A 57,671-nucleotide genomic window follows, 5' to 3' on the forward strand; every position below is an offset into this window, starting at 1 on the left:
CCGCGACCATGGGGGTTTCCGTCTCCGTCGCCGCCATCTTCTGGCTGTTCATTTTCAGTCCGTCGATTGGCCTATTTGACCAGATTGGCACCCTGTTGCATTTGCCGCTGGTGCAATGGTTGACGACGCCCGGTCCGGCCATGATTGCCGTGATCATCTCGACCGTCTGGATGAACCTGGGCTTCACCTTTTTGATTCTCTTTGGGGCCCTGCAAATGGTGCCACAGCCGCTATATGAAGCGGCAGCCATCGAAGGTGCTTCGCCAAGTTATCAGTTCTTTCACGTGACCTTGCCCATGATTTCACCCACGCTGTTCTTTACGTCAACGGTCACGCTGATTGGGGCGTTCAAGAGCTTCGGGTTGATCGACCTGATGACGGCTGGGGGACCTAACAACGCGACCAACCTGATGGTCTATCAAGTCTACCGCGATGCCTTTTTAAACGGGAACTACGGCCTCGCCAGCGCCGAATCGGTCATCTTAGCCGTCATTATCGCGTTGTTTACCTTGCTGCAATTCAAATTCTTAGAGAAACGGGTGACCTACTAATGATTCAGACGAAAACCCGTAAACCATTACGTTATTTGGTGTTGATTCTCTTGGCCATCATCATCCTAGGGCCCTTTATCCTCGGCTTCTGGACCAGCTTGTTGCCAACGGCGGATATTGCTAAAGGGGCGCTGTGGAGTACCCATATTTCCTTTGCCAACTACGCCGAAGCCGTTAAGCAAACGGCCATCTTACGCTACTTACTCAACAGTTTTGTCATTTCCACGTTGACCATGGCGGCCCAGCTGCTGTTCTGTTCACTGGGTGCCTATGCTTTTGTTTTCCTGAAATTTAAGGGCCGCGACCTGTTGTTCTACCTGATTTTAGCGACGATGATGTTGCCATTTGAAGCGGAAGTCATTCCCAACTTTGCCACGGTGCGGCAGCTGAACCTGCTGAACCATTACGCCGTTATGGTGATTCCGTTTCTGACCTCAGCGTTTGGAATCTTCATGTTGCGACAGGCCTTCCGGCAGATTCCACCCGAACTGAAGGAAGCCGCGGACGTCGAGGGCCTGAACCACTGGCAGTTCTACTGGCGGGTCACCTTACCCTACGCGCGCATCAGCCTGTTTACGCTGGCGGCTTACAGCTTCTTGGAGAGTTGGAACCAATACCTCTGGCCAATGTTGACCACGTTTAGCGATAAATTCCGACCCGTGCAAGACGGCCTGCGGCAACTGCAATCGCAGGAAACGTTTAACAACTGGGGCATGATTCAAGCCAGTGCCGTGATTGTCGTTGTGCCCACGCTGATTGTGCTGTTCGTCGGGCAACACTACTTCAAGAACGGGCTCAATGAGGGGGCCACGAAATGACAACCAAAAATGGATCACAGCAACGCTTGTTGATTCTGGGGGCGATTCTGGTCGCCGTGATTGCTGCCTTTGCCGGGTGGTCGGTCATGAGTAAACCCGCTGCCCAGGCCCAGGGGGCTAAACGGACCAAGGTGGTCTTCTGGAACGAAATGACCGGACCCGCCCAGCAACAGTTGAATACCTTTGTGAAGGATTTCAACCAGTCGCAGAGCAAGTATGAAGTGGTGTCGGAGTTTGAAGGCAACTACAACGAGGCTGTGCAGAAAATTATCAATACGCATGGCACCGATGCCTCGCCGGCGGTCTTTCAGTCGATGGACATTTCGACCAGTCAGATTCACCATACGGGCTACACCACGCCCGTCCAGAAGTTCATTGACGAGGACCATTACAACGTGAACCAGATTGCCGCTGGGGCGCGGGCGTTTTACGCGAACAAGGGGACCCAACTCTCCATGCCGTTCAACACCTCACAACCCGTGTTGTACTACAATGCCACGCTGCTGAAGAAATATAAGATCACACCACCCCCGGTCAACCCGTCATACAGTGACATTACGCGGGTGGCCACGCAATTGACGGACCGGTCCCACAAGAAGGTCCAAGGGATGACGGTCGAGATTTATGGCTGGCTGTTTGAACAGTTCATGGCCAATGCTGGCGTCTCTTTGGCCAACCAGGAAGATGGCCATGCAGGGACCCCAACCGCCGTCAACTTCACGAACGCCGCCACCGTCAAGACCATGAAGTGGATTCAGGATAACCTGAAGAAGGGAGACTTTGTGAACTACGGCGCGGGTGCCAACGCGCAGAACAACGAAACGGCCAGCTTCCTGTCCGGTCGGTTGGGGATGTTCATGCAAAGTTCCGCCTCAATCGGGCAATTGACCACTGGCAACCAGGATCAGCTGGGTATCACCTACTACCCACATCCGGATGGTCAGAAGAGTAACGGGGTCGCCATTGGGGGCGCGTCACTCTGGATTTCAAATGATAAACCAAGCAACGTCCAACGGGGCGCCTGGGAGTTCATCAAGTACCTGATGACGGCGAAGAGCCAAGCCCAGTGGCAGGTTGCGACCGGCTACCTGGCCTTGAACAAAGACTCACAGAAGGAAGCCGTCTTGCAGAATCTCTATAAGAAGTTGCCCGCGACGAAGGTGCCTGGCGAACAATTACGGGCCGCCACGCCAAATGCCACCAATTCCGGGATTTTCCTACAGGGACTGATTCAGGAACGAAACTTAACCCAAACGGCGATGGAACAGATTTATAATGGGAGTGATATTCAGAAATCACTGGCCACAGCTCAAAAGTCGATGAACGCGTACATTCAGGGAAATAATCGTGCGAACGGCTACTGAGATAAGCAAAAATAAAATGGCAATAGGGAGCGGTAAAATGACAGTTAAAACGTTAGTATTTGGGCACCGGGGCTACCCGGCTAAATTTCCAGAAAATAGTCTGGCGGGATTCGCCTACGGCCTGGACCACGGCATCGAGGGCTTGGAATTTGACGTGCATCTGACCAAGGATCAGGTACCCGTGATCATGCACGACGAGCGCCTCGACCGGACCAGCGATGGGACTGGGTACATCCACGACTACACGTTAGCGGAGCTCCGCCAATTTCATTTAGCTGAAAATGAACCGATTCCCACGTTGGCTGAATTTTTAACGCTGGTCGGGACCCACGATGTTCAGTTAAACCTGGAGTTTAAGACCGATAAGATTCAGTACCCCAACATTGAAAAAATCGTGATGGGAATGGTCCACGCGACTCCGTTAAAGCATCCAGTGATCTACTCCTCGTTTCATTTACCCACGCTGAAGACTTGTCAAAAACTGGCGCCCAACGAGGCTTACTGCTGGTTGACGGGCAAGCCGGTCGTAAATGCCGGGGCCTTCGTGGCCAACGAGCATTTGGCCGGGCTACACTTGAGCCATTACCAAGACGACGTGCCCGGGGATGAACGGATTTGGACCGTGGATGATCCGAAGGAAGCCGCGGCACTGTTTCGAAAGGGTGTGGCGGGCATCTTCACTGACGATTTCGTCACCATGACCGCCCTTCGCGACGAGCTTACGGTGGACTGACGTTTCCCTTCGCTGCGCCTGCGGCTGACAGACACGGACCCACTGTGGGGACCGCTGGAAGCCTGTGGAGCGGTCTTCCAGCTCGACTTTGAGCCTCGGAGTACACGAGTCTCCAAGCTCGTCCCGTGGTGTAAGGCCGAGAAAAAACGCTCGGTCTAACACCACCGACACAGTGGGTCCATGTCTATCCTCCTCCGGCTCCGCTGACGTGGCGTTAGTTCGCCGACGCTGGTAGCGAGCGGGGCGTCCACGGAATCTAGTAGGGGCAGGTTAAATAAAACTCAGTGCAATCAAAAGCAGCGCGCTCGGAAAAAATTCCGAACACGCTGCTTTTTGAGTTGCGATTAGATTAGTCGGCAAGGACGTGCGCAAATTCTGCGCCCAACTGTTGGGCAGAGAAGGCGTAGGGGGCTAAGGCGTCATCCGTGTTTTTGAATTGACCGTTCTCGTCCAAGGCATCCTTTTTCAAATCGATGCGGAGGTTGTTGGTCATGATGGGCATCTTCAATCCCCGAACCACTAGTTGCATGCCTAGGGCCGCTTGAAAACCACCGTGACCGCCGTAAGAAACTAGGCTGACGGGCTTGCCGCGCCATTCCCAGTAGAGTGTGTCGAGGGCGTTTTTCAGTGGCGCCGGGTAACCCCAATTGTATTGCGGGAACAGCAGGATAAAGGCGTCGTAACCCTGAATCAACGCGCTCCATTGCTTAGTGTGCGCCAGTTCGTACTGGTTGTCGGAAGGCATGGCTGCCTCATCCAGGAAGGGCAGATGGATGTCTGCCAAGTCAATGAGATCAATGTCTAGGCTGTCGTGGGCCACGTTTTGTTGGAGCCAGGTCGCGATGCTGGGACTGATTCGACTGGGACGCGTGGAGCCAATGATTAAGCCAATTTTTTTCGTCATAATGGGTCTCCTTAAAGTTAATGGTGCAATATGCACACATCTTAGCATGGTTCTGGTATAATGACAACATGGATAATGAAATTTTTGAAGCACTCTTTGAAATCGTGACGTTTTTCAATCAGCCCCAGCAAGATCGACGTTTGCTAAAGCAGTCCAACATCTCGCTGGAACCGGCCGCCCTGCCAATCATTGTGCGGGTCGGTCGCCAACCGGGAATCAGTATTGGCGAACTGGCCAACCAGATTGGGCGGAATCATTCGTCCATCAGTCGCCAGGTCGATAAGCTAGTCACAGCGGGATGGCTCGTGGAGGTCGAGCGGCGTGACCAGCGGATTCGGCAGGTCACACTGAGCCCCCAAGGCCAACGGGCGCTGTTACAAATCAAAATTGCCAGAGAAGCTGCTTTACGCGATAAACTACAGGACTATTCAAACGCCGACAAGGTTGCGCTACTGCAGGTCTTGCAGCAATTGGCAACGACCTTGACGGGGCCCGGCGAGTATCGCGAATAAATGTAGATGAGATGAGTCAATTATGAAACAAAAAATGTTGTGGCAACGAGGCGCCATCATGCTTGGATTTTACGGTCTGTGGTGGTTGCGAACCGTGGGCTGGGTCGCCATTAACGGGAATAATAGTGAGTCGGGCTGGGCAATCGTGATTTTGGTGGGCGAAGTCTTGTTACTACTAGCCCCCTGGGTCCTGATTCTGGGATCGTTCGCTTTTTTCTCGGGCGGGTATGGACTGATCACGGCAACGCTGTTACCCCTGACGGTTCTTTCTAGTCAGTGGCTGAGCGGTTATGCGGCAGTCATTCTTCCCGGGCTCATACTGTTTACGGGCTGGGTGTTGGCAACCGCTAAGCTGAAATTGGCCTTCGGACGGTCGACAAAATGGGTCGGCGGCATCGTGGCTGGCCTAACGTGTCTGTGTCTTTTGGCACCACAGGCCAGCGCGCGGCTGTTCGTGGCGGGGTATCACTCCCCGTATCCGGCCGTCGTCGGGACGTACAGTGCAGACCGCAGTTCGTTGCGTGAGGCGCATTACCTGGATTATTCACCCGCGGATCCGGCGGTAGCGGAACCAGGTCTGTTGGGGACAACGGGTTATCCCGTGTCTGATCAAAACAGTTTGGGCATTAAGGTTTACCAGCTAGGATTTGTCTATTGGCCAGTGGAGGACCGTTGGTGGATTGCGTAAGTGAATAGGCAGACAAAATGAGGGCAATCCAGTCAGGACCGTCCTTTTTTGGTGGAAAAATGGGCAAAAAAATTAACCTCATTGAATCGAACTGGGATTTAGTCTGATTCAATAAGGTTAATTATTCAATTGGGGACAGACAGAATTAAGGCATTTTCCGGGTACCTTAATCGCTGTTACCAAAAAAGCTTTAGTTTGTCGTTAGTTTGTTAAGCAATTGTTTACGACATATTTACTATAACAGAGAAATCAAGGCTTGCGGGCGAATTTGACGATTTGTAATATTACAATTTCAACGCCACTAGTTTCTAATGAGTCATATTGTAAACGAAGTGGCCGATCCGGCGCTGTCGGTTTTGGCCGATGAGGAGATGCATGAATACATATTCAGAAAAAAGGCGGCCGTCAAAAAACTTTTCGGGTTTATTTTGGGAAGCGATTGATTGGAAATCCGGTTCTTTTTGCATGAAATTGATAAATGAGTTCGGAAAAAGGATGATTAATGTTCCTTTGTTACGAAATGTAGTGGCTATTAATCAGATTTTGCTGAATATAAAATAGTTAATAACGAACTATAAATAACATAATCATTGATTCGTTCGTATTCTATGCTAAACTGGAACTTGCTAGAGAAAAACAATACATATTTGAGGAGTGAATGCGATGCATTTGAAGAGTAAGGGGAAATTGCTCTTAATTATGGCAACGCTATTGATTTTGCCAGCGACATTAGCCGCTTGTGGGAAGGCATCCAGTAGTGCAGGTTCCAAGTCAGTAGCTTACGCGCCAAAGAAGTTAACGGTTGAATTTGTGCCGTCATCTAATGCGGGGACCATCGAAGCTAAGGCCAAGCCACTGGAAGGGTTATTAAAGAAGCAACTGGGGATCCCGGTGACGGTGAGCGTCTCAACCGACTACAACACGATCGTTGAAGCCATGGGTTCCAAGAAGGTTGATATTGGTTTCCTGCCACCTGATGCTTACGTCTTAGCGCACAAGCAATATGGTGACAAGGTTCTGCTGCAAGCACAGCGGTATGGCGTCAGTGAGCCTAACGACAAGGCCACTAAGGAACTGGTGAACTTCTACCGGTCACAAATCTTGGTTCGTAAGGATAGTGGTATCAAGTCCATCAAGGACCTGAAGGGCAAGAAGATTGCCGTTCAAGATACGACGTCAACTGCCGGGTGGATCTATCCCGCCGTTGAAATGCTGGACCATGGGGTCAACATCAACAAGGATGGCATTCAGACCGTCACCGTTAAGGGTCATGACCAAGGGGTATTGTCCGTCTACAACAAGAACACCGATGCCGCCTTTGTTTTCCAAGGTGCCCGGAACATTGTGATGAAGGATGAGAAGGACATCATGAGTAAGGTTGTCCCAATCTACACCACGGGTAAGATTCCAAACGATACTATCACTGCGCGTGGCGACATGAGCGAGAAGTGGCAAAAGAAGATTGCGACCGCCTTTAAGGAAATTGCCAAGACCAAGCAAGGCCATGACATTATTTCCAGTGTGTACTCACACCAAGGCTACGCCGATTCTAAGGACAGTAACTTTGATATTATTCGCCAATATGATAAAAAGGCTAAGAGCTTAGACAAGTAGGCGGCTTCCAGCAGCTGAATCTAAACGTCTAGTCGTCAAGGATGGTAAAAAGTAGTAGGGTAGCGCGTTTCTGGCACCTTGCTACTTTTTTACGGGGGAACGAATAAATGGTAGAAGCACCCATTATTTCTTTTAAAAATGTGAATAAGATTTATAGCAACGGGACTGTCGGATTGAAGGATATCAATCTTGAAATTCCGCAAGGTCAGTTTTTGGTGGTCGTCGGGTTGTCAGGTGCGGGAAAGAGTACCTTGTTACGCACGATTAATCGGATGCATGAGATTACCTCTGGTGAAATCAAGATTGATGGCGAACCGATTCACGCGTACAAAGGTCAGGCCTTACGCCTATTACGACGTAAAATTGGCATGATCTTTCAAGGGTTTAACTTGGTTAATCGTTCGAGTGTCGAACGCAATGTCTTATCTGGCCGCGTAAGCTATTACCCGACCTGGAAGACACTCTGTGGGCTGTTTACCCAGGCGGACCGCGAGATGGCTGTCCGGTCCTTACAGCGGGTAAATTTAGCCGATAAACTCTACACGCGAGCGGACGAATTGTCCGGGGGCCAGCAGCAGCGCGTCGCCATTGCACGGACGTTGATGCAGGAGCCGAAGATTATTTTGGCGGATGAACCCGTGGCGTCGTTGGATCCCCTAACGACCAAGGCTGTGATGGATACCCTTCAACGGTTAAACCGGGAGGACAATATCACCGTCATCGTCAATCTGCATTCGGTTCCGTTGGCACGGCAGTATGCGGATCGAATCATTGGGCTGCAGGCGGGCCAATTGGTTTATGATCGGCCAATCAGTGAGGTCACTGAGGCCGACCTGAATGAGATCTATGTGACGGAGGCGGTTCAGGCATGAGTATTCCAGAAGCCCCACGGCGTTCGTGGATGCAGCGGTGGCACGTGAAGGGCATCGTTGTGACTAGCCTGCTGCTGGTTCTATTGGTGACATCATCGCGGATGACCGGAGTCGACGTGGGGATGTTCTTCAGTAACTTCGGGCAGTTTCTGAATCTGCTAGTGCGGATGTCACATCCAGACTGGCAATATGCCAATGTGATTGTTCGGCCACTGTTGGAAACCATTCAAATGGCAATCCTGGGAACCACGATTGGGGCGGCGTTTGCCGTGCCGTTCGCCGTCTTGAGTGCCAGTAATTTGATTCACAATCGGTTCTTACGGGGATTGACCCGGTTATTTTTGGATTTGGTTCGGACGTTACCCGATCTCTTATTAGCGGCTATTTTTGTGGCTGTTTTTGGTATCGGCTCGACGGCGGGGGTCGTGACCTTAGCCATTTTCTCGTTTGGGATGGTTTCCAAACTCTTCTATGAAGTCATCGAAACCATTGATATGGGGCCCTTGGAGGCGTTGACCTCCGTGGGTGCCAGCAAGGTCACCATTATTTGGTACGCGGTGTTGCCACAGATTCTCAATCAGTTTGTGAGTTATTTTCTCTACACGTTGGAAATCAACGTGCGGGCGTCGACCGTCTTGGGGTACTTGGGCGCCGGCGGGATTGGGGTCTTTCTTCAGCGCTCACTCAGTGAATTTAATTACAGCCAAACCGCTGTCATTATTCTGGCTACTCTGGCAGTGGTATTAGTCATTGACGGCATCAGTAATCACCTGAGGAGGGTCTTGCTCTAATGATAACTACGTTGATTGAAAAGCCGTCACGAAGTATCTGGCAACGGTGGCGCTGGCTCTTGTGGGTCGTCGTGATTGGTGCGCTATATGACTGGACGATTAGTGGGTTGAAGTTCACCGGTCTCCAGGAATCAGCCGGTGTCGTCTCACGGTCCATTATGGCCGGGTTGGTCCATCCCCAGTGGTCGTACGTGTATGACGGGAGTGGTGAGGACCTGGTTTCCTTGATCTTGCAAACATTGGCCATTGCCTTTCTGGGGACGATTGTCTCCGCAGTTATCAGTGTGCCCTTTGCCTTTTGGGCGGCTCGCGGTGACCATGAACGTTTCTTCCTACGCTCAGGGAGTGGGAAAGTTGTCTTGACGTTGATCCGGACCTTTCCCGAGATTGTCTTGGCGATTATGTTTATTAAGGCCGTGGGACCGGGATCTTACGCGGGTGTCTTGGCCGTTAGCATTCATTCGATTGGGATGCTGGGCAAGCTCTTTAGCGAGGCCATTGAGAACATGAATCGGGGGCCGGAAGAGGCCATCGTGAGTGCGGGTGGCCGTCCCGGTCAGGTATTTGGCCTAGCAACGCTACCAACCATTCTGCCAGAGTTCTTTTCCTATACGTTGTATCGTTTTGAGATTGCCGTTCGGTCCGCCTCCATCCTGGGAATGGTGGGGGCTGGGGGAATCGGGACGCCCATGATTTTTGCCATTCAAACGCGGAACTGGCCCAAGGTCGGGATTATTCTGTTAGGCATCGTTATCATGGTACTCTTGATTGACTCCCTGTCCGAACAGTTACGAAAGCGGCTGATTTAAATGAAAGTCAAAATTTTATCGACCAGTGATGTTCACGGTTACGTGTTGCCAACGAACTATAGCCGGCGGGATGACCACCAGGACTATGGGTGGTTGAAGGCGGCAACCGTCATTCAAGAGGTCCAGCAACGGGCGACGTCGGATGAGATTGTCATCACGATTGAGAATGGGGATTGGATTCAAGGGTCCGCATTTGCCAGTTATCTGGCCCAGCAGTCGGCTGACCAGCAAGCACTGTTTACCCAACTGACGCGGTCAATTCACTATGATGCGGGGGTTCTGGGCAATCATGAATTCAATTATGGCTTAGATTACCTGCGAAATTGTGAACGCCAACGGAACTATCCGTTGCTGGGTGCCAACATTCAAGGTGGTGTTACGCAGGGAATCTTAGATGCCCCGTACACGATTGTTGAAGAACGGGGCATCAAGATTGCCATCTTAGGGCTGACCACCGCCTACGTTCCCGTTTGGGAAAGGTCGGACCATCTAACGGGATTAACCTTCACGTCTGCGTTGGCCACAGCCAAGCGCATTGTTCCGCAACTGCGGGCACTAGCCGATGTTGTCATCGTGGCCTATCACGGGGGATTTGAAGCGGACCTGGCGACTAGGCAGCCGACAGAACGACTGACGGGCGAAAACGAAGGGACTCAGCTCTTAGCGGATGTTCCCGGGATCGACGCGTTAGTGACCGGTCACCAGCACCGACAACTGGCGGGCGTCTATCGTGGGATTCCGACGACGCAGCCCGGTGAAAAGGGGATTGCGGTAGGCCAGATCACACTAACACTGAATCAGAAAAAGCAGGTAGTCGACCGGTCGGCCACCCTACTGACGACGGCGACGGCTAAACCAGATAGTGCCATGGCTGCGTTAGTGGCACCTATCCAAGAGAAAGTTGAAACTTGGCTGGATCAACCAGTCGGCCAGCTCACCGGTGAATCACTGGCAGTCACTGATCCAATGGCGGCACGGCTGTGTGGTCACCCCTATCTCCAGTTTATCAACACGGTTGAGATGGCTGCTGGTCAGACGGACATTGCGGCGACGGCGTTGTTTAACGACGAGGTCCGGGGCTTGGGTGAACAGGTCTCGTTGCGCCAACTCCTCAATAGTTACCCGTACGCCAATACGCTGGTCGTCGAGCGGGTGACGGGGGCCGAGTTGCGAGCTGCCTTGGAACGGTGTGCCAGTTTCTTTACCGTCACTAAAGATGGCCGGGTTGGCGTGGCACCAGCGTTTACGACCCCCAAACTGGCGCTGTACAATTACGATATTTACAGCGGTATTGACTATCACTTCGACTTGACTCAGCCAGTCGGTCGGCGCGTGACGCGGCTGATGTATCACGGACAACCGGTCGAAGCGACGCAGACGTTAGCCATTGCGATGAATCAGTATCGTGGCAATGGGGGCGGGGATTACCCGATGTTTTCGCCGGACAAGGTCTGTCGCGAGGTCAATGTCGACATGGCGGAGCTGATCCGTCAGTACTTTGTGGCCCAGCCAGTCGTTGTCGGCCGGCCGCAGACGAACTTTACGGTCAACCTGACCGCTGAATAGCACCTCACGAAAAGAGCTCACACCAGCAGAAAATGCGGGTGTGGGCTCTTTTTAGTTGTTATAAATTAGGCGACTCGGACGACAAGCTTACCCAGGTTATCGCCACGTTGGAGCATTTTCAAGCCAGCGGCTGCATCATCAAAGGCCAAGACGCGGTCAATGACCGGGTCGAATTCACCGGTCGCTAATTTCTGACCAACGACACCCGCCATGAAACCGAGGTCGGCAATCTCCTGGGGATTGTTTGAGCGGTAGACGCCGCCGAGCGCGGACCGCGTTAGGCCCAACGCTTTGTCATCTAGGTTCAGGTGTGCCGGCATTCCGTCACCGATGGCGATGATTTGGCCATTGTAGGCCATGCGGTCGGTATCGGCTGCGAGCTCTTCGCCACCAATGGTATTGAGGCTCAGGCCAACCCCGAGACCGTTCGTGGCCTGTAGAACTGCCTTGGTCACGTCCGTTTCATGGTAGTCAATGATGACGTCTGCGCCAACGCGCTCGACCAGCGGCCGTTTTCTAGCGGACGTGGTGGCAATCGTTCTTAAGTGTAGGTCGTGGGCAAACTGCAGGGCGGCTAACCCCACGGCACCACCACCGGCGTGGATTAAGACGGTCGGTAGTTCGGAAAGGTTAGCCTTGCGGTAGAGGGCCTGATAGGCGGTCAAGGTGCCACAAAGACTGGCCGCCGCCTGTTCAAAGCTGACGTTGCTGGGAATCGGCGCCAGACTCAGGGACGTGGTCACGGTAAACTCAGCTAAACTACCGGCGCGGCGCAAATCCCCGTGGTACATCACGCGGTCACCCACGGACCAGTCCGTCACGTTGGCGCCGACCGTGACAATTTCGCCGGCACAATCCATGCCAACCACACGGGAATCGGTGGTATTACTGCCTTCGATAACCTTGTAGTCTGCTGGGTTGAGGCCCACGGCGCGCACGTAAACCTTGACCTCATCGTCTTGCGGCGTTGGTTCGGGCACTTCCGTGAATTTTAAGTCATCTAATGTGTGGGGTGCGGGCCCCGTAATCGTCCAAGCTTTCATAGTAGTCATCCTTTTTTAACGCTGGTAAATTTCAGATGTTAATCATGACTGGTCAGAACCAGTCTCCCTAGTCAGTATACTACATCGATTAGGATAGCCAATTTTAGTATCGGAAGCAGGCCACCTTTTGATTGTGACCGTTATCAATTCATCCTATTATTAAAAGTATGTTGCAATCGACTCTAATGGGATGCAATTTTCATGAAAACTTGGTAAAATTAATTAACTAAAAATGAGATTTGGAGGTGGACGCCTTGCACCAACCGTACGCTGCATTCCCGATTCCCGACCGCTAAACTGAATTTTCAGGAATAGAAAGGAAGACCCATTTACATGTCGAAAGACCCGAAAGAAACAGTTACCACACCAACCGAAGCAGAAACCACTGACCCTGGACCCAGCCAGCAGTCGCCCCTATGGCAACGCTCGACTGAGTCCTTACTCGTCGACTTTGCCACTAATGAAGATGCGGGATTGACCACCGCCGAGGCCGAAAAGCGGCTCAAGCAAAATGGTCCCAACGAGTTAACTGCCAAGAAGCAATCCAACCTGCTGCGCTTCTTGAAGCAGTTTAACAACTCCATCATCTACATCCTAGCGGCGGCTGCCCTGATGACGTTCTTCATGCACCATTACTCCGATTCCATTGTTATCGGGTTAGTGATCGTTGCGAACGCCTTTATTGGTTATTTCCAGGAACGCTCAGCGGATAATGCTTTGGACCGCATCAAGGCCCTACTGGTCTCCGAGGCCGTCGTAATTCGTGACGGTCAGAAAATAACGTTGCCGGCGCGTGAGCTGGTAACGGGGGACATCGTTCAACTGGAAGCCGGGGATACCGTCCCTGCCGACTTGCGGTTGATCGACGCGGATAACTTAAAAATCCAAGAGTCGGCCTTGACCGGTGAAACGGACTCCGTGGAAAAGGGCGAAGACCCCTTAGACGTGGCGGACCTCGCATTAGCCGAACGAAGCAACCAAGCCTTTGCCTCAACCGCCGTGACCAACGGTTCTGGGCGAGGAATCGTGACCGTGACCGGGACGCAGACTGAAATTGGTCATATCCAACAAAATGTTGCCGAAGTTAAGCAACAGACCACACCATTGATGAAAAACTTAAACAGTTTAGGTTTAGGCTTATCCATCGCCATTTTAATTGCGGCCGTGCTGCTATTTGTCCTGGGGATGATTACCCACGTCTACAGTTTGCCAACATTATTAATCGCCGTGATTACGATGGTCGTGGGGTCCATGCCTGAAGGCTTACCGGCCAGCACGTCGGTGGTCCTCGCCATGGGGACCCAGGCCATGACCAAGCAAAACGTTATCGTGAAGACGCTGCCCGCCGTGGAAACACTGGGGGCCGTCGACATCGTCAACACCGATAAGACCGGGACGTTGACCAAGAACGAAATGACCGTGACCGACATTTTAACGCCGCAGGATACCTATACCGTCTCCGGGGTGGGCTACGATGCCGCGGGTCAGATTCAAAACGACGAGGGTCAAGACGTCGACTGGCAAGCCGACGGTGACCTGGAGTGGTTGGTCCAAATTGCCGGGCAGACCTCCGATGCCGAATTCCATGAGGAAGATGGCCAATGGGTGCTGACCGGGGAACCGACCGACGGGGCCTTAACCGCGCTCTACCACAAGATGGTCGGTGCCGACCCAGATCCAGCTGAAATTGATTCCCTACCATTCGACTCCGCCATCCGGTACTCCGCGCGGCTGGTCGACTACCGCGGCCAACGTTACCTGTTGGTCAAGGGGGCCCCACAAACGCTGATTCGGTTGATGCAAGAACAGGGCGGAACCGTCGACGAAAACGCTTGGCAAAAACGTTTGTCTCAGTTAACGCAACAGGGTAAACGGGTGGTGGCCTTGGGGTATCAGCCGGTTGCCGCCGATGCCGACGAGGTCGATGACCTGCCAGTTGGGCAGAACTTCCATTTGGCCGGAATGGCTGGTATCATTGATCCCCCACGTCCTGGGGTAGCCGATGCCGTGCGGCAGTTACGTTATGCCGGCATCAAGGTTAAGATGATCACCGGGGATGACCCGGAAACGGCCGCCGCCATCGCCGAACAGTTAAACCTGTCCGAGCAGGCGCGCGCCATTACCGGACCAGAATTGGCCCAGATGAGCGATGCCGAATTGGCGTCACAGATTGATAAATACACCGTGTTTGCCCGAACGACGCCAGCCGATAAGCTGCGAATCGTGAAGGCCCAACAATCCCGTGGTCACGTGGTTTCCATGACCGGTGACGGGGTCAATGATGCCCCTGCCCTAAAGCAGGCCGACATCGGGGTCGCCATGGGAATTCGGGGAACCGACGTTGCCAAGGACTCCGCCGATATGGTGCTGGCCGATGACGACTTTACCTCAATCCTGGGCGCGGTTCGGGAAGGGCGGCACGTCTTCGATAACATTCGGAAGACGATTCGCTTCCTCCTCCCAACCAGTTTTGCCGAAGGGTTGATTGTGGTTCTGAGTATCCTGATGGACCAGGAGTTGCCGTTATTCCCAACCCAACTGTTGTGGATCAACATGGTGTCGGCCCTGACGATTCAGTTTGCCTTCATCTTCGAACCGGCCGAAAGCGGCATTATGAAACGGGGACCACGGGATGTGACGCGGGGGATTCTTTCCAAGCTAGACGTCTTCGAAGTCACCTACGTGTCGTTGCTGATTTCCGGGCTGGGGATGTTTGCCTACGACCTCTTAACGGGCCAAGGCCTCTCTGCTGTCATCGGCAGTACCATGACGCTGAACGTGATTATTTTCGGGAAGATTTTCTACCTATTCAACCTGCAAAATGACCACCCTGTGCTGTCGAAGTACTTCTTCAGAAATAAGATGAGTTTCGTGATTGTCGGCATCCTGCTGTTGCTGCAAGCCATGATCATTTACTGGCCAGCGATGCAGGGCGTCTTCCACACCACGTCCGTCAACTTCTTCTACGGTTGGGGCATCCCAATCATGGCCGGGGTCGCGGTCCTGGTGGTCACGGAAATTGCCAAGGCCATTCGCCATCGTCTCGACGCCAACACAATCACCCGCGAACAGCGGAATTTCTAATCAATTCCTAGTGGATGAGACGTTGTGGCGGTAAAAATAGGTGATCAAAATGAAACGAAAAATTAGGTGGGTGCCCATCGGCATCATGGTACTGGCGGCGGTGATCGTTGACCTCAGTCGCCACAGCCTACCGGACTGGTTAGTGACGGGATTCACGGTCGTGTGGCTGCTGATTGTTGCCGTCGGCCTGTACCGAATGGTTACCCTTAAACGTTAATATGGAGGAGCTCAGTCGTTATGGCTGGGCTCTTTTTTTCTGTTGGAGTAGAAATGACAGTTGAGATCCAGTTGGTGAGTCCACAGAGTGCTGAAATATTTAGAATATAACAATTCGTGACTAAGGGCAGAGAACCGTTGTGTGTCTGGGGCTAAACAAAGTGTAGCCGCAGGGATGGTGAAAATAGGCTTAGCCGTAGGAATTGCCTTAGTGGCCGGCTAGGCCGCTTAGGCAATTGGTATCTTTGAGACGCGATTCTTAGTGGCTCAAAGTAAGGGGGAAGACCGCTCTTTGGCTTCCGTCGTCCGCCTACAGCATTCCGGCCTATTTTCACTATCCCGGAGGCAGCAAGAAAAGTCGGTGAGTTGATTAGAGCCAGGGCCAACGATGTTCCTAGAAAGGCCAACGATTGTGTGAGTGACCAGAGGCGGGTCAAGGTGCTCAGCTGTGTCGATGGTCTTGGCTGAGGCCTTTTTCAGCCTAGAGCATGGGGCGACCTTGGAAACACGCGTTTCTTAGCGTGATTTCAAGGCGAGGCGGAAGACCGTTCCTCAGGCTGGAGCCGGCCCCCACAGCAGGGCACCTTGAACCCGCCGCCGGGAACGGGTGCCAGCCACCACCTGAATTTCTAGGAATATTTTGGGAAACCTCTGGCTCTAATCAAAACTTAATCCTATACTGGTAAGAAAGGGGGCGGAACAACAAAATGTTGAAGAAGAGTTCCGATTGTACCGAGATTTTAGTGGGTAAGGCCGCCAGTATTGACGGTTCTACCATTGTGGCGCGTAACGAGGACGGTTACGGCCCGATTAATCCAATTAAATTTGTGGTCCACCCAGCGACGGACCAACCGGGCGCATCGTTTACGTCAATTACTACTGGCGTCAACGTTCCCTTACCCGATCACGCTTTCCGCTACACAGGCACGCCACAGGCCGACCAGAGCGATGGCCAGTACGAAGAATCTGGGATCAACGAGTTTAACGTGGGGATGAGTGCCACCGAAACCACGGCCACGAACGCTCGCGTCTTGGGCTACGACCCACTGGTTGACGATGGCATCAACGAAGAGGCCATGGTTACCTTAGTTCTGCCATACATCAAGAGCGCTAAAGAAGGGGCCCAACGCCTGGGTGCCCTGCTCGAAAAGTACGGGACTGGCGAAAGCAACAGTATCGCCTTTAACGATAACGATGAAATTTGGTATCTTGAAACGGCCGGTGGTCACCACTGGGCCGCGATGCGGTTGCCAGAAGATAGCTATGCCATCGCGCCTAACCAGACGTTGATGCAAGAGGTCGACCTTAATGATACCGACAACTTTTTGGTTGCCACGGACCTGGTCGACTTCGTAGAAAAGAATCACTTGAACCCGACACCGGGCAGCTTTAACTTCCGCGAGATCTTTGGCACCCACGGCGAAGACGATGCTTACTACAACACGCCACGGACCTGGTACGGCCAAAAGCTGTTCAATCCAGAAATTACGGACCAACAGCCGACCGACCAAGACATGCTGTTTACCCGGGTACCCGCTAAGAAATTAGCGATTGAAGACGTCCAGTTCTTCTTGAGTTCCCACTACAACGGCACGCCTTACGATCCATTTGGCACCTACGCTTCCGGCTCGGCTGACGACCAGAAGAAGTACCGGCCAATCGCCATGGACCGGAACCAATGCTCATCCATTTTGCAAATTAGAAATGATGTTCCGGCCAATCACGCGGCGATTCAATGGATTGCCATGGGCTTCTTCGCCTATGCACCCTATGTACCATTCTTTACCAACATCAAGGATACGCCGGTGGACTACCAAAACACCACTACTGACGTCGATGTTGAGAATGTTTACTGGCTAAATAAGACGTTATCTGTTATCATTGAACCACATTTCCACGAATATGTGGAAGCCGTCAATGCCTTCCGTGAAGGTTGCCAGTCCTACGCCCGTTCCCGGGTTGCAGCGACCGACGCAGCCATCACGGGCGACGCGACGGACTTCTTGACGCAGAGTAACGCTGAAACGGCCGGCGAAATTTCTAAACGGACGCATCAATTGTTCGATGACCTGGTCAAGCACGGCTTGTTATTATCCAAGACGGCTTGGGAAAAGGGTCAGAACCTCTAATTTCTGTTTAGCTTCACTAGTCTATCCTCTGACTAAGGAAAATTTGGCGTTACTCGTGCGTAATCGTTAACTCCAGCAATGGATTTGACATAAAAGGGTGGTGGATGAATTTTTATTCACGCCTGATGGAGTAGGGACTTAAAAGTTGAGGATAGATATAGGAGGAGACAACTATGAAATGGGCGAAGTTAATCCTGGCTAGTGTGGCAGGGCTGAGTTTATGGGGCGGCGTGACGACGGCAAGTGCGGCCAAAAAGGTCACGTTACCCGCGTACCCGAAGCAACGGGTGTTTACGTTTAAAGCCAAGGGCACCAAGGTTTATAGTTATCCCCGCGCGGCGTATAAGCACAGTAGCGTGTTGGGAACGGATCAGAGCACCGCGAAGCAGTGGACGGTCGACAAGGTGGTTACCGTCAAAGGGCAACGCTACGTGCGTTTAGCCCAGGTAAGTGCCAAGTCGTTGCCGCACGGGACGATTGTGCCGAACGCCTCTAAGGCCAGTGTGAAATTGGTCGGGGGATATGTCGCGTTGAATAAGCTGAAATTTCATCAACGGATTGCGAGCATGAAGTCGGTGAAGAAGACGGCTTACTGGACGCCAACGACTAACCACGATTTCTGGAGCATGCCCGCCCATTCTTTAGGGCAAACGGCGGCGAGCCACTACGGTCACACGTATGGCTACCGGACGTTGTACGCGGTCGAATCGTTAACGACCACCAGCAAGAAGCACTACTTGTACTTCGAAACGACTGATGGCAAGGCGATTGGCTGGTTGCCAAAGAGTGCTGTGATCAAGGGGCAATACCCCGACTTACTGAAGCGGGAACTGGGCCGGAACCTGTCCGCGGATTCGACGGCGTTAACCACCGTTGATAAGGCGGGCCACGTGAAGGTCGGTGTTGCCCTGAAGGCGGGGCAAGTCCAACGGGTTGCCCTCCTGAAGCAAAACAGTGAGACGGCGGTTTACGATTTTGTTGCCGGCAAGGCCGTTAAGCTCACGACGCGGACGTCAACGGGCAAGGTCAAGCAGACCACGGCCGTGACGCAAACCACGAAGAACCTGAAGTTCAAGGCCCAATCGGATTTTGATATTCAGGGGTACACCTACAACGTGAAGGTCACGCCAGCCGGTAAGGTCAGCGTGATGAGCGTCGGCGGGTGGATGGCGTAAAGGCTAATTAACTGAAATTAAAAATAGGTCAGCGTGTTTGAGAGAAATTCTCAAATACGCTGACCTTTTTCGTGACGTTCAATGGTGGATTATAAGTGTTCTCCCGCTGCTAAACAATCCGCACGCAACAGTTCGTAGATTTCCGCCTTCAGTGGTGCTTGTGTCGCCAGCCAGGCACGGTCGCGGGTGACCGGTGTCAGGGCGATGTCTTGAACCACGTGGGCCGGCCGTGCCGACAACACGAGAATCCGGTCGGACAGGTAAATGGCCTCCTCGATGTCGTGGGTGACCAGCAAGGTCGTCCGTTTCAAATCGGCCGGCAGTCCCAGTAACCAGTCCTGCATCAGTCCCCGAGTCATTGCGTCCAGTGCCCCGAACGGTTCGTCCAGCAGGCGGTAGTCGGCCGGGTTGAGCATGGTTCGCAACAGGGCGACGCGTTGCCGCATCCCGCCGGATAACTGATGGGGGAGGAACTTGCGGTAGGGCAATAGCCCACAGAGCGTGAGTAAGTCGGTGACGCGTTCCTGGTCCACGGGTTGGTGGTTGATCCGCTGATACAACGTGATATTTTGATCGACAGTGTACCAGGGAAACAACATGTCTTCCTGGGGCAGGTAACTGAACGTGGTGTTGAGTCCCGTAATCGGCTGGTCATCGACCGCTAACCTGCCCATGGACGGCGTCAGTAACCCGGTCAACAATTTCAAAATGGTGGACTTGCCCGCACCACTGGGCGCAATCAGCGACACGAAGCTACCATCCGCAATCGTTGCGGTCACGTCATTTAAGATGTCCAGCTTATCTAGCGTGAGGCTGACATTTTGCAAGGTAATCGGCATGGCTAGTTCCCGACGTACTGATTGGTGTAGAGGGTATCGGCCGGGATGGTCTTCTTGATCAGACCGTAGTCCTTCATGAAGCCGGTGTAGTTGTCCCAAACCTTGGCGTCCATCTGGCCCCATTTGGCCGCGTCATCCGTGTAGTTAGCGGAGAGGAAGGCTTGCGATTCTTCCAGGAAGCTCAGGTCGGAATCCTTGGCGTACTTGTGTAAAATCTTGGCGTCGGCCTTGGGATGGGCCATGGCGTCTTGATACCCCTGCTTGGTGGCGCTCATGAAGGCCCTGACCAGCTTAGGATCCTGCTTTAGTTGGGGATTGTTGGTGATAATCACGGGCGTGTAGTAGTCCAGCCGCTTATCCAATTTGCGAAGGGGCATGTAGTTGACCTTGATGCCGTCGTCCTTGGCACGAATCACGTCCCAGCCTTGGAACCACCACTGCAGGTCGTTCTTCTTGCCCAGACTTTTGGGGCCATCACCGGTCGCGCCGACAATCTTCAGGGACTTGGGGTCGACCTTGTCCTTGCTCATGACGGCCTTCAACACGGCCTCTTCACTAGGCGTTTGCCAACCGGCGTAGGTCTTGCCCGCGAAATCCTTGGGTGAGGTGATGCCACTGGACTTGAGGGAGACGAAACCGGACGTGTTGTGCTTGATGACGGTCCCAATTGCCTTGACCGGGATGTTTTTACCGTCGGCGTGGGCGAACGTCACGTCTTCTTGGTAGCTGACCCCGAATTGGGCCTTGTTGGCGCCGACCATGCCGATGCTGGTGGCGTTGTCGCCGGGTTCGATAATCTTGACGTTTAGGCCGGCCTTCTTGAAATACCCCTTATCCTTCGCCACGTACAGCCCTGTGTGATTGGTGTTGGGCACGTAATCGAGGACGATTGAAACGTCGGTCAACTTTTTAGCAGACTTAGAATCAGATGCGTGATTTTTAGCGTTGCCACAGGCTGTCAGTGAGAGTAGGAGTGGCACCAGGAACCAAAGCTTCGTTAATTTCATGATAATCTCCCTTGGATAAATGTTTTATAATATAATTTTTGAAAAATGCGAGTGACGATGTTCAACCCCAAACTCAGAACGATCACGCAGAGAATGGCGGCGAAGACCTTGTCGATTTGGTAGCCGTTTTTCACGCGAATCATGTAGTAGCCCAGTCCCGCCTCGGCGCTCAGCCATTCCCCGATGATGGCACCGCTGACGCAGTAGGTAGCGGCGATGCGCAGGCCGGCGAAGAATCCCTGCATGCCTTGCGGAATCTTCAGGAGCCGGTAGACCTGCCAGCTTTTGGCGCCCATGGTCTGAAGAAAACGAATCTGTTCACCGGAGACCTTTCCCAGCGCTTCCGAGAAGGCCACGATGATGGGAAAATAGCTCATGAGGACGACCAGGATGATCTTGGGCGCCATGCCAAAGCCAAACCACAGGCTCAGCAGGGGCCCCAACACCATGACGGGTAGGGTTTGTGAGATGACCAGCAACGGGTAAAATGACTGGTACAGGAGCTGCCACCGGTCCATGACCAGTGCCGTACAGAAGGCTAGCAGGCAGGCGATACCCAGGCCAATCAGGGATTCGTACAGCGTCACCCACGAATTTTGCAGGAGGCCCGGTCCATCCGCCACCAGTGCCTGACTCACGGCTACCGGACTGGGCAAAATGAATGCCGGCGTGTGGAGGAGGGTGACCGCGAGTTGCCAAGCGGCCAGCAGCAGGACCAGGCTGCCCAGCGGGTATAGCTTGCGTTTCATATAAAACCACCTTTCATTACTAAAAAAGCCCCATCCGGGGGAGTAAGTCCGCCTGGATAGAGCATCCGCGCGTTTCTCCCTGCGCCAGTGTTAGCTGACAGGTTCAATGGGTCAAAGTTCACAACTTACTCTCGTGCCGTTTAAACGGTATCCCCAGAAACTTTTTAAGTTGGATTTAGTATAGCATGGCGATTCTACTGGAACAACTCCATTTACTTGTCTCAAATTGAATCCTTTGAAATTTGATTGTGATGATTTTTAGGCGCGAATCCCTTGGTATGAAAGGCTTTGTCCTGGAGTGGGAAAGGACAATTCGCCAATTTTGGCGGGATAATGGGCCTAATTTTTCGTAGCGATGGGGCAAAATGTCTAACGCTAAAATCGTTTGACGCTTAACCAGTCGTTCCCCTTAATTTGCTGGGCAAGCTAACCGAATGACTCTACGGGAGTGCTGACGGCGAGTATCGTAAAATGAATCCAAAGTCATGGCCAAAGTTATGACGTGACTTGGTTACTCAGCTTTATCAGAGAAATTGTGGACCGTGTCTAGTGACTACCATCAACGTGACTGGCGGGTTCTGAGCTGAGATTGGGGGGGCTTCGCGCATGCGAGGTTCCTTTTTGGTTTGGGGGTAAATTGGTCGTTGGTTTCGCCTCCGGGCTGGGGAAAATTGAGCCTGGTCGCGTCCGTTCCCGGCGGCGCGCTCAAGGAGCCCTGCTGTGGGGCCGGTTCCAGCCAAAGAGCGGGCTTCCACCTCAACTTTGAGCCTGAGGTGCGGTCTCAAAGGTTGTCCCATGGACTAGGCTGAGAAAATACCTCAGCCAAGACCATCGACACAGCTGGTCACCTTGGCGCACCTCTGGTCACTCCCACGACTGGCCCAATTTTCCCCAGCCCTGCGGCTAAGACTGGTTTAGCCCCCAGAACCAGTCGAAGTCTTTGGCTTTTCTGTTGGCTGAGGGTATTACTGGTACACATTCAAGGGCCCTGCTGTGGGGTCGGTTCCAGCCAGAGGGCGGGCTTCCACCTCAACTTTGAGCCTGGGAGGCGGTCTCAAAGGTTATCCCATGGACTAGGCTGAGAAAACACCTCAGCCAAGACCATCGACACAGCTGGTCACCTTGGCGCGCCTCTGGTCACTCCCACGACTGGCCCAATTTTCCCCAGCCCTGCGGCTAAGACTGGTTTAGCCCCCAAACCCGGACGAACTCTTTGGTTTTGCTGTTGGCTGAGTGAGTTACTGGTGCGCACTCCCACGACTGGCTCATTTTCCCCAGTCCTGTGGCTAAGACTGGTTTAGCCCCCAAAACCAGTCGACCCGTTGGTTTTACTGAGTCTAATGGCGTATTGGATACCACCATATGTGATATATTATTCGGTAAGAATCTGTTTGATTTTGGAGGGGCTGTCTGGTGGAAGAAGTCTATGTTGATGAGTTGATTACAGAATATATGCAGGATGATAGGGTTAAGGCAGATATGCTGAAAGAAAAGGCGCAATTGGACTTGGATGTAAACTTAATGCAGGCTAAGGGAACTTCTCTCGAATAGTCATTTGGGACGTTTGTCTGAACTAGTTTCAAGGATATTTACACGAGGCTAACCGTCAAAGGTGGCCTCGTTTTTGTTTGCCCAAAGATAAAGCGCTTAACAATAAGAATCTCGTGAAAATTTTCAAAAATGGGCGGGACCTTTCGTCATTTTTGTTATACTGGTCTTTGCTCGTTAATTTTAGAACGCAAGAACGGCGATGGTTGGCATAGCCTTGCCGTTATAAAATAATGCATAAATCGGCACAGAGAGAGGGAGACGGATTATGAAATTTGGACTGACACGGGTGGGGCAGCTATGACGCCACAACATCATTTACGCGGCGTGTTACTGGCGAGTGTGGCCTGCATCTTGTGGGGCATCTCAGGGGTTGCGGCGAGCACGCTGTTTACGATGAGCCCCGAAGTGACGGCACTGTGGCTGACCCAGGTCCGCATGATCAGCGCCGGGATTATTCTACTGGTCTTGGGCCAAGTGATTGGCATCAAGCCGTTTGAAATTTGGCGCCAGCGGGGGACGGCCCTGCGCGTTGTCAGCTACGGCCTATTGGGATTGGTACCGGTTCAGCTGTGCTATTTCGAGGCCGTTAAATTCGGCAATGCGCCGGTCGCCACCATTATTCAGTTCCTGGGACCGTTCATCATTAGTATTTATTTCTTAGTATTCAAACACGTGACACCGACGCGGCCCGAAGCCATGGGGATGGCGATTGCCTTCATCGGGACCCTGTTAATCGTGACGCACGGGCACCTCAACAGCCTGGCCATTTCACCGGTCGTCCTGTTCTGGGGCGGGCTGTCCGCCATCGGGGTCGCCACGAACACGCTGATTCCCCGGCCACTGTTGCCCAAGTTTGGCGCCGTTTCCGTGACCGGTTGGGGCCTACTAGTTGCCGGCATTTGTTTAAATGTTTTCGGACCCGTTTGGCAGGAACACGTGACGGTGTCATGGGCCGGCTGGAGTATGATTGGCATCATTATTGTCTTCGGGACGGTCATTCCGTTCCTGATGTTTGCCCACGCGTTGGGCTACATCTTGCCAACCACCGCCAGCCTGCTGGACGCGTTTGAACCCCTGTCCGCCACGGTATTTTCCGTGATGTTCCTCAGTGTTCAGCTGACCAAGTTCGACTTGATTGGCGGCGCGCTGGTGATCTTGGCGGTGATGGTGCTGTCGTTAAATGGGCGCCAGATGATTCGTCTAATCCGCCGCTTCCGCACCAACCCGGACTAAACGGGTCTGGGTCGCCTTACCGGGCGGTGAAAATAGGCCGGAACGCGGTGGGGAGGACGCCCAGAGCCCAAGGGCGGTCTCTGGACTTGTTTTGAGCCTCTGAGAAACGAGTCTCAAAATCACCATTTACTCCGCAACGCTCCGTAAATCCCACGGCTGAGCCTATTTTCACCGTTTTCACGGCTTAGACTGGTTTAGTGTGGGTGGTTGTTCGGCTTGGCTTCTAGTGTTTTGTGTTTTCTGAAGCGTTAAGCAATTCAATAGTGTACAAAAATAGCGTAAGACTTGTCGTGTTATTGACAGGTCTTACGCTATTTTTAGTTGTGACAGTAGATTAAAAAGACTAGTTGATGCCAACGTTAAGGAGCAAACGGGCCCGTGGGCCAACACCGTGTGAGCCGTGAGGTTGGAAAAAATGGACTCAGCCGTGGGATTTACCTACCAACGTGGAATGCTGGTAGGTAAATGGCGACTTTGAAACGCGTTCTTGGCGGTTCAAAGCGAGGCCGAAGACCGCTCTTTGGCTTCGGGCGTCCTGCCCACCGCGTTCCGGTCCATTTTTTTCAACCGGTAAGGCGCGGTAAATCCAATCTATGCAGTCGGGACCGCTTTGATCTTTAACGTCATGGCGTTGATGGCGACGATGATGGTGCTCAATGACATCACCACTGCCCCCACCATTGGGTCTAACATGAACCCAATCGGGGCCAGTACGCCGGCGGCCAGTGGGATGGCAATCAGATTGTAGCCAGCGCCCCACCAGAGATTTTCGGTCATCTTGCGGTGAGTGGCTCTTGCCAAATCTAAGAACTGGATGACGTCGGCCGGGTCACTGGAGACCAGGATGATGTCGGCGGATTCAATCGCCACATCGGTCCCGGACCCAATGGCCATCCCGATGTCGGCACGGGCCAGGCTTGGCGCATCGTTCACGCCATCCCCAATGAAGAGGACCTTACCTTTTTGTTGGTATTCTTGGACCAAGCGTTCCTTGTCTTCCGGCAGAAGACGGGCTTGGACCTCGGTGATTCCTACGCTGGCGGCGACCTTGTTGGCCGTTTCCTGGTTGTCACCGGTCAGCATAACCGGCGTGATGCCTTGGCGTTTCAAGGAAGTGACCAGCGTTTTAGCGGCTGGCTTGATTTGGTCACCCTGCGCAACGAGGCCGAGGACTTGGTCGCCGGCAACCAGGTAGCTGATGGAGTTTCCTTCGGCGGCGAACTGCGTGAATTGGTCGTGGTCGTAGGTCAGGTGTTTCTGGTCCAAATAGTTGACGGAAACGACGCCGTACGTGGTGCCGTCGATGGTGCCAAATTGGCCGAGCCCGGTTTCTTGGTGGGTATCGCTAGCGGCGGTGACCGTCAGGCCCTTTGCCTTGGCGGCCGTTAAGATACCGGTTGCCAGGGGATGACTGGAGCCACTTTCGAGGTTGGCCAAGTGTTGTAAGACGGCTTGTTCATCTAAATCAGAGGTTAAACTAACCAGGTGGTTGACCTTGAATTCACCCATGGTTAACGTCCCAGTTTTATCCATCAGGGCGAACTTTAACTGGTTAACTTGTTCCATCGCGTTCCGGTTACGAATCAGTAAGCCGTTCTGAGCGGCCAGTGCGGTACTCCGGGAAACAACCAGTGGAACGGCCAGGCCCAGTGCGTGGGGGCAGGCAATCACGAAGACGGCCACGGCGACGGGTAAGGCCACGGCTAGGTTAGCCACGGTCAGCCAAACGATGAAGGCGAGGATGCCGGCAAAGAGGGCGGCGTAGAACAGCCAGCCAGCGACCCGGTCGGCCAGGTTTTCTGATTTGGACTTGGCGTTCTTAGCGTCACTGATCAATTTCATGACCTGAGCCAAGTAACCAGAGTCCCCGGTTCCCGTGACGGTAGCGGTCAGGGTGCCGGTTCCATTGACGGCCCCACCAATCAGGGTGTCGTCCGTGGTCTTCTTGACGGCCTTGGATTCACCAGTGACCAGGGATTCGTTCACGTCAGAGGTCCCACTGAGAATCTTGGCGTCGGCGGGAATCTGTTCACCGGCCCGAATAACCACAGTTTCACCGATTTGTAGGTCACTTAACTTAACGTCGGTCATATGACCTTGGGCGTCCTGCACGTGGGCTTCTTGGGGGAGCAATTTACCCAGCGCCTCCACGGCAGACCCGGCGTTCATGACGGTGTTCATTTCAATCCAGTGACCCAATAACATGATGACAATCAGGGTCGAGAGTTCCCAGAAAAAGTTGTTCACGGTCGGCGTGACGTGGAACAGGTTGTTGGCGATGACGGCGTAGATGCTGTAAACGTAGGCCACGCCGATCCCCATGGCAATCAGGGTCATCATGGCGGGGCGCTTCATTTGTAGCTCGGCCTTGGCCCCGCTGAAGAAGGGATAGCCACCGTAGAAGAAGAGAATCGTGCCCAAAACGGCGACGACCCAGTCACTTCCGGGGAAAATCAGCTGGAAGGGCAACGTCATGCCCATCATCGGGGACATCAGAATGACGGGAATCATCAGGATGAGGGAGACCCAGAACTTGCGTTTCAGATTACCCATGTGCATCATGTGGCCGTCACCCATGTCCATATCCATGTGGGCCATGTCCATGTTGCTCATGTCTTGGTGTGGGGCGTCACCCATATCCATGTTCCCCATGTCGTGGTGGTCGTGGCCGCCCTTCATGTCTTGTTGCATGTTCATGTGGGACATGCCTAAATCGCGTTCATTTTTCATTCTGCACAACTCCCTTCGCAACCATCGGGCAGGCAGTCGCAGTGGACTGACTCGGGGGCGGTTGGTAATTTCTTAGCGAGCACGTCGATTAAATTTTGCACGTCGGCGCGGCTCATTTCGGTATCTTCTAGCACGTGGGCAATCGCGGTCCCCCGGTGCATCGCACACATCTGACTGATCTCATTGGTCAGCGCGGTATCCATGGCGGCCTGTTCCGGAATCAGTGGGGTGTAAATGAACTGGCGGCCCTGCTTGGTGGTGGCCAGCGCGCCCTTCTTGACCAGCCGGCCAATCAAAGTCTTAATGGTGGCGGGTTTCCAATCGTGTTGTTGTTCGAGTAAATCAATGATGGTGCGGCTGTCGGTCTCTTTTAATGTCCAGACAATCCGCATGACGCGCCATTCTGCGTCGGAAATGGTGACGGCTAATTCTGCTGTGGCCATGGTGAACACTCCTTTTTTAGTGGAACGGTTATTAGTTAGGGGAAATGGTGCGGGTCAGTCGCGGTGATCGTGAGCGACTGAGGGAAAATCAAGGTGGTGGTTTGAGCCAACCTAACCTTGATTGGTGACTTGAGTTTACAGCTGTAAACGTAGCCTGTCAAGGGGGAAGTCTCGGGTGGAAAATAGCCGGCGATGGTCGGCCGCCGCAGTGATGAGCGCCGAGTGGCTGGGGGTCTGTCTTAGCGTAGCACTTTCGCGTGGGGGTCGATAGGCAGTGAGACTTTTTCTGGTAGCGTGAGTGCGGGGACTTAACAATCGGCTTAGCCAGGTCGCTACGCCCCGAAAAATAACACTATGGTAATAATATGACAAATAGATTTATAGGAAGTTAAAATTTTAGCAAGTTTGGATTTTAGCGCGCCATCGGCCTCGTGGTTTTGTATAATAGAACGTACGAAATTGAAAGGAGCGTTGACGCTCGTGGTTCTATTTAAACATTGGCTTCGGCGGGGCGTGATTCTGGGCCTCATCGCGGTCATTTTAGGTGGCGGGTCCACAACGACCGCAGCTGCTAAGACCGTCACGAAGGTTGCGGCGCGGTCCGCTTACGTGATGGACGCGCAGAGTGGGCAGGTGCTGTATCAGCAAAATGCAGACAAGCGCTACCCCATCGCGTCATTATCAAAATTGTTGACTGTCTATTTAACGGTCAACGCCATCAATCAAGGCAAAATTAATTGGGATGACCAGGTGCCCATGAGTCACGACCTGTTGAAACTCAGTCACAGCTACGCGTACTCGTCTCTCCGCATGAAAAAGGGCGAGACGTTCACGGTTCGGCAACTAGTGGCGGCGGCAATGATTGCCTCCTCCAACAGTGCAGCGACCGCGTTGGGCGAATACGTTGCCGGCAACAACGCCAAGTTTATTCAGCTCATGAATCAACAGAGCGCAGACTGGGGCATCGAGGCCCATTTCATCAGTTCATCCGGCCTCGACAACACCGACCTGAAGGACTACAACCTGGTCTTGCCGGGCACCGGGAAAAAGGAAGAAAACCTGGTTTCGGCCAAGGCCATCACGATTGTGGCCCAGCATCTGATTCAGGCCGACCCCAGCATCGTCCAGGTTTCTGGGAAAAAGGAAGCCAGCGTCAACGGTACCAAAATTTATAACGAAAACTCCTGCTTGAAGGGCCAATCGCATTACGATAAGAAGGCTAATATTGACGGCTTGAAGACTGGGTACACGGAAAACGCCAAGCTGTGTTTTACCGCGACTTACACGGTCAATGGCCAGCGGATGATCGCCACGATTCTAGGTGGCGACACCACGTTCACCGCAATGAATAAGCTCATTAAGCAGTTGAAAAAACAGTATCAATTGGAAACGACCGCGTTAACGGACCGGCGCATCTCGCTGGCAACCGGACTGGCCACGACCGTCACGGCGGCGCCCACCAGCAGTCAGGCTGGGGTGTGGTACCAGGATAAAACGGCCGGGTTGACCACCACGGTCGCCACTAAGCTGACGCCCGCCCAGATGAGTTCCGGGACCGTCAATGCTGGTGAACCCGTTGCGCAGGCCACGGTGACGGATACCCAGACCGGCGCCAAGCAACAGGTCACGTACCATTCACAACAGTCGGCCACGCTCTTTGCGGAACGGGTCGTGTTCAAGACCCAGCCCCAGGTGGACCAGCTGTTACAGACGCTGGTTAAGCCGATGGGCGCGGCGTTTGAAGGTTAAAAAATAATGTCGTGTCAATAAAAACAGGTTTCACCCTTATTTTTTGAGGTGAAACCTGTTTTTATGTGGTCATTATACGATTTTAGCAGATGATTTCTAATCCACCGAAGCCAACGCATCCAACATATTAATGTGCTTTAACTTGCGGTGCATGATGACCATGACTAGCAAACTGAACGCCAGCGTTAACAGGGCCGCGTAGACGTAGCTGATCCAGTGAATGCCCGGCGAGAACATGAGGCTGTCGGTCTCGGCGGTATTTAAAATGTAGCTGTGCAGCCAGTTTCCCAGGAAGCAGCCGAAGAAGATGCCCAGTCCGGTCAGAATTAGATTCTCGCGGAAGATGTACATCGTGACTTCGCCGTCGTAGAAGCCTAGCACCTTGATGGTCGACAACTCACGAATCCGTTCAGAAACGTTGATGTTGGTCAGGTTGTAGAGCACGACCAGGGCCAGCGCACCAGCCGCAACCACAAAGATGACGACGACCAGATCCATGGTGTCGAGCATCTGGAAGTTGTTTTTCTTCTCGGTGCTCAGCAGGGTCACGTTCAACATGCCCGGCGTCTTCAAGAGGTCGTTGGCAAAGGCGTTCTGCCGCTTCTGACTGTGGTGGGTGAACTGGACCAGGTTGCCATTATAAACGGGAGTCGCCGCAAAAAGCTGGTGGTAATAGCTGGGTGAGACATAAATGAAGTGATTGACGTAGTTTTCCGCAATGGCCGCGACGCGCACCCGCTTCACTTGACGGTTGCCGAGCTTCACGGGAAGGGTGTCACCGACCCGAACGTCATAGAGCTTGGCCAGCTTTTCATCGATAATGGCGCCGCGATTGTTCAGGTGGTAGGCCGCGTGGGTCTGCCGGTTGCGCAGGACGACGAAGTGATTGAGGTTTTGGGGATGTTGCGGCACGCTCAACGTGGCCGTTTGGTTGGCGACGTCCGCTCGTTCCACGGTGACCTGTGCCTGTTTCACAACCAGGTCCTTCTTTACCAGGGACTGGCGGTGGAGGGCGCGGCGCTGTTGCGCGGTCTGGGAACCGTTCCGCACCACGATGGCGTCGTAGTGCCAGAGCTGGTCAAATTGTTTCACGCTGATATCGCCAATGGAATCCTTCAGGCCAAAGCCCGTGATCATCATGGCCATACACCCCGCGATGCCCAGCACCGTCATGAGGAGGCGCTGCTTGTAACGAAAAAGGTTGCGCAGCGTGACCTTGTGATTGAAATTCAGGCGGTTCCACAGGCCGTGCCAGTGCTCCAGCCACAGCGTTTTCCCGGCCTTGGGCGCCTTCGGTTGCATTAACGTGGCTGGTAGACTGGTGAGGTCGACCCGTAAAACGAGCAGGGCGCTGCCAATCGTGCAGGCTAACGCAATCACGAGCGCAATCAGGATGTCGGCCCAGATGACCTGCACGCTGATGGCCGGCAGATTGTACATGCTGCCGTACGCTTGGGCAATGAACCGGGGGAAAAAGTTGACGCCAAAGCCCACGCCCAGCACCGTTCCCAGCAGGCTGGCGAGACCACCATACAGTAGAAATTCACTGCCGATGGCGGCATTGCTGTAGCCCAGGGCCTTGAGTGTGCCCATCTGGACCCGGAGCTCGGCCACCATCCGCGTCATGGTCGTCAGGCAGATCAGCGCGGCAATCGCAATGAAAAATAGTGGAAAGACCGTCGACAGGGCGACGACCCGCTGCGTGTTTTCGTGGTATTCGCTGTAGCCGGGGTTGGCGGCGCGACCAGTCACCAAGTAGGTCGGTCGCCCAATCGCGGCAATCTTGGCCTGGGCCTGCTTGATCTGGGCTTGGGCCTTCGTCAAAATTGGCGAGCCAGCCGGTAGCTGCTGGGCCAACGCCTGAACCTTGGCGATTTGGGGTGCCAGTTGGGCGCGGGCCTGTCGTTGTAATTGGGCCTGACGTTTAGCGGCTTGTGGTTTTAGCCAATGCTTGAGTTTGGCCGTATTGGTCCGATTCAACCGCTTGTATTTGGCGGTGTAGGGGGTCACGCCCTGCAGATTTTTAAAGCCCACGTCGATGCGACTGGCGACGGTCTGCGTCAGCGTTCCCGGCTTGACCAGCGCAAAGTAATCCAGCGTGCCCTTGCCCACGGTCGTCACGCCGCGGGTGGTCTTCTCGATGTAGCGTGGCGAGTTGACGAAGCCCACGATTTTAAACGTCCGCCGCTTGAACTGGCGGTTTAGCGCGCTAGTCGTGGCGATGTGGTAGGTCGATTCCAGCTTGAGTTTCGGCTGAAGCGTTCGTGCCTGTTGATCCAAGACGATTTCGTTGGCCTGCCGCGGCAGATGGCCACTAATGACGGTCACCCGATTAAGGGACCCGCTGGGCATTTCCGCGACCCGCACGACCTGATTATTGTTTAGTTGATTGATATCTAAGTATTTTACGGCTTGATAGCTTAATTGCTCTCGATGCTGGTGCAAGACGGCCAGGTCCTTTTTCGTCAGACCTGCCGTGGACTGGACGCTGTTGGTCGCCAGGTTCTGGTCGGCATAGTAATCCGTGGCCGCCTGCAGCATGTCCGGACCGGTCGCCCGAATCCCGGTATAGAAGGCCACACCCAGAAAAATGATCAGCATGATCGAGATGAAACGGGCCTTCGAGTGGCCAATTTCACGCCATAAAACGCGCCAATAACTCTTTGTCATGGTCATCACCTACCATTCAATGTCGGCAATCGGTGTCGGCTGGGGATTCTGCTGAATCGACTGGACCTGGGCGTCGTTGATGTGAATGATCTGGTCGCCCATCTTGGCAATCGCGCCGTTGTGGGTCACGATGATGACGGTCATGTTGGTCTGGCGGGCGCCGTCCTGAATGACCTGCAGCACCTGTTTGCCCGTTTGGTAATCCAGGGCGCCGGTGGGCTCGTCACACAGGAGGAGCTTGGGGTTCTTGGCGATGGCCCGGGCAATGGCGACCCGTTGCTGTTCACCGCCGGACAGTTGTGCCGGGAAGTTCTTGGCGCGGTCGGTCAGGCCGACCAGTCCCAGCGTCTCGTCCACGTCGCGGGCATCGCTGGTAATTTGCGACGCCAGCTCGACGTTTTCCTTGGCGGTCAGGTTGGGGACCAGGTTATAAAATTGAAAGACAAACCCCACGTCCTGGCGGCGGTAGGTGGTCAGCTGTTTGGCGGTAAATTGGGCGATGTCGGTGCCGTCAATCAGGACTTGCCCGTCGGTGGGGGTGTCCATGCCACCGAGAATGTTGAGCAGGGTGGATTTACCGGCGCCACTGGGTCCGAGAATCGTGACGACTTGGCCGCGTTCCACGCTAAAGGAGATGTCGTGGTTGGCGGTGGTGATCTGGTCGCCTTGGGTGAATTGTCTGGTTTCGTGTTTGACTTCTATGTAGGCCATAATCAGGTCTCTCTTTCTAAATTGATTTTGGGCTAAACTAGTTTTTATTTGCGCCTCCGGGCCGGTGAAAATGGGCCGTGACGCTGTGGGCGCCCGCCTGGAGCCAAAGGGCGGTCTCCAGGCTTACTTTGAGCCTCCAAAGGCGAGTCTCAAAGATAGCAGTTGCCTAGGCGGCAGAGCCACCAAGGCAACTCCCACGGCTGAGCCCATTTTCACCAACCCTGCGGCTGACGCTGGTTTAGCCCGAATTCTGTGGTCGTTACTAGCTATTCCGTTTGTCAGTCGTAAATTGGGGCATGCGTTCCCGGCGGCGGGCTCAAAGCGCCCTGCTGTGGGGCCGGCTTCAGCCTGAGGAGCGGGCTTCCACCTCAACTTTGAGCCAAAAGGCGGTCTCAAAGGTCGCCCCATGGCCTAAGCTGAGTGAGAAACCTCAGCTAAGGCCATCGACACAGCTGGTCACTTTGATCCGCCTCTGGTCACTAACACTAACCGGGTTGGCCCATTTTCACTAACCCTGTGGCTGACACTGGTTTAGCCCGAATGTAGGTCGTTGCCTGGTCGTGTTGAACTGGATGGTATGGGGGACAGACTTTGCTTTGAAATTAAATTTAGCAATAAGTTAATTGTAGGCTGAAAGCAGGACTAGTACAACGGAAAACGGTTACAAAAGGTGACAAAAACAAGCAATCCCCAGTTATGAAGGATTGCTTGTTTTGAGTGAATCTATTTAGAGTGTCACATATATTAAAGTTGATTAGTTACCTCGTTGGGCTAAGCAGATGTTAGCCGGAGGGCGGATGAAAATGTGGCCAGCCGTGGGAATTGCCTTAGTGGCGGTCTTGGCCGCTTAGGCAATTGGTATCTTTGAGACACGATTCTCAGTGGCTCAAAGTAAGTCCGAAGACCGTTCTTTGGCTTCGGGCGTCCGCCCACAGCGTTCCGCTCTCATTTTCACCCGCCCGGAGGCGCTGAACGTCACTTGTCCTAGCGAGGTAAGACGTGGAGGGTGGCGTAGGTGGGGCCTGCCGAAATCATCTTAGGCAGTGAGTTCTGCCCGTCATACTTGGCCTTGTAGGCTGCGGTGATCTTGGCATCTAGTTCAGCGGAGTGGTCAGCCATTTCAAATTGGGCCGCAAAGTCGTGGTCGCCGACACTGATTTCACCAGCATTTTGGGCAGTCGCTGCCATGAACCACTTGGTTTGGTCGCCGTTCCAGCCGCGGGAGTAGACGTTGCCATCAACGACGACTTCCCAGACGGGAGATTCTTCTTCGAAGGTAGCCATGTCGGGGTTAAAAGGCTTCATCGTTAATGTTTTGTTGTTTAAAAAGATATCTAATTGTTCAGTAGTCCATTGCGTAGTTGTTGTATCCATGATTAAATTCCTCCATTTAAATACGAGTTCGAGTCAGCGGTTGATTATCCGCGTCTGCGAGAACACGGAGAATTTTTTTTACTTTCTTCACTTACAATTGGTAAGTATATGCCGTTTAAATATAATTGCAAATATCCATAATGATTAAAATGGCAAATATGAATGGAATATTAAAGGTAAGTCAACGCTGATGAATGCTTAAAAATCCCGCCATTAAAGGAATTAAGACGATTTAGCACGTGATTAGTGAATAGACCGAAAAATCATTTAAATAAATTAACTGATTGGGTGATAAATCACGAAAAAAGTTGCTGATTCCCCTTGCCTTAGACCAACACGAAGGTACTATACTCAGAAATATAAGCGATAGGCTTGGCTGTTAGTTAAGCTGAAAATAAGTGATTCATGTGAGTGACCACAGCAGGTCGTCTTGAGCCCGCCGGCGGGAACGAAAGCAGTGAGCCAGTTATTTTTACGCAAACCAAGCTTATTAGCGTTGAGGAGGAACTAAAAATGCCAACAATTACGGATACGTTTGATTTAAACAACGGCTTGAAGATGCCTAAGGTTGGATTCGGAACCTGGCAAACCAAGCCTGGCAAGGAAACGGTTAATGCCGTCAGCAATGCTTTAAAGGCCGGCTACCGGTTTATCGATACCGCTAAGGCTTACCAAAACGAACAGAGTGTCGGCGAGGCCATTGCCGCTAGTGGCGTGGCGCGTGAGGCTATTTTCGTTCAAACCAAGCTGCCCGCTGAATCCAAGACCTACGACGAAGCTATCGCTGATTTTAACAGTAGTTTGGCTGCACTGAACCTGGACTACGTGGACTCTTACATTATCCATGCGCCATGGCCATGGGCCCAAATGGGTTCCAACCATGATGCCGAGAACCGCGACGTTTGGCGGGCTATGCAAGACATTTACAACAGTGGCCGGGCCAAGTCCGTTGGGGTGTCCAACTTTAATTCACATGACCTGGAAAACCTGTTGACTTGGGATGGTCTGACCGTCAAGCCAGCCGTTGATCAGATTCAATACTTTGTCGGCCATACGCAGGACAGTATCGTTAAGACCGCTGAAGCCAACGATATCGTGGTGCAAGCCTACTCACCATTGGCTACCGGTGGCTTGGTCGACAGCCCAGAACTGGAACGGGTCGCTGGCAACTACGGCGTCTCAATCCCACAACTGGCCTTACGCTTCGTCATCCAAAATGGTGTCGCACCACTCCCAAAGGCCCGGGCAATGGCCCACGTCGAAGCCAACGCCCAACTCGACTTCGAAATCAACGACAAGGACATGGCGTTCTTGAACCGGTTGAGTGACGCTAACGGTTGGCATCCAGTAGGAGATTAGAAAGGAAGCACCGAGTATTATGGATTACGTGAAATTAGGGCATACGGGATTAGACGTCTCGCGCCTGTGTCTAGGGACAATGGGATTTGGTAACGCGTCTACGGGGATGTTCCCCTGGGCCGTCGATGAAGAACACAGCGAGCAAGTCATTCAAAAGGCTTTAGACCTGGGCATCAACTTCTTTGATACGGCCAACATTTATTCACATGGGGACAGCGAACGGTTCGTGGGCCGAGCACTCAAGAAGTTCGCTAACCGTGATGAAATCGTGCTGGCCACCAAAGTGTTCTTTACGCCAAACGAAGCGCCCAACGTTGCCGGTCTCTCACGCAAGGCCATCTTTTCTCAAATCGACCAGAGTCTAAAACGCCTGCAAACGGATTACGTCGACCTCTACATCATTCATCGGTGGGATTACACGACGCCAATCGAAGAAACGATGGAAGCCTTAAACGATGTCGTCAAGTCCGGTAAGGTTCGCTACATTGGGGCTTCCGCGATGTTTGCTTGGCAGTTTGAAAAGGCCCAAGCCGTTGCCGAAGCCCATGGCTGGACGAAGTTTGTCTCCATGCAGAACCATTTGAACCTGTTGTATCGGGAAGAAGAACGGGAAATGTTGCCGTTATGTGCCGACCAAGGCATCGCGGTGACCCCGTACAGCCCGCTAGCTTCTGGTCGCTTGACCCGTGACTGGGCAGGCGAGACCAAGCGTTACGCTACGGACAAAGTTGCTCGATCTAAATATGATGACAGTAAGCAATTGGACATGCCAATCATTCAACGGGTCGGTGAAGTTGCCGACAAGTACGGTGTTGACCGCGTTCAGGTCGCATTGGCTTGGCTGTTGCAAAAGCAGACCGTGACGGCGCCAATCATTGGGGCAACGAAGATTTCTCACTTGTTAGGTGCCGTGAAGGCGTTAGATTTGACGCTCAGTTCCGAAGACGTCCAGTACCTGGAGGAGCCTTATGTCCCACATGAACTGGTAGGGCCACTGGCATCAGATGATACGAATTTTCAACGTTAAAAGTAGCAACAGGATTTAGTAACGAAGTCAAAACAATTCGAACTTACGCGTATTACCTATCAGAAAGAAGCTCAACCGACGATCCCCCGGTCTCGGTTGGGCTTTTTTCGTGCATGATTAAGTTGAGCCTAATGCTATGCTTTAAAGTTATATGAAGCAATTTAATTTAAGCATTTGATATATCTAATCAGCCTCCCTATACTAACAGGTATCAGTAAAAGGAGGCAACGACGATGACCGAACCAGCAATTTTTCAACGGGCCTTGTCCGGCAAGCCATTAGATTTCACCGGTGAGGACTTTCAAATCATTAATCAGACCGTGCAACGGACGCAGGAGCTGCTAAAAAAATTCAACCACATTGACCAGACCAACGAGCAGCGGCGTGCCACGCTCAGTCAAGTTGTGGGCTACAGTGTCCCCGAGTCGACCGAGGTGAATGCGCCGGTACACAGTGATTTTGGACCACACATTTTTATTGGCGAAAATGTCTATGTCAATCAGGGCGTGATGTTCGTGGACTTAGGCGGCATTTATTTAGCAGATGGCGCGTTGATTGGTCCTGGCGCCTCGTTGATCACGGTCAATCACGTTGAAGACCCCGCCCATCGCCGCGATGTCTATGCCCGGTCGATCCACATCGAAAAGAACGCTTGGGTCGGCGCCAACGCCATGGTCCTGCCGGGGGTGACGGTTGGCGAAAATGCCATTGTGGGGGCTGGTGCCATCGTGACCAAAGATGTGCCGGCCAACGTCATTGTCGTGGGGTCACCAGCTAAAGTCCTGCGACGGGTGAAGGGGGCTCCCACGGATGATGCTTAAAAAACTAAGCTTGGTTGCGGTGGCAATCTTAGGATTGACTGGTTGTGCCGCGCCGCAATCTCCAACGAAGGGCACAAAAGCGGCTGAAGCCTCCACGAGGTCTAAACGACCCGCCACGACTCGTGTTCAGGTGACGATTGCCGGGCACCATTTAACGGCACAGCTGAATCGGAGTCAACCCGCGCGGCAGTTGCGGCGCCGGCTGCCGGCAACGTTTCACTTTAACGGCATGGGGGCGGGCGACCCCGAGAAGACGAGTGATTTGCAGCACACTTTACGTTACCAACAAACGCCAAGTGGCGCGAATCCGCGGCCGGGCGACATTGCCTACTGGTCGCCACAGCCACGGCTCGTTTTTTACTGGGGGGATGTCGACTACTATGAGGGTATCCACATTCTAGGTCACTTCGACCAGCGAAAACGAGCCATCAAGATTATTCGCCAGCAACGGCGGCCGTTTACGGTCAAAATTTCAGCAGAATAGAGAGAACGGGCGCAAGGTGTCCCGAAAATACGAAAAGGTCTGAGACGAAATCCCAGGCCTTTTGTGTTTCCTAATTTATATTATTGAAACGTGCGCCAAAAGGCAGTCAACTCCGCTTAAACCCGATAAACAAATAATCCAAAACCGGGATTATTCGACTATCGACGTTAGTGCTCACCAGCTAACCGTCTTCTGTCCCACTCTTTTTAGTTTTCAGCGGGTGTTAACTCGGCTCGAATCTGTTCCAAGAGGGCTTGCGCGGCGGTTGACAGGCGTTGGCCCTTTAACCAGACCAGACTGGAGCCGGATGAGGTCCGCGGTTCAATCGGCACGAAGGCCAGGTCGGATTGATTGGTGTTGATGATGCCATCTAATCCCAGCGCACTACCGACGCCGGCCGAGACCAGCAGCGACGCATTGTATAGTAGATTATAGGTTGCTGTGACCTCCAAGTCATCCCATTCCAGGCCAAAGAGGGCGTGAATTCGGCGACTACCGCCTTGCTGCGGCAAAATGAGCTTGGTGCGCGCGACATCCTCGAGGCTCACCGTGTTCTGTTGCGCTAATGGTGAGCGGCTCTGGACCAACAGTCCCCAGCGACTCTCACCCGGTAAGCGTAAGAAGTCGTAGTCGGCCTTGTCGGTGGGCTCCATGACGACGCCGAAGTCGAAGACGCCCGAGCTTAATTGTTGGTGAATTTCACTGGCGTCGGTGCTGACGAGATTGATCTGCACGTGGGGATGCACCTGATTTAGGTGACCAATGGCTTGGGCCACGGTCAACATGCTACGCGCCTCGGCACTCCCAACGAAGACGGACCCGCTGACATCCTGTTCCTGGTGGATGTTGGCCATCGTTTTATCGGTCAAAGACAGGATCTGTTTGGCCTGATTGGCAAAATAGTCGCCGTCTGCCGTGAGCTGAATGGTGCGATTACCGCGCTCAAAGAGGACCGTTCCCAGTTCGGCCTCCAGCTCTTTCAACTGACGGGAAACGGTGGGTTGCGAGACGTGGAGACGGTCCGACGCCTTGCTAATGTTTTTTTCCTGAACGACCATCAAAAAGTAACGTAATACCCGGAGTTCCATCGTCGCCATCTCCTATAGCTAATTTGTATACCATTTGATTTAATCTAAGCATTCGACATATCAAAAGTCAAGCCATAAGATAGGACTTGTAGATAACAGCAGAAAGGAAGGGATCACATGGAAAAGTGGACAGCGTCACGCCTCCAGGTCTTCGCCGTGGCCGATGACATGCGCATCTCACCATTTTACAGCGACGGCAAGACTTACGGCACGCCGACCTGGATCTGGTCCGTGGTCGTCGGTGACCACCTATATGTCCGCGCTTGGAACGGTCAGCGTTCGTCATGGTATCAGTCGGCGATCAACCAACGCGCCGGGCGAATCTACCTGAATGGCTGTAACTTCAAGGTTAATTTTTGCCCAGTTCAGGGGAATGTTGAATTGACAGTGAAAATCGACGCCGCTTATCGTCAAAAGTATGGGCACAGCGCCTACGTCCAACCCATGCTCCAGGCGGGACCACAGTCGGCGACCATCGAAATTTTACCAGCATAGAAAGCGAGGGGAAATCCAAATGAAAATCAATGAGGCCGCAAAACAGCTCCAGACCAGTGCATGGACACTGCGTTATTATGAACAGGTTGGGATTATGGTGCCGGTCGCGAGAATCAGTGGCATGCGTGATTACACGGCCGCAGATATTGCCCAGATCAAGGATATCTTGGATCTGCGTGATTGTGGCGTCACAATTGAGGAGATCAAGCAGCTTCAGGCCGAAGACTCAATTGCAGGCCAACGTCAGATTTTGACCACACAGGCCACCGAATTACGCGCCCAAATTGATCAGCTACAGGATTCCCTCGAACGCCTAGAAATGAAGATTACCCGGTTACCAACGCAGACACTGCAGGTGAGTGGAGAGGTATAACTAAAAATCGTCACGTCCCATTTAGCGGGCGTGGCGTTTTTTGTGTTTAGAGATTCTTCGTCTATATTTTCAACGATTATTGTGGTTGGAGTGCTATCTAGCTCCAATTTCAAATCACGCTAGCGCTTAGCTGGTAACTGCCCAGTTCCAGACGCCAATGGTGAGCAGAATCACATCGACCAGGAGGAGGCCGAGAAAGACCGGCGCTACCAGCATGATCAGAATGCCGACGATTCCCAGCAACAGCCATTTGACCTTAGTTGCCGGGAGTGGGGTGACGTTGTACAGCTTAGGCGTCGTCAGGGCCAGCAGAGCACAGAGAATTAACGCCGTGACGATGACTAACCCGCGGTAGTAGACCGCCTCGCCGGATTCCAACGTTTGGGCAATGAAGAATGACTGGAGCGTCAGGCAGGCAATCAGAAAGCGGTGAACGCCGCGGAACAGGGAAATCGGCCAGTAGCGGTGGGCAATGACCTCCCGCTCGTCCATCAACGTATAGTAGATCATCCAGGTGCCGATGATGCAGACCATAGCGATGACAAAGTGGGTGTAGTCGGCCAGATGCGTGTGTTCTTCGGCCATGTGCTCGATGATGCCGGCCAACGATTCACCCAGCACAATCATGGTGAAGAGGCCGTAGCGTTCTAGAATCGCCGAGTTAAGTTCAAAGGGAATTTGCCGTTGACGGAATTCTCGGTCGAAGTTGCCGCTCTCGGCCATAACCGTGCTGACAAAAATGAGGAGGCTGACGATGATCAAGCCCTGTTGGACGACCATATTGGGCACGGCAATGCTGCCAATGAACAGGGCTTCGCCAACGACATAAGCGATCAGGAAGGGCCGCGTCGTCGTGGCGTGTAGTGGATCGGCAATCATCGTTCTTAAGTAGAGGTACATATAAATTAACTGGTTAAAGGAATAGGCGAGGATAAAACCAGTGTAGTGACCGGCGAAAACATCCGGCGTAAAGGTGGCGGTAACGGCAATTGCGATGATTTGTAAAAGCGCGAAGAAGACATTCCGCAGATTATTTTTACCGTGCAGGTCGAAGTAGAGCACCATGTTGGTCCAGGTGTTGAAGAAGAATAGGAAGAGCACCCAGAACGTGACGAACCCGTACAGATTAAAGTGTTCCGAAAGGTTTTCCACGAAGCTGTGGATGATGACGACGTAGACCAGGTCTGAAAATAGCTCCAGCCAGGAGATCTTACGGTTTTCGATAGTGTTGGTGATGGTGCGGGGAGCGCCCCACCAGGATTCAGGCTTATTACGCACGTGAATACCTCCGTTAGGTTTAGTTCTAAGACTGCCTTGAAAGGGCTCAGGGCGTCGGTCACCAGGTGCGACAATACTACGGTTGGCATGACACCACAAAAGGTATTCACAAATTGAATAGCAAGCCATTAGAACTAAGTATTTTACATTATTATTGGTCACCGGTATGATAATGTCAATGAAATGATTCTTAAGGGAACCATTCAGTCTAACAAGTATCTAGTTAAATCGTTGCGGGCCACAATCAAGTGAACGATCTTTATTGCGCGCGACCGCGGGTGGTTTGGCTACAAAGAGTGACAATTAGACTTGTCCGTGTGATGGACTGATCGACTTGAATAATAAAGGAGCGCTAAAGATGACAACTCGTCATGAACCAAAGATTGCATTGGGAACCTGGGCCTGGGGAGATACCCCTACTGGCCAAGTGTTCGGAAACTATTTGACTGCCGCCGACCTGAAACCGGTCGTAGACGATGCTATGGCCGCTGGATTAACGTTGTGGGACACGGCTTACGCGTACGGTTCCGGCGAGTCCGAAAGTAAACTGGGTGAGCTGCTGAAGGGCTATTCGCGTGACAGCTACCAACTCTCCACGAAGTTTACGCCCCAGATGGCCGCGGGCGACAGTGATCACGAAGTCGCCGACATGCTGGCTGGCAGTCTGAAGCGTCTCAACACGGACTTCATCGATATTTACTGGATTCATAATCCGGCCGACGTTGAAAAATGGACGCCGCAACTGATTCCACTCGTGAAGAGCGGCAAGATCAAGCGCGTCGGCGTGTCCAATCACAACTTGGCGCAAATCAAACGAGCCAACGAGATTCTTGGGGAAGCCGGCATTCAAATTTCCGCGGTGCAAAATCACTTTAGTCTGCTGTACCGGTCATCCGAAGAAGCTGGGATTATCGACTACTGCCGCGAACACGACATCACGTTCTTTGCCTACATGGTGCTGGAACAGGGCTTGCTGAGTGGCCGCTACGACGTGGACCATCCACTCCCAGCCGACAGTATGCGCGGGAACATTTACAACGCCGTCTTGCCCCAGGTCAGTGCCTTGACGGCTGGTTTACGCGAAATCGGTGCGACCCAGAACGCGTCCACTGCCGAGGTGGCGACGGCCTATGCGATTGCTAAGGGCACCACGCCAATTATTGGGGTGACCAAGGCCAAGTACATTCCGAGCGAAGCCAAGGCGATGGCACTGAACTTGAGTGCAGCGGATATTAGCAAATTGGAAGCCTTAGCGCAAGCCGCTAACGTTGATACCAAAGGGTCTTGGGAAGCACCCATGGCCTAAGCTGTTTGTGAAAAAAACTGGAGGAAAGTTATAAAATGACTAAAATTATGATTCTCGGTGCCCATGGCGCCATGGCCCGCATCTTAACGGACCGTTTATTAAACGAAACAACTGACACCCTGACCTTATTCCTGCGGGATGCCGCGCGGTTGAGCCAATACGATGATAATGACCGGGTCACCCTGGTCGATGGCGACGTGCATGACACGGCAACAGTTGCTAAGGCGATGGCTGACGCAGACATTGTGTACTCCAACCTAGGTGGTCAGGACCTCGACGTCCAGACACAGAGCGTGGTCGATGCCATGCACCAAACGGGCAAGCAACGGTTCCTTTACATCAGCTCACTCGGCGCCCAGAACGAAGTTGGCGGTAAATTTGGCGAGTGGAATGAAGGGATGATTGGCGCTTATTTACCAGCTTTCCGCAGAACGGCGGACCTGGTTGCCAAGTCCGGATTGACGTACACCGAAATTCGGCCAGCCTGGTTGACGAACAACGATGAGGTCGACTACGAAACGTTGACGGTGGCTGAGGGCTTCAAGGGTACCGAGGTTTCCCGCCAGAGTGTGGCGGACTTTGCCTTCAACGTGATCCAAGCACCTGACACCTTCCAGAATGCGAGTGTTGGGCTGGACAAGGCCGGGACTGCTGGCGACCAACCTAGCTGGTTTTAAGGGGGCAACACGATGACTGTTATTGATGTCTTTGCGCACGTGTTGCCACCGAAATTTTTAGCCCGGATGGACGCCATTCACCCGGACGTTTTGGCGAATTTTCCGTATATGAAAAATCAGCTGTTAACGGACGTGGCGCAACACCGCGCATCGTTACCGGCTGATCATCAACAGATTATTTCGGCGGTTAATTTGAACCCCAAAGACTTTGTGGACCCGGAACAGGCAGCCGAATTCTGCCGCGCCGCTAACGATGAAATTGCGGCCACGGTTCGCACCAACCGTGATATTTTCCCAGCCGGCGTGGCGATGCTGCCCATGAACAACGTGCCCGCCGCGTTAAAGATCATCGACGAACAGGTTGCCGGTAGTGATGCCTTGGTCGGAGTTCAGCTCTTCACGCAGGCCATGGGGGAACCCATCACGGCTGCGGCGTATGAACCGATCTTTGCCAAGATGGCGGCAATCAACGCGCCCATCTGGCTGCATCCCGTGTTTGACATGCGCAAGCCGGATAACAACCTGACCTTTAGCTGGGAATACGAGCTGACGCAAGCCATGTACGGCATTGTGGCGGCCCACTATTTCCGCAAGTATCCGGGATTAAAGGTCATCGTCCACCACGCCGGGGCGATGGTGCCATACTTTAGTCAACGCATCAAGTATATTCAAACCGCGGAAGACTACGCGGACTTCCAGAAATTTTACGTGGATACGGCTATCTTAGGCAATCCATTGGCCTTGGATCTCGCCGCCGATTTCTTTGGTAGCGACCATGTCTTATTCGGAACTGACTCGCCATTTGGCATTCCACCAGTTGGCCCGACGGCAGTGATCGAACAGGCCGTGAATGAGATGACGGTCACGGCGGACCAGAAGCAGGCTATTTTTAGCGGCAACTGGCAACGGCTGTTAGCGAGCCTGGACTAATCCTGAGCGTGTAAGTGAGCTGATTCGGCTGGCGTTAAGGTGTGTGTTTGCCCGCGGTCGGCCTGGGCTAGAGACTGTTCTAAGTCTTGGCGATTGGCTTCGGTGCTCAGTAGGTGGACCATTTCTTGCCAGGAGTTGAATTCGGCTTCGCTCATGATGACGACATTCTTATTATCTGGTCTGCGGACAATGATGTGGTCGTTATGGGCAACGATGTTATCGGCCAACGCGCTTAAATTTTTCTGAGCATTATTAATATCAGTGGTGAATACGGACATGACGGTCTTCCTTTCAATTTTGAACGATCTGTTCGCAGTATAGCATGACTGGCAGAAAGTGGCTGAAAATAGCAATAAAGGAGTGTGTCAAAGCAAATGATGACGGAACACGAAAAATTGTTGGCGGGTCAGGACTACGATTACCGGGACCCGGAGCTGCAAAAGATGATTGCGCAGGGGAAAAATGGTTAACGGTGATCAATACGACACAGGACGTTGAGCAGCGTTCCGCGGCGATTCAGCAGTTGTTCGGCCAGGTCGGTCAGCGTCTGACCATTAACAGAACGTTTAGCGCCGTCTATGGTGCCCACATTGAGGTCGGTGACGATGTCTTTATCAACGGAAATTGTACCTTTCAGGACTCCAACCGAATTACGCTGGGCAACCGCGTCATCATTGCACCGGATGTGAAATTATACTGTGGCGCGCACTCACTGGACGCAACGCAACGGTTTGGCACGCGACCAGATGGTAGTCGCTACCTGATTACCACGACTAAACCCATTTCCATTGGGGATGACGTCTGGATCGGCGGCAACGTGACCATCATTGGTGGCGTCCACATTGGCAATAACATCGTGGTCGGTGCCGGGGCGGTCGTGACCAAGGACGTTCCGGATAACACGGTCGTTGCGGGGGTGCCGGCACGGGTCATCAAGCCGTTGGCACCGCTAGATTAGAGGATGGCTATGATGGATTCAAAACAAAGTGGGCCACTCTTTCGGCTGTTCAAGTTGAAGATTACCGCCGACCAACGAGCTAATTTTCTCGCGGCTGGCCGGCACAACCTGTTGACGTCGATTGCTGACGAACCGGGGACGCTTGCCATGTACGCCACGCATGTGGATGAGGCGGGGACGGAAAACCGTGTCGTTGAAGTCTATCGTGATACGACAGGTTATGACGTGCACGCGAATTCACCGCAGTTCGCGGCGTTCAGGGCGGTCGCCAAACAGGCCGTTGTGCAGCAAGAAGTCGTGAGCTTAACGCCGGTCTTACTGCTGGAACAGCCGCAACCTCTGCAGGTCAGCGCAAACGCTAGCCAAGTCGTGCGGTTGCTGGAAGTGACCGTTAAGCCGGGCCAAGCAGCGGCTTACCGGCAAGTGATCATGCACGCCATGCAGGACGTTTTGGCGACGGAGCCGGGGACGCTGACGTTAAAAATTGGCTACGCGACATCCGCGCCGCAGAAATGGGTCATCTTCGCGGTCTTTCAGGATGCAGCGGCCGAACAAAAGCACAGTCAGTCGGCGACCTTCAAGCAGTATCAGGCTGACAGTCAGCCGCTGGTTGCCCAGGTTGCGTCAACGCGGCTGTTTAGTGACACGCTGGTTCAGCAGGGTGGCTTGGTGTTTAAGGATTAAGTCGTTAATAGATACAATTAATGGGGCATCACCTGAGTTGAGTGGGTGGTGCCTTTTTTGGTAAAAAAATGACACTTTCCAGTAAGCGGAGAGTGTCATTTCAGTTGAGAGATGAAAATTATTCGATTAGTAATCGATTGGATTGGGTGTACGCTACGGTTTACTTAAACGATTCATTCGTAAACGACTGCACAGCCCCAGTCTTGGCCTGTTTATTCACGTTGGCGGTCATCTTAACCTTGTCGCCAGACTCTAAGAGTGCGGCCCTTGGATAGTCGCCGGTACCGACTGACCAGAGCACGTCGTTATCCTTTAAGGCAAAGAGAACGCTTTGAGTACTCCCGTTAGGAACGATGGCGACTCGGGAAACGGTCCCGTTGACCTTGGTCAGCTTGGTGGCGGTGGAACTGGCCGTGGAGCCGGCCGCCGCTAGTTGCACACGGTACTGGTCCAGCGCCTGGGCCGCCGTGGTGGCGTAGGCCTTGACGCTCTGGTCGGCCGCCTTGATGTAGGCGTAACTCCGGAAGGCCCCGGTGGAGTCTAGCAGGGAAACGACCCAGGTCGGCGTGCCGTCGATGTTGTACATAATTGGCATCGTGGCCGACCATTTCTGAGCGACATATTCCTTTTCCGCAATCTTTTTGGCCCCATCACTGTCCATGACCCCGATATTTTTACCGGTGTAGTAGGTCAGGGTCCCGGTCCGCGCGTTGATCATGGAGTAACCCATGGTCGAGTCGGCGCTGGTCTTGGGCGAGGTGAAGTCGTTGAAGTAGGAAATATTGCCGTGCTTATCGGCGACGGGGGTGACACCATCCTCGGTCCCGTTGCTGTTGGGGAGCTTAACGCCAGTCTTGTTGAAGTAGGCGTTGAAGAACCCGTTGCCGTAACGCCCGAAAATCTGGTTCATTTCCGCGGCGGTCGAGGAGGCAATCGATTCGTTGATAAATGCGGGTGCACCAGCCGCCGTGTAGAGGTGGGTGGCACCGGTCTTGGCGTTTAGCACGACCACGTGGAGGCTGCGGTAGTTGATCCGCCGGGAGACACCGCGGGCCTTGTAGACGGTTTGGATGAAGAAGGGTTCACCCTGGTCATTGACCTCGAGTTGGGGTTGGCCTTCCTGAACCCAGCTGGGGAAGCGGTTGTAAATGACCCGTTGCGCGTCGTCGAAGAGGTAGGCGCTCGGGGTGTATTTCATGGATTGCTTAACGAAGTGGGGTTCGGCGTTGACGTTGGTAGCGTCGATGATGAAGTAGCCCGGCGTGTTGCGGGCCCGTTGCCAGCGCCAGAAACCATCGAACTCGACCGGCGCGATGTAGACGGTCTTGCCCTTGACGACTTGCGTCTGCAGGTCGCCCAGCTTGTAGTAGGAGGTGTTGGGCACGGTGCTCATCGCCTTGTTCATCTTGTTGCGGACGGTCTTGGGCGAAATGGCGATTGGCGTGGCGTCCTTGTCCAGCAGAGGCGCCGTTTTCACCGTCTTGATGCGCAGAGAATTGTAGACGGCCTTGACGCCAAAGCGGGTTTGTAAGGACCCGAACAGGCCCAGGACCACTAACACAGCCAGTACACCGGTGGCTAGTTTCGTGCCAAAATTGATGCGCGGCAGGCGAAAATTAAAATTCTGTTCAAAAAGATTGCGCGGGCGTTTGGCCTTCCGCTCGACTTCCACCTTGGCCTGGGGACTGCTGATGAGCAACAGGGGCAGGTAGAGGATGCCGTAGATCAGGTTCATGCCGATCAGGCTGGCGGGCGTCTTGCTGGGCAGCGAGCTGAAGACGATGCCCAGCGCGACCAGATAAAAAATCACGTAGGTGATGACCAGTAACTGCCAGCGGTTGGGCCGCTGAATGCAGGCGAGAATGGTCATGCCCAGCGCGGTCAGGGTGCCAAATAATGCGACTAAAAGCATAGATAAACTCCTTTGTGAGTGACTGTGAGGTGGGGCAATTACCTCTAGTTTACCGTAGTTAGGGGGTGGGGGATAGGGGAACGAGTTGGATTGTGGGGATGAAGGGATCATTGAAGCGGAGCGGGGTGCCGTGAATACCCCAAACTCAAGTCAAACGCAGCTTCCGTGTTGATCCTGAAGAATTATTGGTTTTGTAGAACTCACCCTTATTACTGTCGGCTTTGATTAAATCACCATCAGGGTCGGTTGAATCGGTGTAAGGGTTAGGGTCGGTGCCTTGCTTAGCGTGGCCAACTTGGTGGTACCACTTAGTTCTGTAGTACCAGTAGTGGATTTGTTTAACATCACCGTTTGGATAATCATCATGGTCGTAAGCTTTATAGGTGTAATATTGTGTTTTACCTTTTGAGTCGGTATAACTACCGGTTCTAGTTACATAAACAGGCTTAATCTTAATTCTTTCAGAAGTCCACTTCATTTCTGAAGGAGTGGCATATTTACCATTTGTCTTACTATGGACCAGCTTGTATAACTTACCATTATCTGGTGCAGTTACTTCTGAAGGAGGTGTAATCGTCTTTTGACCTGATGTCACGCCTGAACGATAAACTTGTAGTGGTGTAAACAAGGTATAACCCTTGGCAACGGCATGGTCATGATGGTCAAAATCAATGAAATACCCCTTGATTTGTTCGTTCTTCAATGTCCACTTTGCTGTGTTGGATTTTTTAGTCTGCCACTTAGATTTTGTGATTTTACGACGCGATGTGACATGGTTGTTGAAACTGGTGTGAGACATCGCTTGAGACTTCGTAGTTGATGAAATGACGTAGAAGTTATAAGTATGGGTTGTCTTATAAACATTCTTGGTTGCCTTGAATGTGACTTTTCTACCTGAAACTGATTTGGACCAACCTGAGGGTGCCGTAGCTGATGAAATTGAAGTTCCACCCGGTAAAGTATCTGTGATGGTATACCCTTTACCAGAAAATTTAGCTTTCTTAGTCTTCTGTACAATCTTCCAGGCAAAAGTCTTCTCGTAATTAAGAAGAGCTGACTTGGTTGCCTTGTAAGTCTTCATATTACCGGATTGAGGGCCGACGTACTTCTTGGGAGCGGGCTGCTTAGGAGCTTTCTTTTGGGGTAGCTTCATACCGCTAATATCAAGTAAATCGGTTTGTGGCGCATGGCCACGCCAACTAATCCCAATTGATGATGTTTTATATACAGCTAATGCTGAGTTTTTAGTTCTTGGACCATCAAAGTCGGTGTAGGCTTTATCAGCAAAGTAACTCTTAGGAAATGATGAATCATCTTTTAATTTCAATACCCCCCATTTACCAAATTCACGGTCAATGTTTGATTTACCGGCTTTTGTTGTGTAGTTACCTACTTGAACTGGAGTATCGTAAGTCATAACACGTTGACCTAAACTATAGTATCTATGACCCCCAGTTCTCATAAATGCTGGTTCCATTTCCATGTAACCCAACCCAATTGTATGGTCGGCATCTGCTTTAACATTTGTATTAGTACCATGATTAACAATTCTTATGGTTAGGTCAGCTTTTGAGGGTAGATTATTCATAGGGACACTATGAGTTGTTTTATTAACGTATGCTTTTGCTCCATGATTTGCTACTTTGGGAGTGGCAAACCCAAATTTATTGTTCATAAATACAACTGCTTGATTTTTATATGAAACATGAGTTCCAGTAACTGTATCTTTTAACTTCTCACCTGCAAATCCCTTCATTTGGATAATCATATCGACTTTCTTACCTCGGAAAGTACCGACATATGTATAACGAATTGCGGGATTACTGCTTAGCCGATAGAAAGTGCCTTGGTTTCCGTTAGCACTAAAACTAGGACCACCATCATATGACGTAGCCATCTCTTTACCACGAATCAACTTGGCTTTTGTTTTCTTTGTCCATACTGGATTAAAATAGGGTGCAGGTGATTTTGTAAAATCAATGTTCTTTTCACTTCGCTTTGCATACCCATCTTTAGCTAACTCAGAGTAATAAGTTGTATAACTTGGTCCACCTTTTGTAGCTATACTATAAGAGCTAGCTTTGGCTCTGGTCGGTTGTGTCAACGTCATACCGCCCGCACCTAATGCTACTACTGCTGCAGCTAATACTGGTATTTTTAGTGACATGTTAAAACCTCTCTTCTTTCTTTTATTTTTATAACAAAATTTCTATCGGTGACTCTCAAGTTCGTTGGCCATTGGTCTAATACCCCTAACAGTTCGATATGAAAACCCATTAATGTACACTATGTAATCTGGATGATACTGGGATTGTACAAAAAAGAGTCCGTAATAACCTACGGACTCTTAGGGAGTTAACTATTCGATTGTGGTATCAATTAATTGTTACTTGTAAGCTTTGACGGCTACCTTCTTTGAAGTTGAAAGGAGATGGAATGTGTAGACAATCTTGCCATGCTTCTTAATGACCTTACCATGCTTCATGTTCTTGGTGTAATACCCAGCCTTGGCCCAAGTATGCTTGGCTTTGGGTGCCTTGATAGTTGCCTTGAAGTTGTTGTGCTTGTTGAGACGTACGTACTTGTAGCCCTTGTAGGTAGTAATACGGGCCCATTTTGCGTGATGTTTTGCTGCTAATGACTTAGTGCTGACCTTAATGGTACCGCTCACCTTAACATATTTGTTGGACTTTGTTTTCTTTGAGGTTAACTTAGAAACTTTGTAGGCATACTTCTTTACTGACTTCTTCTTATTGACCTTCTTCGCCGGTTTAACCTTTTCACCAGCTGCTTTCTTTGCTGCAGTTGTAGCACTCTTATTTACAGAACCATATACTGCTTTTTCAGCTCGCGCTTGTGCTGCTTGTTCTTGTTTCTTGTTAGCTGCAATCTCTTTCTTTTCTTTAGGCGACATAGAATTATTAACAGCAGCAAACATTTCTTTCTCAGTTTTATAGGTTTTACCGTTATACTTATAACCACCAGAAGCTGCTGCGGTTACGTCGCCATTGGAACCAGTAAACGTTGGAACAACTAGTGCTAAGCCTAACGTTGCGGATGCTACCATAACTGACATAATTAACTTGTGTTTCATTGATTTATTCTTAAACATTTTAAATCATCCTCTCGAATTTTGATTCATTATCAAATTTAATTTTGTTTTGATTGTTTGATTCATTGGTTCGTTGCTCCGCTTGAGGTGGTTCTCTTTTAGCAACAAAGTAATCATACCGGGTGTTGGTTCTGTTGCAAACCCATTGTTGATTAGTTATGTAGTAAAGATAGTCATGAACGTGATGGTGTTCGTGAAAACTTTACATGTGACTGACTTGGAGTGGGTGACGCAGTGCATAGGTGCGACAGTTGGAAATGATGCTTGTGCTGGTGCTGAGGAACGGACGCGCAGGTCGTGTAATACCCCTGACTTCGGATAGGTGAGTTAAATCACGACATCTTTCACTTGCAAACTATCGGTTTCGTCAATAGCTAACTCATCATTCTTTAATTCGATATCGGATTGTGGGTCGTTATCGTTAGGTAACTCTTCTCGCTCGTTTGTCGCAAACGAATCTGTTAGGTCCTCGACCGTCAAGTTGAAGTCATTGTCATGGCCCAAAAGGTTTAACAGAAGACGCTTACGGTTGTGATTTGGGTCATGCCCAAAGAGGGTCGTGACTAACTCGTTCACCGTTTGTGTCGTCGGGTCAAACTTGATTTGGACTAGGTTCTTTCGGTGGGTGTAGATTGGATTGACTGTGGTACGCGGGAGATCATTAAGATTAATTGCTCAGATTGAACGATTGTAAAAAACAAATTAACTTTTAGTTAAGCACAAGATCAAGATATTCGTCTTCTGAGAGCGAAAATTAAGGAAGATTAGCTAATCTAATAGATGTATTTAACGATAATGTCTATTATCTAAAAATTAGGGCCCGCAGATTGCTAAAATTCTTAATTCAAATCGTCATGCAAATGAGGATCCGCCAGATACTGGGCGGCATGGGATAAATCAGGGTAGATAAATGCCTGATTGATGCCAATCGTATCCAGATCCTGTAGCAATTGCGCTTTCTTCTCGCCTGGAATCCTGATTTTTAACCGAATCAGCTGTTTAATCTTATCTCGCACGGTTGCTGGTTTTGAGAGAAGTATCGGCATTAAGAAGGCCCCAGACTGGTTACAAATCCGCTTATCGACAGTGGGGGATGAAGCGAAGACGACTTCCTGCAATTGATCTAGGTTTGGAACTCGGCCAACTACCGGTGAGTCCAACTCAATGTTGGGATAAAGATTTTCGAGCTCAAATGAATCTCAAAGTTGTTGTATTGCGTGCACAACTCCCTTCGATGATGGGACGCGAGCGTGTCCTATCAGTAATTTTAGACTAGAATAAGTTCAGTATACCATATTATAATGCGGTTAAAGGTGCGTCCGTCGTCGCAAAACAGAATTCAAAAATAAAAGAGTTTAGCCAGTGTGAAGCGTCAAAGTGGCTAAACTCTTTTGGTTTGGTTATTAGCGAATGACAACCTTCATCCCAGCTGGCACATGACGATAGATCCAGTGGGCGTCGGCAACGCTTAGACGCACGCAGCCGTGACTGGCGCGTTTGCCTAGCTTGTGGGCCTCACTGATGACGTACTTGCCGTGCACGTTGACGGGAACGGAGTGGAACAGGTAGGTCCCCCAGTCCTTGAAGGACGTCCAGTAGTTGGCGCCTTCCTTAGAACTGGCGTTGTAGAAGTGCTTGCCGCGGTTTTGAATGTGAAAGGTGCCGGTCGGGGTTGGGGATGATTTCTTCCCAGTCGAACAGACCATAGTGTAGAGCACCCGGTGCTTGCTGGTCTTCACGTAGACGCGTTGCTTGGCGATGGCGACCTTGAGATAGGCGTGCTTATATTTCTTCAGATTGGGGTACGCCTTGCTCTCGGATGGCTGTTTCCAGCTGGGAGTGGTGCTGGCCGTGGCAGTAACCGCGTTGACCCCAACGCCACCCAGCAGACCCACGATGGTCAAGAGGGTCGTGATGATGATCTTTACACGTTTCAAATGGAATTCCTCCTTGTAGAATACATTATCATTCTATTAGGAGGTGACAAACCTGTCAATGCGACAAAATAAAAAGTCTGACAACTATTTTCGTGATGAATGGGTGAAAGAGTGATGGATAAGAGAAAATATAAATTAAAAAATAACGGTTAGAATAGTTTACTTTGATCGCCTTTTCCTGTATCTTAAGCAGTGAAGTATCGTTTAGCAGTAAACGATAAAAATGGTGAGTTGCTACCGTAAGTGCAAGCGATAAAAATGGTGAGTTGCTACCGTAAGTGCAAGCGATAAAAATGGTGATCCGCTACCGTAAGTGCGGCCGTTAAAAACGAGGCTGACTGTCAGTCTCGTTTTTTCTTTTTGTCATTCTTTTGGGGGAGATTGTCATGATTTTAGTTTACATAGAGGATAGATATATAACTTATTTAAGGCAATTTGATCATCGAGTATTGCTGAATAAGAGCCATAGACCATATATTGGTATTATTCTCAAAGCGGGAAAAATGAATTATTTTGCACCATTGGTAACCGCTAAGCCAGGAAAAAAGATTAATAAACGATTGGCAATGAACATTTGGGATAACATAGAACAAGATCCGTTGCCACTGAGTTATTTGTCATTTAATAATATGATTCCAGTTATAGAAAGTGTTTGGCGGCCGGTTGATATGGCTGAGTTAGAGTGTGAAGACGTTCAGAAGTTTAAGCTTTTAATTAAAGAAATTAGTTATATTCGGCCGCGAGAATCAGACGTGTTGAAAAAAGCTGCGAGTGTTTATAATAAGCAAGCAGTAGTAGGGATACCGTTTTTTCACCAAATGTGTATTGATTTTAAACTTCTAGAAAGAAAATCGTTAGAATTCGGAATGCATAGAGATATTTAAACATGAAAAATGGGCTTGGGAAAATTCCTAAGTCCATTTTTTGTATAAATCATTTTTATTTTACCCACGAAACATGAAAATCCCCCGAACAATCTCGGCACCAATCAAAACAATCATTGCGGACCAGGTTAATAATGTGGCTAAGCTCCCCATAATGTTGACCTCCTTGTGCACGTTTTAACTAATTTCATTGTACGCCGAAGCGGTAAAACTGACAATGGGTACGCTTACATTTTCTCAAACATCTGAACGGATAGTCGAAACCCATTCGGAAAGAACGCGCATTTAGAAAAATCAGTGATTCAGGTAAGTGACCAGAGGTGGGCCAAAGTGACCAGCTGTGTCGATGGTCTTAGCTGAGTGTTTTTCTCAGCTTAGCCCATGGGACGACCTTTGAGACCGTACTTTGGCTCAAAGTCGAGGTGGAAGCCCGCCCCTAAGGCTGGAACCGACCCCACAGCAGGGCACTTTGAGCCCACCGCCGGGAACGGAAAGTTTTCTAAGAGTTCGTGACCCGAATCAGATCAGCGAACGTGGCCGTCGTCATGCCCGGCGTGATCCGCAGTCGTGATAGGTTGTAGCGACCCTCGGACATCTGGGCGAATCCCTCCTGGGTGGTCAGCGCAAGCTTATAGCCTGCCTGCTTAGCCAAACGGTGCGTCGTCTTGTTGGCGCGACCAGCCGGGTAACACAGCATCTGCGTATTCTGATTGAGCTCACGGTCGAGCCAGCGCTTGGAATTTACCAGCTCCTGCCGCTGTTGCGCGGTTGACAGGGCGTTCAGGTTCAGGTGTTGAACCGTGTGGCTGGCAAAGTCCACGCGGCCGGTCGTCTTGAGCGCCTTCATTTGCGCCAGGGACAGGTGGTTGGCCTTGTGGGTGAAGCCCGTGATGGCGTTGATGGTCACGTGTTGATGGTACTTTTTCAACGTCGGCAAAATTTTCTGATTGTCCTTGTAGGCGTCGTCCAGCGTGATCCAGACGACCTTTTTTTGCGGCACGGTATTCGTGGTCAACGCGCGAATGGCCTGGGCCGTGGTCAGCGTTTCGTAGTGGTGCTTTTCCAAATAGGTCAGCTCCGCCACGACCTGTTTCTTGGGCACCCGCAGCTGGTTGCCGGTCGCCACGCTATGGTACATCAGGATCGGCAATTTCAAGGGATGCTTGAGCTTGAGGCAGGGCGCAGGCTTTTTTGCCGTGACCTCGGTTGCGGAAACATCTTCCTGGGGCACCCGGTTGTGCGTCGCCGGGGCCGTTTGAACGTTTGTCTTGCGGAGCTGGGTGAGCGTGACCGTCCCCAAAATTACGGCCACTAGCGCCAGACAGCTCCCCAACAGCCACCATTTCTTTTTCATCAGTGATTCCCCCAAAAGTCTAGTCTTACCTCTATTATAAATAGTTTAATGAAAAAATCTGGCCTAATCAGCCCGTTGGCTCAATCGCCGGTAATAATCGATGGAGTCCGGTGGCAGGTTCAACGCCGCGGTGACCTCTCTGTCGGTCTTTTGCGGGTGGCGGCGGAGATAGTTAACTAAGTAACCTTGATAGAGGACGGTGGGGCTGAGGGCAAAGCCAATGACCGCTTCGTCCGGTTTCAAATACTTGTGGAGACCGGGCAACGTCAAATGCGGGTCGGCCGCGGCCCGTTGCTTGAGAAACCAGTCATCGCAAAGAAATCGCTGTTGGAGTGGGTCGATGAAGTCCCGAAAGGTCTTGAGAAAGGGCTGCACGGCGGCTGGCCAATCGTGGGTATCAATTTTCTCCGTCACGCCGGGCTTGAGAAAGCTTTGCACGGGATAGCCCTGCGACACCAGCAGAAGGGTCAGGCGCGTGTAAATGTGGAGCCGCTCATCGGCGAGGTAGTCGGTCAGATCGTCGACCCAGCGGTAATTGACCGGTTGCGGCGCCTGCTTGGGCTTGCTTTTAAGGTCGAGCGTCGGCAGGTAGGGCGTCCAGCGGTGCGAGAACAAAAATTTGAAATAGATGTTCAGGTGAGACAACACCTTGTTGTAGGTCTGATTCTGAATCTGGCGGGCGGTGAGCAACATGCTGAGGTACTGCTCGACGTCCTGCGTTTGCAGGTCACGCACGCGGTGGGTCTTCTGATAAGTTGGGTTGAAATTCTCTAAGTAATGGAAGAAATCCTTCAGCGTGGTCGTGTACTCGTCGCGCGTGGCTTCGGCCATGGCCCGGTCGGTTAATAACCGGTTGAAGGCATCTTGGTAGGGGTATTCTTGCGGCATCCAACCGCCTCACTTTCTTTAAAAATAAATTGGGTTGTGATTGCGTTCCCGGCGGCGGGCTCAAACCGGCCTGCTATGGGGTCGACTCCAGCCCAAGGGCAGGCTTCCGTCTCAACTTTGAGCCTGAGGGGCGGTCTCAAAGGTTGCCCGTGGGCTAGGCTGGCACAGAACGCCAGCCAAGACCACCGACACAGCTGGCCAGTTTGGCCCGCCTCTGGTCACTCACAGCCGCGTTAATTTTGAAAGACGTAGTCGTGGGTGGCGGTGTGTTGGTGGTTGGGTGGTTAAATTTCACCGGCGGGTTCGAACCGACCAACTATGGGGTCGCTTCCAGCCTGAGGAGCGGGTTTTCAGCTCGACTTTGAGCCGAAGGGCGGTCTCAAAGGTTGCCCCGTGGGCTAGGCTGGCACGGAACGCCAGCCAAGGCCACCGACACAGCCGGGCAACTTGATCCGCCTCTGGTCACTCACGTTGTGTTAATTTTAAAGGCGTGGTCATGGGTGGCAGGTGTGTTGGCGGTTGGGTGGTCAAACTTCGACCGCCGGCTAAAAAATAATTACGTTAACTTAAGTATACCATTTAGCAGCTAACTACCCGTGGATTGACGCTTTTGACCCAATAGAAAGGGCCCGCCCAAATTTACCGGCGTGCCCTAATCATTTCATATCGTTAACACCTAAGCCGTAACGGTTTCTGCCGCCCGGACCTTGGCGCGGAGCTGTTCCTTTTGGTCTTCGGGGATGAAGGCGCCGTCGATGGCGTTTAGCGTGAGCCGTTCCAGTAGGGACCAGTTCAGGCCAAATTGCTCATGCATCTTCATGACTTCGCTCGTCAGCGTGACATCGGAGACGGTGCGGTCGTCGGTGTTCAAGGTGACCTTCAAGCCGGCACTGAGGAACTCTGCCAGTGGGAAGTTTTCGTAGCCGTCGATGGCCTTGGTCTGCACGTTGCTGGATGGGCACATTTCAATCGTGGCGCCCGCGCGCTTGGCCTGTTCGATGGTGGCTGGGAAGCCGCTCATGTGGACGCCGTGACCGATGCGCTTGGCGCCTAGCGTTAAGGAGACCGCCACGTTGTCGACGGGTCCCGCTTCGCCAGCGTGTAGCGTAAATGGCAAGCCCGTTTTGAGGCCGGCCTTGACTGCGGGGGCGATTTCCAAAGCGGGGTGATTGAATTCATCGCCGGCAAAGTCTAAGCCGACCACGCCCTGATCCTTGAATTTCGCCGCCGTCTGGAAGACGTCGATGCATTCGTCGAGTGGGCGATCACGCATGGCACAAACGATGGCGTTGACGGGGATGCCGAAATGTTTGGTGCCGGCATGCAGGCCGTCCAGTAAGGCCGCAATGACTTCCTCGACGGAAAGTCCCTTGGCCGTGGAAATTTGTGGGGCGAACCGGGCTTCTAAGTAGATGAGACCGTCTTTGGCGGCCGTTTCGACCATGTCGTAGCCGGCAATCTTCAGTTGTTCCGGCGTCTGCATCAGGTCGGTCACGATTTGAAATCGTTTCAGGTATTGGATGAGGCTGTCCGTTTCCAAGGGTGCCGTGGTCAAATCGTAAAGCGCGGCATCGTCGGCGGGCAGTTCGGCCCCGGTGACAGCGGCCATCTTCCGCAGGGCGGACAGAGAGAGTGAGCCATCGAGGTGGCAGTGCAATTCAACCTTGGGGTATTGTTGGACATTTTCTTTAGTAAAAGGTTTGACGTGGGACATTGCTGAACTCCTCCTTCAATATGTAGCGTGTTGCGCCATTCTGGGCTGAACCTTGGCGTTGGTTGGCGCCTTACCGGGCGGAAAAAATGAGATCGGAACGCTGTGGGCAGGACCGCCCAGAGCCAAAGGGCGGTCTCTGGACTCGCTTTGAACCGCCAAGACCGCGTTTCAAAGTCGCCATTTACGCTGCTAGCGCACCGTAAATCCCACGGCTGGACTCGTTTTTTCCGCCCTCACGGCTAACACTGGTTTAGCCCAGATGGCGTGTGGCTGATTGTTTTTAGTCAGTATCAAGTAAAATTTCAGCCAATAGCTTCCTTCCAGTATACCATGTAAGCGTTTAACTATCAGGGAAAATCTGGTCATCTTTGACTGATTCGTGAGGACGACTGTGGGTTCTTCTCAAAAAATCGTCAGTATTTGGCGCTAGTTTGCGGGCGGCCTGGACCGGTTGTTTCGCTGACT

52 protein-coding genes (1 of these 52 running past the window's edge) are annotated in these 57,671 nt (G+C 52.1%); 30 read left to right on the forward strand and 22 right to left on the reverse strand.

All coding sequences use genetic code 11. From position 1 onward, the window contains the following. The 4 genes from EKM84_RS04960 to EKM84_RS04975 all read left to right on the forward strand — a co-directional run. A protein-coding gene (locus tag EKM84_RS04960; protein WP_125764276.1) for a carbohydrate ABC transporter permease crosses the window boundary here: on the forward strand, window positions 1-551 show its 3' portion. The gene continues 400 nt to the left of window position 1, outside the view; 551 of the gene's 951 nt are visible here — the last part of the coding sequence; its start codon lies off the left edge, out of view; the stop codon is at window positions 549-551. Beyond that, window positions 551-1,369, forward strand: a complete 819-nt coding sequence (locus tag EKM84_RS04965) for a carbohydrate ABC transporter permease (protein ID WP_125764278.1) — start codon at window positions 551-553, stop codon at window positions 1,367-1,369. The genes EKM84_RS04960 and EKM84_RS04965 overlap by 1 nt, the downstream gene beginning before the upstream one ends. A gap of 86 nt (window positions 1,370-1,455) precedes the next feature. Then, window positions 1,456-2,733 (forward strand): ABC transporter substrate-binding protein, encoded by a 1,278-nt coding sequence (locus EKM84_RS04970; protein ID WP_404819567.1) that lies wholly within the window; start codon window positions 1,456-1,458, stop codon window positions 2,731-2,733. 37 nt (window positions 2,734-2,770) lie between these two features. Next, the gene (locus tag EKM84_RS04975; RefSeq protein WP_125764282.1) at window positions 2,771-3,466 is read left to right on the forward strand and encodes a glycerophosphodiester phosphodiesterase family protein; all 696 of its coding nucleotides are present in this window, start codon (window positions 2,771-2,773) and stop codon (window positions 3,464-3,466) included. A 349-nt stretch (window positions 3,467-3,815) separates the two neighbouring features. Here the strand turns inward: EKM84_RS04975 and EKM84_RS04980 are convergent, their stop codons facing one another. Beyond that, a complete protein-coding gene (locus tag EKM84_RS04980; RefSeq protein ID WP_125764284.1) occupies window positions 3,816-4,370 on the reverse strand; it encodes an NADPH-dependent FMN reductase in 555 nt (184 codons plus the stop codon). A gap of 20 nt (window positions 4,371-4,390) precedes the next feature. On the opposite strand from EKM84_RS04980, the gene EKM84_RS04985 reads away from it, so the two are divergent. The 7 genes from EKM84_RS04985 (at window position 4,391) to EKM84_RS05015 (ending at window position 11,222) form a co-directional block, all read left to right on the forward strand. Then, the gene (locus EKM84_RS04985; protein ID WP_225418145.1) at window positions 4,391-4,882 is read left to right on the forward strand and encodes a MarR family winged helix-turn-helix transcriptional regulator; all 492 of its coding nucleotides are present in this window, start codon (window positions 4,391-4,393) and stop codon (window positions 4,880-4,882) included. A gap of 22 nt (window positions 4,883-4,904) precedes the next feature. After that, complete coding sequence (locus EKM84_RS04990) at window positions 4,905-5,570, forward strand: hypothetical protein (RefSeq protein WP_125764286.1); 666 nt, start codon at window positions 4,905-4,907, stop codon at window positions 5,568-5,570. A 663-nt stretch (window positions 5,571-6,233) separates the two neighbouring features. Next, window positions 6,234-7,184: a phosphate/phosphite/phosphonate ABC transporter substrate-binding protein gene (locus EKM84_RS04995; protein ID WP_125764288.1), complete on the forward strand. Its 951-nt coding sequence runs from the start codon at window positions 6,234-6,236 to the stop codon at window positions 7,182-7,184. 107 nt (window positions 7,185-7,291) lie between these two features. Then, on the forward strand, window positions 7,292-8,056 hold the full coding sequence (gene phnC, locus EKM84_RS05000) for a phosphonate ABC transporter ATP-binding protein (RefSeq protein ID WP_125764290.1): 765 nt from the start codon (window positions 7,292-7,294) through the stop codon (window positions 8,054-8,056). After that, window positions 8,053-8,847, forward strand: a complete 795-nt coding sequence (phnE, locus tag EKM84_RS05005; RefSeq protein WP_125764292.1) for a phosphonate ABC transporter, permease protein PhnE — start codon at window positions 8,053-8,055, stop codon at window positions 8,845-8,847. The genes phnC and phnE (EKM84_RS05005) overlap by 4 nt, the downstream gene beginning before the upstream one ends. Further along, on the forward strand, window positions 8,847-9,656 hold the full coding sequence (gene phnE / locus EKM84_RS05010) for a phosphonate ABC transporter, permease protein PhnE (protein ID WP_191988066.1): 810 nt from the start codon (window positions 8,847-8,849) through the stop codon (window positions 9,654-9,656). The genes phnE (EKM84_RS05005) and phnE (EKM84_RS05010) overlap by 1 nt, the downstream gene beginning before the upstream one ends. After that, window positions 9,657-11,222 (forward strand): bifunctional metallophosphatase/5'-nucleotidase, encoded by a 1,566-nt coding sequence (locus EKM84_RS05015; RefSeq protein ID WP_125764294.1) that lies wholly within the window; start codon window positions 9,657-9,659, stop codon window positions 11,220-11,222. Window positions 11,223-11,287: 65 nt separating this feature from the next. On the opposite strand, the gene EKM84_RS05020 is transcribed toward EKM84_RS05015, so the two are convergent. Continuing rightward, on the reverse strand, window positions 11,288-12,265 hold the full coding sequence (locus tag EKM84_RS05020; RefSeq protein ID WP_164511313.1) for a zinc-binding dehydrogenase: 978 nt from the start codon (window positions 12,263-12,265) through the stop codon (window positions 11,288-11,290). A 333-nt stretch (window positions 12,266-12,598) separates the two neighbouring features. Here EKM84_RS05020 and EKM84_RS05025 point away from each other — a divergent pair, with 333 nt between their 5' ends. From EKM84_RS05025 to EKM84_RS05035, 4 genes are all read left to right on the forward strand, one after another. Further along, window positions 12,599-15,349: an HAD-IC family P-type ATPase gene (locus EKM84_RS05025; protein WP_125764298.1), complete on the forward strand. Its 2,751-nt coding sequence runs from the start codon at window positions 12,599-12,601 to the stop codon at window positions 15,347-15,349. A gap of 49 nt (window positions 15,350-15,398) precedes the next feature. Beyond that, the gene (locus tag EKM84_RS14135) at window positions 15,399-15,566 is read left to right on the forward strand and encodes a hypothetical protein (protein WP_164511314.1); all 168 of its coding nucleotides are present in this window, start codon (window positions 15,399-15,401) and stop codon (window positions 15,564-15,566) included. A gap of 706 nt (window positions 15,567-16,272) precedes the next feature. Further along, the gene (locus EKM84_RS05030; RefSeq protein WP_164511315.1) at window positions 16,273-17,694 is read left to right on the forward strand and encodes a C69 family dipeptidase; all 1,422 of its coding nucleotides are present in this window, start codon (window positions 16,273-16,275) and stop codon (window positions 17,692-17,694) included. A 173-nt stretch (window positions 17,695-17,867) separates the two neighbouring features. Then, entirely contained in the window at window positions 17,868-18,869 is a 1,002-nt protein-coding gene (locus EKM84_RS05035) for a GW dipeptide domain-containing protein (protein WP_125764300.1), read from the forward strand. Between the two features lie 89 nt (window positions 18,870-18,958). Here the strand turns inward: EKM84_RS05035 and EKM84_RS05040 are convergent, their stop codons facing one another. The 3 genes from EKM84_RS05040 to EKM84_RS05050 are packed head-to-tail and all read right to left on the reverse strand — an operon-like array spanning window position 18,959 to window position 21,464. Next, complete coding sequence (locus tag EKM84_RS05040; RefSeq protein WP_125764302.1) at window positions 18,959-19,708, reverse strand: ABC transporter ATP-binding protein; 750 nt, start codon at window positions 19,706-19,708, stop codon at window positions 18,959-18,961. A 2-nt stretch (window positions 19,709-19,710) separates the two neighbouring features. After that, window positions 19,711-20,715 (reverse strand): ABC transporter substrate-binding protein, encoded by a 1,005-nt coding sequence (locus EKM84_RS05045; protein WP_125764304.1) that lies wholly within the window; start codon window positions 20,713-20,715, stop codon window positions 19,711-19,713. Beyond that, complete coding sequence (locus EKM84_RS05050; protein ID WP_125764306.1) at window positions 20,712-21,464, reverse strand: ABC transporter permease; 753 nt, start codon at window positions 21,462-21,464, stop codon at window positions 20,712-20,714. Before EKM84_RS05050 ends, EKM84_RS05045 begins: the two co-directional genes overlap by 4 nt. A gap of 1,413 nt (window positions 21,465-22,877) precedes the next feature. Here EKM84_RS05050 and EKM84_RS14140 point away from each other — a divergent pair. Both EKM84_RS14140 and EKM84_RS05055 read left to right on the forward strand, forming a co-directional pair. Further along, complete coding sequence (locus EKM84_RS14140) at window positions 22,878-23,015, forward strand: hypothetical protein (RefSeq protein WP_164511316.1); 138 nt, start codon at window positions 22,878-22,880, stop codon at window positions 23,013-23,015. Window positions 23,016-23,312: 297 nt separating this feature from the next. Beyond that, window positions 23,313-24,248, forward strand: a complete 936-nt coding sequence (locus tag EKM84_RS05055; protein ID WP_125764308.1) for a DMT family transporter — start codon at window positions 23,313-23,315, stop codon at window positions 24,246-24,248. 591 nt (window positions 24,249-24,839) lie between these two features. Here EKM84_RS05055 and EKM84_RS05060 read toward each other — a convergent pair. Beyond that, window positions 24,840-26,900 carry a heavy metal translocating P-type ATPase gene (locus EKM84_RS05060; RefSeq protein ID WP_125764437.1) on the reverse strand — a complete coding sequence of 687 codons (2,061 nt, stop codon included), beginning with the start codon at window positions 26,898-26,900 and terminating at the stop codon, window positions 24,840-24,842. A 74-nt stretch (window positions 26,901-26,974) separates the two neighbouring features. Further along, entirely contained in the window at window positions 26,975-27,421 is a 447-nt protein-coding gene (locus tag EKM84_RS05065) for a CopY/TcrY family copper transport repressor (RefSeq protein ID WP_125764310.1), read from the reverse strand. A 480-nt stretch (window positions 27,422-27,901) separates the two neighbouring features. Here EKM84_RS05065 and EKM84_RS05070 point away from each other — a divergent pair, with 480 nt between their 5' ends. Continuing rightward, window positions 27,902-29,170 (forward strand): D-alanyl-D-alanine carboxypeptidase family protein, encoded by a 1,269-nt coding sequence (locus EKM84_RS05070; protein ID WP_125764312.1) that lies wholly within the window; start codon window positions 27,902-27,904, stop codon window positions 29,168-29,170. A 96-nt stretch (window positions 29,171-29,266) separates the two neighbouring features. Here EKM84_RS05070 and EKM84_RS05075 read toward each other — a convergent pair whose 3' ends face one another. From EKM84_RS05075 to EKM84_RS05085, 3 genes are all read right to left on the reverse strand, one after another. Further along, window positions 29,267-31,840 (reverse strand): ABC transporter permease, encoded by a 2,574-nt coding sequence (locus EKM84_RS05075; RefSeq protein WP_125764314.1) that lies wholly within the window; start codon window positions 31,838-31,840, stop codon window positions 29,267-29,269. Between the two features lie 9 nt (window positions 31,841-31,849). Then, on the reverse strand, window positions 31,850-32,551 hold the full coding sequence (locus EKM84_RS05080) for an ABC transporter ATP-binding protein (protein ID WP_125764317.1): 702 nt from the start codon (window positions 32,549-32,551) through the stop codon (window positions 31,850-31,852). Window positions 32,552-33,535: 984 nt separating this feature from the next. Then, window positions 33,536-33,925 (reverse strand): DUF2255 family protein, encoded by a 390-nt coding sequence (locus EKM84_RS05085; RefSeq protein ID WP_125764319.1) that lies wholly within the window; start codon window positions 33,923-33,925, stop codon window positions 33,536-33,538. A gap of 513 nt (window positions 33,926-34,438) precedes the next feature. Here EKM84_RS05085 and EKM84_RS05090 point away from each other — a divergent pair. The 4 genes from EKM84_RS05090 (at window position 34,439) to EKM84_RS05105 (ending at window position 37,616) form a co-directional block, all read left to right on the forward strand. Beyond that, complete coding sequence (locus EKM84_RS05090) at window positions 34,439-35,284, forward strand: aldo/keto reductase family protein (protein ID WP_125764321.1); 846 nt, start codon at window positions 34,439-34,441, stop codon at window positions 35,282-35,284. Between the two features lie 19 nt (window positions 35,285-35,303). Continuing rightward, window positions 35,304-36,311: an aldo/keto reductase gene (locus tag EKM84_RS05095; protein WP_125764323.1), complete on the forward strand. Its 1,008-nt coding sequence runs from the start codon at window positions 35,304-35,306 to the stop codon at window positions 36,309-36,311. 233 nt (window positions 36,312-36,544) lie between these two features. Next, window positions 36,545-37,132 (forward strand): sugar O-acetyltransferase, encoded by a 588-nt coding sequence (locus EKM84_RS05100; RefSeq protein WP_125764325.1) that lies wholly within the window; start codon window positions 36,545-36,547, stop codon window positions 37,130-37,132. Further along, a complete protein-coding gene (locus tag EKM84_RS05105; RefSeq protein ID WP_164511317.1) occupies window positions 37,122-37,616 on the forward strand; it encodes a cyclophilin-like fold protein in 495 nt (164 codons plus the stop codon). The genes EKM84_RS05100 and EKM84_RS05105 overlap by 11 nt, the downstream gene beginning before the upstream one ends. Before the next feature lie 206 nt (window positions 37,617-37,822). On the opposite strand, the gene EKM84_RS05110 is transcribed toward EKM84_RS05105, so the two are convergent. Further along, entirely contained in the window at window positions 37,823-38,704 is an 882-nt protein-coding gene (locus tag EKM84_RS05110) for a LysR family transcriptional regulator (RefSeq protein WP_125764329.1), read from the reverse strand. 117 nt (window positions 38,705-38,821) lie between these two features. Between EKM84_RS05110 and EKM84_RS05115 the strand changes: the two genes are divergently transcribed. Continuing rightward, window positions 38,822-39,199 carry a DUF2255 family protein gene (locus tag EKM84_RS05115; protein WP_125764331.1) on the forward strand — a complete coding sequence of 126 codons (378 nt, stop codon included), beginning with the start codon at window positions 38,822-38,824 and terminating at the stop codon, window positions 39,197-39,199. 19 nt (window positions 39,200-39,218) lie between these two features. Continuing rightward, window positions 39,219-39,572 (forward strand): MerR family transcriptional regulator, encoded by a 354-nt coding sequence (locus EKM84_RS05120; RefSeq protein ID WP_164511318.1) that lies wholly within the window; start codon window positions 39,219-39,221, stop codon window positions 39,570-39,572. 126 nt (window positions 39,573-39,698) lie between these two features. Here the strand turns inward: EKM84_RS05120 and EKM84_RS05125 are convergent, their stop codons facing one another. After that, a complete protein-coding gene (locus tag EKM84_RS05125) occupies window positions 39,699-40,850 on the reverse strand; it encodes a low temperature requirement protein A (RefSeq protein WP_164511319.1) in 1,152 nt (383 codons plus the stop codon). A gap of 358 nt (window positions 40,851-41,208) precedes the next feature. Here EKM84_RS05125 and EKM84_RS05130 point away from each other — a divergent pair, with 358 nt between their 5' ends. The 3 genes from EKM84_RS05130 to EKM84_RS05140 are packed head-to-tail and all read left to right on the forward strand — an operon-like array spanning window position 41,209 to window position 43,763. Then, complete coding sequence (locus EKM84_RS05130; protein ID WP_125764337.1) at window positions 41,209-42,156, forward strand: aldo/keto reductase; 948 nt, start codon at window positions 41,209-41,211, stop codon at window positions 42,154-42,156. Window positions 42,157-42,191: 35 nt separating this feature from the next. After that, a complete protein-coding gene (locus EKM84_RS05135) occupies window positions 42,192-42,833 on the forward strand; it encodes an NAD(P)H-binding protein (RefSeq protein WP_125764339.1) in 642 nt (213 codons plus the stop codon). A gap of 12 nt (window positions 42,834-42,845) precedes the next feature. Beyond that, window positions 42,846-43,763, forward strand: coding sequence for an amidohydrolase family protein (locus tag EKM84_RS05140; RefSeq protein ID WP_125764341.1), 918 nt, complete (start codon window positions 42,846-42,848; stop codon window positions 43,761-43,763). On the opposite strand, the gene EKM84_RS05145 is transcribed toward EKM84_RS05140, so the two are convergent. Beyond that, entirely contained in the window at window positions 43,760-44,041 is a 282-nt protein-coding gene (locus EKM84_RS05145) for a type II toxin-antitoxin system Phd/YefM family antitoxin (protein WP_125764343.1), read from the reverse strand. The genes EKM84_RS05140 and EKM84_RS05145 overlap by 4 nt on opposite strands. A gap of 194 nt (window positions 44,042-44,235) precedes the next feature. On the opposite strand from EKM84_RS05145, the gene EKM84_RS05150 reads away from it, so the two are divergent. Together EKM84_RS05150 and EKM84_RS05155 are read left to right on the forward strand one after the other, a co-directional pair. Next, entirely contained in the window at window positions 44,236-44,721 is a 486-nt protein-coding gene (locus tag EKM84_RS05150; protein WP_225418146.1) for a sugar O-acetyltransferase, read from the forward strand. Window positions 44,722-44,733: 12 nt separating this feature from the next. Further along, entirely contained in the window at window positions 44,734-45,405 is a 672-nt protein-coding gene (locus EKM84_RS05155) for a putative quinol monooxygenase (protein ID WP_164511320.1), read from the forward strand. Window positions 45,406-45,565: 160 nt separating this feature from the next. Here EKM84_RS05155 and EKM84_RS05160 read toward each other — a convergent pair whose 3' ends face one another. The 6 genes from EKM84_RS05160 to EKM84_RS05180 form a co-directional block, all read right to left on the reverse strand. Then, entirely contained in the window at window positions 45,566-47,317 is a 1,752-nt protein-coding gene (locus EKM84_RS05160) for a hypothetical protein (RefSeq protein ID WP_125764347.1), read from the reverse strand. Between the two features lie 145 nt (window positions 47,318-47,462). Then, complete coding sequence (locus EKM84_RS05165; protein WP_125764349.1) at window positions 47,463-49,484, reverse strand: hypothetical protein; 2,022 nt, start codon at window positions 49,482-49,484, stop codon at window positions 47,463-47,465. A gap of 219 nt (window positions 49,485-49,703) precedes the next feature. After that, window positions 49,704-50,429 carry a hypothetical protein gene (locus EKM84_RS05170; RefSeq protein WP_125764351.1) on the reverse strand — a complete coding sequence of 242 codons (726 nt, stop codon included), beginning with the start codon at window positions 50,427-50,429 and terminating at the stop codon, window positions 49,704-49,706. A gap of 327 nt (window positions 50,430-50,756) precedes the next feature. Continuing rightward, window positions 50,757-51,005, reverse strand: coding sequence for a hypothetical protein (locus EKM84_RS05175; RefSeq protein ID WP_125764353.1), 249 nt, complete (start codon window positions 51,003-51,005; stop codon window positions 50,757-50,759). A 263-nt stretch (window positions 51,006-51,268) separates the two neighbouring features. Next, entirely contained in the window at window positions 51,269-51,475 is a 207-nt protein-coding gene (locus tag EKM84_RS14145; RefSeq protein WP_164511321.1) for a hypothetical protein, read from the reverse strand. Between the two features lie 357 nt (window positions 51,476-51,832). Continuing rightward, window positions 51,833-52,366, reverse strand: coding sequence for a L,D-transpeptidase (locus tag EKM84_RS05180; RefSeq protein ID WP_125764355.1), 534 nt, complete (start codon window positions 52,364-52,366; stop codon window positions 51,833-51,835). A gap of 386 nt (window positions 52,367-52,752) precedes the next feature. Between EKM84_RS05180 and EKM84_RS05185 the strand changes: the two genes are divergently transcribed. Beyond that, entirely contained in the window at window positions 52,753-53,250 is a 498-nt protein-coding gene (locus EKM84_RS05185) for a type III toxin-antitoxin system ToxN/AbiQ family toxin (RefSeq protein ID WP_125764357.1), read from the forward strand. A 499-nt stretch (window positions 53,251-53,749) separates the two neighbouring features. Here the strand turns inward: EKM84_RS05185 and EKM84_RS05190 are convergent, their stop codons facing one another. The 3 genes from EKM84_RS05190 to add form a co-directional block, all read right to left on the reverse strand. Next, complete coding sequence (locus EKM84_RS05190) at window positions 53,750-54,604, reverse strand: polysaccharide deacetylase family protein (RefSeq protein ID WP_125764358.1); 855 nt, start codon at window positions 54,602-54,604, stop codon at window positions 53,750-53,752. A 63-nt stretch (window positions 54,605-54,667) separates the two neighbouring features. Continuing rightward, window positions 54,668-55,492 carry a phage integrase N-terminal SAM-like domain-containing protein gene (locus EKM84_RS05195; protein WP_125764360.1) on the reverse strand — a complete coding sequence of 275 codons (825 nt, stop codon included), beginning with the start codon at window positions 55,490-55,492 and terminating at the stop codon, window positions 54,668-54,670. Window positions 55,493-56,168: 676 nt separating this feature from the next. Continuing rightward, the gene (add, locus tag EKM84_RS05200) at window positions 56,169-57,206 is read right to left on the reverse strand and encodes an adenosine deaminase (RefSeq protein ID WP_125764362.1); all 1,038 of its coding nucleotides are present in this window, start codon (window positions 57,204-57,206) and stop codon (window positions 56,169-56,171) included. Window positions 57,207-57,671 lie beyond the last annotated feature (465 nt).

Origin of the sequence: Levilactobacillus mulengensis, from assembly GCF_003946045.1 — a bacterium.
Lineage (GTDB): Bacteria > Bacillota > Bacilli > Lactobacillales > Lactobacillaceae > Levilactobacillus > Levilactobacillus mulengensis.

Bases quoted from the DNA above. Each gene is read 5' to 3' on its own strand.
- EKM84_RS05025 (WP_125764298.1), top strand. From the start codon at position 12,599: ATGTCGAAAGACCCGAAAGAAACAGTTACCACACCAACCGAAGCAGAA.
- EKM84_RS05065 (WP_125764310.1), bottom strand. From the start codon at position 27,421: ATGGCCACAGCAGAATTAGCCGTCACCATTTCCGACGCAGAATGGCGC.
- EKM84_RS14145 (WP_164511321.1), bottom strand. From the start codon at position 51,475: ATGCCGATACTTCTCTCAAAACCAGCAACCGTGCGAGATAAGATTAAA.
- EKM84_RS05130 (WP_125764337.1), top strand. From the start codon at position 41,209: ATGACAACTCGTCATGAACCAAAGATTGCATTGGGAACCTGGGCCTGG.
- EKM84_RS05145 (WP_125764343.1), bottom strand. From the start codon at position 44,041: ATGTCCGTATTCACCACTGATATTAATAATGCTCAGAAAAATTTAAGC.
- EKM84_RS05165 (WP_125764349.1), bottom strand. From the start codon at position 49,484: ATGTCACTAAAAATACCAGTATTAGCTGCAGCAGTAGTAGCATTAGGT.
- EKM84_RS04980 (WP_125764284.1), bottom strand. From the start codon at position 4,370: ATGACGAAAAAAATTGGCTTAATCATTGGCTCCACGCGTCCCAGTCGA.
- EKM84_RS05060 (WP_125764437.1), bottom strand. From the start codon at position 26,900: ATGGGGAACATGGATATGGGTGACGCCCCACACCAAGACATGAGCAAC.
- phnC (WP_125764290.1), top strand. From the start codon at position 7,292: ATGGTAGAAGCACCCATTATTTCTTTTAAAAATGTGAATAAGATTTAT.
- EKM84_RS05115 (WP_125764331.1), top strand. From the start codon at position 38,822: ATGGAAAAGTGGACAGCGTCACGCCTCCAGGTCTTCGCCGTGGCCGAT.
- EKM84_RS04990 (WP_125764286.1), top strand. From the start codon at position 4,905: ATGAAACAAAAAATGTTGTGGCAACGAGGCGCCATCATGCTTGGATTT.
- EKM84_RS05120 (WP_164511318.1), top strand. From the start codon at position 39,219: ATGAAAATCAATGAGGCCGCAAAACAGCTCCAGACCAGTGCATGGACA.
- EKM84_RS05195 (WP_125764360.1), bottom strand. From the start codon at position 55,492: ATGCCGCAAGAATACCCCTACCAAGATGCCTTCAACCGGTTATTAACC.
- EKM84_RS05080 (WP_125764317.1), bottom strand. From the start codon at position 32,551: ATGGCCTACATAGAAGTCAAACACGAAACCAGACAATTCACCCAAGGC.
- EKM84_RS04970 (WP_404819567.1), top strand. From the start codon at position 1,456: ATGAGTAAACCCGCTGCCCAGGCCCAGGGGGCTAAACGGACCAAGGTG.
- EKM84_RS04985 (WP_225418145.1), top strand. From the start codon at position 4,391: ATGGTGCAATATGCACACATCTTAGCATGGTTCTGGTATAATGACAAC.
- EKM84_RS05185 (WP_125764357.1), top strand. From the start codon at position 52,753: ATGATTTTAGTTTACATAGAGGATAGATATATAACTTATTTAAGGCAA.
- phnE (WP_191988066.1), top strand. From the start codon at position 8,847: ATGATAACTACGTTGATTGAAAAGCCGTCACGAAGTATCTGGCAACGG.
- EKM84_RS05085 (WP_125764319.1), bottom strand. From the start codon at position 33,925: ATGGATACAACAACTACGCAATGGACTACTGAACAATTAGATATCTTT.
- EKM84_RS05050 (WP_125764306.1), bottom strand. From the start codon at position 21,464: ATGAAACGCAAGCTATACCCGCTGGGCAGCCTGGTCCTGCTGCTGGCC.
- EKM84_RS05170 (WP_125764351.1), bottom strand. From the start codon at position 50,429: ATGTTTAAGAATAAATCAATGAAACACAAGTTAATTATGTCAGTTATG.
- EKM84_RS05100 (WP_125764325.1), top strand. From the start codon at position 36,545: ATGACCGAACCAGCAATTTTTCAACGGGCCTTGTCCGGCAAGCCATTA.
- EKM84_RS05055 (WP_125764308.1), top strand. From the start codon at position 23,313: ATGACGCCACAACATCATTTACGCGGCGTGTTACTGGCGAGTGTGGCC.
- add (WP_125764362.1), bottom strand. From the start codon at position 57,206: ATGTCCCACGTCAAACCTTTTACTAAAGAAAATGTCCAACAATACCCC.
- EKM84_RS05155 (WP_164511320.1), top strand. From the start codon at position 44,734: ATGGATTCAAAACAAAGTGGGCCACTCTTTCGGCTGTTCAAGTTGAAG.
- EKM84_RS14135 (WP_164511314.1), top strand. From the start codon at position 15,399: ATGAAACGAAAAATTAGGTGGGTGCCCATCGGCATCATGGTACTGGCG.
- phnE (WP_125764292.1), top strand. From the start codon at position 8,053: ATGAGTATTCCAGAAGCCCCACGGCGTTCGTGGATGCAGCGGTGGCAC.
- EKM84_RS05105 (WP_164511317.1), top strand. From the start codon at position 37,122: ATGATGCTTAAAAAACTAAGCTTGGTTGCGGTGGCAATCTTAGGATTG.
- EKM84_RS05030 (WP_164511315.1), top strand. From the start codon at position 16,273: ATGTTGAAGAAGAGTTCCGATTGTACCGAGATTTTAGTGGGTAAGGCC.
- EKM84_RS04995 (WP_125764288.1), top strand. From the start codon at position 6,234: ATGCATTTGAAGAGTAAGGGGAAATTGCTCTTAATTATGGCAACGCTA.
- EKM84_RS05140 (WP_125764341.1), top strand. From the start codon at position 42,846: ATGACTGTTATTGATGTCTTTGCGCACGTGTTGCCACCGAAATTTTTA.
- EKM84_RS05090 (WP_125764321.1), top strand. From the start codon at position 34,439: ATGCCAACAATTACGGATACGTTTGATTTAAACAACGGCTTGAAGATG.
- EKM84_RS04965 (WP_125764278.1), top strand. From the start codon at position 551: ATGATTCAGACGAAAACCCGTAAACCATTACGTTATTTGGTGTTGATT.
- EKM84_RS05045 (WP_125764304.1), bottom strand. From the start codon at position 20,715: ATGAAATTAACGAAGCTTTGGTTCCTGGTGCCACTCCTACTCTCACTG.
- EKM84_RS04975 (WP_125764282.1), top strand. From the start codon at position 2,771: ATGACAGTTAAAACGTTAGTATTTGGGCACCGGGGCTACCCGGCTAAA.
- EKM84_RS05135 (WP_125764339.1), top strand. From the start codon at position 42,192: ATGACTAAAATTATGATTCTCGGTGCCCATGGCGCCATGGCCCGCATC.
- EKM84_RS05040 (WP_125764302.1), bottom strand. From the start codon at position 19,708: ATGCCGATTACCTTGCAAAATGTCAGCCTCACGCTAGATAAGCTGGAC.
- EKM84_RS05035 (WP_125764300.1), top strand. From the start codon at position 17,868: ATGAAATGGGCGAAGTTAATCCTGGCTAGTGTGGCAGGGCTGAGTTTA.
- EKM84_RS05075 (WP_125764314.1), bottom strand. From the start codon at position 31,840: ATGACAAAGAGTTATTGGCGCGTTTTATGGCGTGAAATTGGCCACTCG.
- EKM84_RS05095 (WP_125764323.1), top strand. From the start codon at position 35,304: ATGGATTACGTGAAATTAGGGCATACGGGATTAGACGTCTCGCGCCTG.
- EKM84_RS05190 (WP_125764358.1), bottom strand. From the start codon at position 54,604: ATGAAAAAGAAATGGTGGCTGTTGGGGAGCTGTCTGGCGCTAGTGGCC.
- EKM84_RS05110 (WP_125764329.1), bottom strand. From the start codon at position 38,704: ATGGAACTCCGGGTATTACGTTACTTTTTGATGGTCGTTCAGGAAAAA.
- EKM84_RS05020 (WP_164511313.1), bottom strand. From the start codon at position 12,265: ATGAAAGCTTGGACGATTACGGGGCCCGCACCCCACACATTAGATGAC.
- EKM84_RS05160 (WP_125764347.1), bottom strand. From the start codon at position 47,317: ATGCTTTTAGTCGCATTATTTGGCACCCTGACCGCGCTGGGCATGACC.
- EKM84_RS05015 (WP_125764294.1), top strand. From the start codon at position 9,657: ATGAAAGTCAAAATTTTATCGACCAGTGATGTTCACGGTTACGTGTTG.